The organism is Kribbella sp. NPDC043289 (assembly GCF_056436705.1).
In genome coordinates this window covers 279,137-334,504 of record NZ_JBWKCB010000007.1, presented here as the reverse complement: position 1 = coordinate 334,504, position 55,368 = coordinate 279,137, and the positions used below count along the sequence as shown (strand labels likewise).

Annotated in this window: 59 protein-coding genes (2 of these 59 only partly in view); 39 read left to right on the top strand and 20 right to left on the bottom strand. The window is 69.0% G+C overall.

Going from position 1 to position 55,368, the window contains the following annotated elements; all coding sequences use genetic code 11:
• The 4 genes from AC0662_RS34720 to AC0662_RS34705 all read left to right on the top strand — a co-directional run.
• Positions 1-886: the 3' end of a 3-hydroxyacyl-CoA dehydrogenase family protein gene (locus AC0662_RS34720; protein WP_452201878.1), read on the top strand. 893 nt of this gene lie to the left of the window's left edge; the window shows 886 of its 1,779 coding nt (coding positions 894-1,779); its start codon lies off the left edge, out of view; it ends in the stop codon at positions 884-886.
• 33 nt (positions 887-919) lie between these two features.
• Complete coding sequence (locus AC0662_RS34715) at positions 920-1,225, top strand: hypothetical protein (RefSeq protein WP_478305975.1); 306 nt, start codon at positions 920-922, stop codon at positions 1,223-1,225.
• Positions 1,222-2,259: a zeta toxin family protein gene (locus tag AC0662_RS34710; RefSeq protein WP_478305973.1), complete on the top strand. Its 1,038-nt coding sequence runs from the start codon at positions 1,222-1,224 to the stop codon at positions 2,257-2,259. The genes AC0662_RS34715 and AC0662_RS34710 overlap by 4 nt, the downstream gene beginning before the upstream one ends.
• Positions 2,260-2,351: 92 nt before the next feature.
• The gene (locus tag AC0662_RS34705; protein ID WP_478305971.1) at positions 2,352-3,038 is read left to right on the top strand and encodes an ROK family protein; all 687 of its coding nucleotides are present in this window, start codon (positions 2,352-2,354) and stop codon (positions 3,036-3,038) included.
• 14 nt (positions 3,039-3,052) lie between these two features.
• Here AC0662_RS34705 and AC0662_RS34700 read toward each other — a convergent pair whose 3' ends face one another.
• A complete protein-coding gene (locus AC0662_RS34700) occupies positions 3,053-3,832 on the bottom strand; it encodes a phytanoyl-CoA dioxygenase family protein (protein ID WP_478305969.1) in 780 nt (259 codons plus the stop codon).
• A gap of 49 nt (positions 3,833-3,881) precedes the next feature.
• Here AC0662_RS34700 and AC0662_RS34695 point away from each other — a divergent pair, with 49 nt between their 5' ends.
• Genes AC0662_RS34695 through AC0662_RS34680 form a run of 4 tightly spaced genes read left to right on the top strand, consistent with a single transcriptional unit; the run spans position 3,882 to position 7,180 of the window.
• Positions 3,882-4,679 carry a helix-turn-helix domain-containing protein gene (locus tag AC0662_RS34695; RefSeq protein ID WP_452201869.1) on the top strand — a complete coding sequence of 266 codons (798 nt, stop codon included), beginning with the start codon at positions 3,882-3,884 and terminating at the stop codon, positions 4,677-4,679.
• Positions 4,680-4,689: 10 nt separating this feature from the next.
• Positions 4,690-5,544 carry an ABC transporter substrate-binding protein gene (locus tag AC0662_RS34690; protein WP_478305967.1) on the top strand — a complete coding sequence of 285 codons (855 nt, stop codon included), beginning with the start codon at positions 4,690-4,692 and terminating at the stop codon, positions 5,542-5,544.
• Complete coding sequence (locus AC0662_RS34685; RefSeq protein WP_478305965.1) at positions 5,541-6,452, top strand: amino acid ABC transporter permease; 912 nt, start codon at positions 5,541-5,543, stop codon at positions 6,450-6,452. Before AC0662_RS34690 ends, AC0662_RS34685 begins: the two co-directional genes overlap by 4 nt.
• Positions 6,449-7,180 (top strand): amino acid ABC transporter ATP-binding protein, encoded by a 732-nt coding sequence (locus AC0662_RS34680; protein WP_478305963.1) that lies wholly within the window; start codon positions 6,449-6,451, stop codon positions 7,178-7,180. The genes AC0662_RS34685 and AC0662_RS34680 overlap by 4 nt, the downstream gene beginning before the upstream one ends.
• 13 nt (positions 7,181-7,193) lie before the next feature.
• Here AC0662_RS34680 and AC0662_RS34675 read toward each other — a convergent pair whose 3' ends face one another.
• Entirely contained in the window at positions 7,194-7,841 is a 648-nt protein-coding gene (locus AC0662_RS34675; protein ID WP_452201861.1) for a response regulator transcription factor, read from the bottom strand.
• Positions 7,793-9,094, bottom strand: a complete 1,302-nt coding sequence (locus AC0662_RS34670; RefSeq protein ID WP_452201859.1) for a sensor histidine kinase — start codon at positions 9,092-9,094, stop codon at positions 7,793-7,795. Before AC0662_RS34670 ends, AC0662_RS34675 begins: the two co-directional genes overlap by 49 nt.
• A 189-nt stretch (positions 9,095-9,283) precedes the next feature.
• Here AC0662_RS34670 and AC0662_RS34665 point away from each other — a divergent pair, with 189 nt between their 5' ends.
• The 11 genes from AC0662_RS34665 (at position 9,284) to AC0662_RS34615 (ending at position 19,975) form a co-directional block, all read left to right on the top strand.
• Entirely contained in the window at positions 9,284-10,309 is a 1,026-nt protein-coding gene (locus AC0662_RS34665; protein ID WP_478305960.1) for a fatty acid desaturase family protein, read from the top strand.
• A 197-nt stretch (positions 10,310-10,506) separates the two neighbouring features.
• Positions 10,507-11,898, top strand: coding sequence for a M28 family metallopeptidase (locus AC0662_RS34660; RefSeq protein WP_478305957.1), 1,392 nt, complete (start codon positions 10,507-10,509; stop codon positions 11,896-11,898).
• A gap of 67 nt (positions 11,899-11,965) precedes the next feature.
• Positions 11,966-12,259 (top strand): hypothetical protein, encoded by a 294-nt coding sequence (locus AC0662_RS34655; RefSeq protein ID WP_478305955.1) that lies wholly within the window; start codon positions 11,966-11,968, stop codon positions 12,257-12,259.
• Positions 12,260-12,270: 11 nt separating this feature from the next.
• Positions 12,271-13,038 (top strand): alpha/beta fold hydrolase, encoded by a 768-nt coding sequence (locus AC0662_RS34650; RefSeq protein WP_478305953.1) that lies wholly within the window; start codon positions 12,271-12,273, stop codon positions 13,036-13,038.
• Positions 13,039-13,142: 104 nt separating this feature from the next.
• Positions 13,143-14,246, top strand: coding sequence for an exo-beta-N-acetylmuramidase NamZ family protein (locus AC0662_RS34645; RefSeq protein ID WP_478305951.1), 1,104 nt, complete (start codon positions 13,143-13,145; stop codon positions 14,244-14,246).
• Complete coding sequence (locus AC0662_RS34640) at positions 14,246-15,286, top strand: GNAT family N-acetyltransferase (protein WP_478305949.1); 1,041 nt, start codon at positions 14,246-14,248, stop codon at positions 15,284-15,286. Before AC0662_RS34645 ends, AC0662_RS34640 begins: the two co-directional genes overlap by 1 nt.
• Position 15,287: 1 nt before the next feature.
• Positions 15,288-16,571: an extracellular solute-binding protein gene (locus AC0662_RS34635; RefSeq protein ID WP_452203887.1), complete on the top strand. Its 1,284-nt coding sequence runs from the start codon at positions 15,288-15,290 to the stop codon at positions 16,569-16,571.
• The gene (locus AC0662_RS34630; RefSeq protein WP_478305946.1) at positions 16,568-17,506 is read left to right on the top strand and encodes a carbohydrate ABC transporter permease; all 939 of its coding nucleotides are present in this window, start codon (positions 16,568-16,570) and stop codon (positions 17,504-17,506) included. Before AC0662_RS34635 ends, AC0662_RS34630 begins: the two co-directional genes overlap by 4 nt.
• Entirely contained in the window at positions 17,503-18,378 is an 876-nt protein-coding gene (locus AC0662_RS34625) for a carbohydrate ABC transporter permease (RefSeq protein WP_452203885.1), read from the top strand. The genes AC0662_RS34630 and AC0662_RS34625 overlap by 4 nt, the downstream gene beginning before the upstream one ends.
• A gap of 10 nt (positions 18,379-18,388) precedes the next feature.
• Positions 18,389-19,135, top strand: a complete 747-nt coding sequence (locus tag AC0662_RS34620; RefSeq protein ID WP_478305944.1) for a PIG-L deacetylase family protein — start codon at positions 18,389-18,391, stop codon at positions 19,133-19,135.
• A gap of 78 nt (positions 19,136-19,213) precedes the next feature.
• Positions 19,214-19,975, top strand: a complete 762-nt coding sequence (locus AC0662_RS34615; RefSeq protein WP_478305942.1) for a carbohydrate deacetylase — start codon at positions 19,214-19,216, stop codon at positions 19,973-19,975.
• Between the two features lies 1 nt (position 19,976).
• Here the strand turns inward: AC0662_RS34615 and AC0662_RS34610 are convergent, their stop codons facing one another.
• On the bottom strand, positions 19,977-20,369 hold the full coding sequence (locus AC0662_RS34610; protein ID WP_478305940.1) for a VOC family protein: 393 nt from the start codon (positions 20,367-20,369) through the stop codon (positions 19,977-19,979).
• A 301-nt stretch (positions 20,370-20,670) separates the two neighbouring features.
• Entirely contained in the window at positions 20,671-21,441 is a 771-nt protein-coding gene (locus tag AC0662_RS34605; protein WP_478305938.1) for a thioesterase family protein, read from the bottom strand.
• A gap of 133 nt (positions 21,442-21,574) precedes the next feature.
• On the opposite strand from AC0662_RS34605, the gene AC0662_RS34600 reads away from it, so the two are divergent.
• Positions 21,575-22,093, top strand: a complete 519-nt coding sequence (locus AC0662_RS34600; RefSeq protein WP_478305936.1) for a GNAT family N-acetyltransferase — start codon at positions 21,575-21,577, stop codon at positions 22,091-22,093.
• A 1-nt stretch (position 22,094) separates the two neighbouring features.
• Here the strand turns inward: AC0662_RS34600 and AC0662_RS34595 are convergent, their stop codons facing one another.
• Positions 22,095-22,832, bottom strand: a complete 738-nt coding sequence (locus AC0662_RS34595) for a helix-turn-helix transcriptional regulator (RefSeq protein ID WP_478305934.1) — start codon at positions 22,830-22,832, stop codon at positions 22,095-22,097.
• Between the two features lie 85 nt (positions 22,833-22,917).
• Here AC0662_RS34595 and AC0662_RS34590 point away from each other — a divergent pair, with 85 nt between their 5' ends.
• From AC0662_RS34590 to AC0662_RS34580, 3 genes are read left to right on the top strand one after another with little or no spacing between them, the layout of a single operon-like run.
• On the top strand, positions 22,918-23,679 hold the full coding sequence (locus tag AC0662_RS34590) for a phytanoyl-CoA dioxygenase family protein (protein ID WP_478305932.1): 762 nt from the start codon (positions 22,918-22,920) through the stop codon (positions 23,677-23,679).
• Between the two features lie 53 nt (positions 23,680-23,732).
• Complete coding sequence (locus AC0662_RS34585) at positions 23,733-23,942, top strand: type II toxin-antitoxin system HicA family toxin (RefSeq protein WP_452203877.1); 210 nt, start codon at positions 23,733-23,735, stop codon at positions 23,940-23,942.
• A complete protein-coding gene (locus AC0662_RS34580) occupies positions 23,939-24,604 on the top strand; it encodes a hypothetical protein (RefSeq protein ID WP_478305930.1) in 666 nt (221 codons plus the stop codon). The genes AC0662_RS34585 and AC0662_RS34580 overlap by 4 nt, the downstream gene beginning before the upstream one ends.
• A gap of 75 nt (positions 24,605-24,679) precedes the next feature.
• Here the strand turns inward: AC0662_RS34580 and AC0662_RS34575 are convergent, their stop codons facing one another.
• The 5 genes from AC0662_RS34575 to mce form a co-directional block, all read right to left on the bottom strand.
• A complete protein-coding gene (locus tag AC0662_RS34575) occupies positions 24,680-26,269 on the bottom strand; it encodes an AI-2E family transporter (RefSeq protein ID WP_478305928.1) in 1,590 nt (529 codons plus the stop codon).
• Positions 26,266-28,440, bottom strand: a complete 2,175-nt coding sequence (locus AC0662_RS34570; RefSeq protein WP_478305926.1) for a hypothetical protein — start codon at positions 28,438-28,440, stop codon at positions 26,266-26,268. Before AC0662_RS34570 ends, AC0662_RS34575 begins: the two co-directional genes overlap by 4 nt.
• Positions 28,441-28,527: 87 nt before the next feature.
• Positions 28,528-29,859 carry a crotonyl-CoA carboxylase/reductase gene (ccrA, locus tag AC0662_RS34565; RefSeq protein WP_452203873.1) on the bottom strand — a complete coding sequence of 444 codons (1,332 nt, stop codon included), beginning with the start codon at positions 29,857-29,859 and terminating at the stop codon, positions 28,528-28,530.
• Between the two features lie 161 nt (positions 29,860-30,020).
• A complete protein-coding gene (locus AC0662_RS34560) occupies positions 30,021-30,923 on the bottom strand; it encodes an anti-sigma factor RsbA family regulatory protein (RefSeq protein WP_452203872.1) in 903 nt (300 codons plus the stop codon).
• A gap of 110 nt (positions 30,924-31,033) precedes the next feature.
• The gene (gene mce / locus AC0662_RS34555; RefSeq protein WP_452203871.1) at positions 31,034-31,453 is read right to left on the bottom strand and encodes a methylmalonyl-CoA epimerase; all 420 of its coding nucleotides are present in this window, start codon (positions 31,451-31,453) and stop codon (positions 31,034-31,036) included.
• Positions 31,454-31,601: 148 nt separating this feature from the next.
• On the opposite strand from mce, the gene AC0662_RS34550 reads away from it, so the two are divergent.
• The 4 genes from AC0662_RS34550 (at position 31,602) to AC0662_RS34535 (ending at position 35,028) form a co-directional block, all read left to right on the top strand.
• The gene (locus tag AC0662_RS34550) at positions 31,602-32,804 is read left to right on the top strand and encodes an acetyl-CoA C-acetyltransferase (protein ID WP_478305924.1); all 1,203 of its coding nucleotides are present in this window, start codon (positions 31,602-31,604) and stop codon (positions 32,802-32,804) included.
• Positions 32,804-33,760, top strand: coding sequence for a methylmalonyl Co-A mutase-associated GTPase MeaB (meaB, locus tag AC0662_RS34545; RefSeq protein WP_452203869.1), 957 nt, complete (start codon positions 32,804-32,806; stop codon positions 33,758-33,760). The genes AC0662_RS34550 and meaB overlap by 1 nt, the downstream gene beginning before the upstream one ends.
• A 302-nt stretch (positions 33,761-34,062) precedes the next feature.
• Complete coding sequence (locus AC0662_RS34540; RefSeq protein WP_165546737.1) at positions 34,063-34,221, top strand: hypothetical protein; 159 nt, start codon at positions 34,063-34,065, stop codon at positions 34,219-34,221.
• 87 nt (positions 34,222-34,308) lie between these two features.
• A complete protein-coding gene (locus AC0662_RS34535; protein ID WP_478305922.1) occupies positions 34,309-35,028 on the top strand; it encodes a PH domain-containing protein in 720 nt (239 codons plus the stop codon).
• Here AC0662_RS34535 and AC0662_RS34530 read toward each other — a convergent pair.
• The 4 genes from AC0662_RS34530 to AC0662_RS34515 form a co-directional block, all read right to left on the bottom strand.
• Positions 35,025-36,311, bottom strand: a complete 1,287-nt coding sequence (locus AC0662_RS34530) for an RNA polymerase sigma factor (RefSeq protein WP_478305920.1) — start codon at positions 36,309-36,311, stop codon at positions 35,025-35,027. The two genes, AC0662_RS34535 and AC0662_RS34530, sit on opposite strands and share 4 nt — an antisense overlap.
• 24 nt (positions 36,312-36,335) lie before the next feature.
• Complete coding sequence (locus AC0662_RS34525; RefSeq protein WP_478305918.1) at positions 36,336-36,683, bottom strand: YciI family protein; 348 nt, start codon at positions 36,681-36,683, stop codon at positions 36,336-36,338.
• 85 nt (positions 36,684-36,768) lie between these two features.
• Entirely contained in the window at positions 36,769-37,491 is a 723-nt protein-coding gene (locus tag AC0662_RS34520) for a maleylpyruvate isomerase family mycothiol-dependent enzyme (RefSeq protein WP_478305916.1), read from the bottom strand.
• Between the two features lie 59 nt (positions 37,492-37,550).
• Positions 37,551-37,997 (bottom strand): DUF4231 domain-containing protein, encoded by a 447-nt coding sequence (locus tag AC0662_RS34515; RefSeq protein ID WP_478305914.1) that lies wholly within the window; start codon positions 37,995-37,997, stop codon positions 37,551-37,553.
• 31 nt (positions 37,998-38,028) lie between these two features.
• On the opposite strand from AC0662_RS34515, the gene AC0662_RS34510 reads away from it, so the two are divergent.
• The 6 genes from AC0662_RS34510 (at position 38,029) to AC0662_RS34485 (ending at position 45,472) form a co-directional block, all read left to right on the top strand.
• A complete protein-coding gene (locus AC0662_RS34510; protein WP_478305912.1) occupies positions 38,029-38,532 on the top strand; it encodes a MarR family winged helix-turn-helix transcriptional regulator in 504 nt (167 codons plus the stop codon).
• A 109-nt stretch (positions 38,533-38,641) separates the two neighbouring features.
• Positions 38,642-40,315, top strand: a complete 1,674-nt coding sequence (locus AC0662_RS34505) for a coenzyme B12-dependent isobutyryl-CoA mutase large subunit (RefSeq protein WP_452203855.1) — start codon at positions 38,642-38,644, stop codon at positions 40,313-40,315.
• Positions 40,316-40,346: 31 nt separating this feature from the next.
• Positions 40,347-42,038 (top strand): NAD-binding protein, encoded by a 1,692-nt coding sequence (locus AC0662_RS34500; RefSeq protein ID WP_478305910.1) that lies wholly within the window; start codon positions 40,347-40,349, stop codon positions 42,036-42,038.
• Positions 42,039-42,087: 49 nt separating this feature from the next.
• On the top strand, positions 42,088-43,029 hold the full coding sequence (locus tag AC0662_RS34495) for a tetratricopeptide repeat protein (protein ID WP_452203853.1): 942 nt from the start codon (positions 42,088-42,090) through the stop codon (positions 43,027-43,029).
• Positions 43,030-43,124: 95 nt separating this feature from the next.
• Entirely contained in the window at positions 43,125-44,006 is an 882-nt protein-coding gene (locus AC0662_RS34490; protein ID WP_478305908.1) for a MurR/RpiR family transcriptional regulator, read from the top strand.
• A 71-nt stretch (positions 44,007-44,077) separates the two neighbouring features.
• The gene (locus AC0662_RS34485) at positions 44,078-45,472 is read left to right on the top strand and encodes a hypothetical protein (RefSeq protein WP_478305906.1); all 1,395 of its coding nucleotides are present in this window, start codon (positions 44,078-44,080) and stop codon (positions 45,470-45,472) included.
• 59 nt (positions 45,473-45,531) lie between these two features.
• Here the strand turns inward: AC0662_RS34485 and AC0662_RS34480 are convergent, their stop codons facing one another.
• Complete coding sequence (locus AC0662_RS34480) at positions 45,532-46,743, bottom strand: citrate synthase (RefSeq protein ID WP_478305904.1); 1,212 nt, start codon at positions 46,741-46,743, stop codon at positions 45,532-45,534.
• A 74-nt stretch (positions 46,744-46,817) separates the two neighbouring features.
• On the opposite strand from AC0662_RS34480, the gene AC0662_RS34475 reads away from it, so the two are divergent.
• Positions 46,818-47,957, top strand: a complete 1,140-nt coding sequence (locus AC0662_RS34475) for a citrate/2-methylcitrate synthase (RefSeq protein WP_478305902.1) — start codon at positions 46,818-46,820, stop codon at positions 47,955-47,957.
• A 32-nt stretch (positions 47,958-47,989) separates the two neighbouring features.
• Here the strand turns inward: AC0662_RS34475 and AC0662_RS34470 are convergent, their stop codons facing one another.
• A complete protein-coding gene (locus AC0662_RS34470) occupies positions 47,990-49,423 on the bottom strand; it encodes a flavin-containing monooxygenase (protein WP_478305900.1) in 1,434 nt (477 codons plus the stop codon).
• 125 nt (positions 49,424-49,548) lie between these two features.
• Between AC0662_RS34470 and AC0662_RS34465 the strand changes: the two genes are divergently transcribed.
• Both AC0662_RS34465 and AC0662_RS34460 read left to right on the top strand, forming a co-directional pair.
• A complete protein-coding gene (locus tag AC0662_RS34465) occupies positions 49,549-49,917 on the top strand; it encodes a YciI family protein (protein ID WP_478305898.1) in 369 nt (122 codons plus the stop codon).
• A gap of 97 nt (positions 49,918-50,014) precedes the next feature.
• On the top strand, positions 50,015-51,217 hold the full coding sequence (locus tag AC0662_RS34460; RefSeq protein ID WP_478305896.1) for an RNA polymerase sigma factor: 1,203 nt from the start codon (positions 50,015-50,017) through the stop codon (positions 51,215-51,217).
• Here the strand turns inward: AC0662_RS34460 and AC0662_RS34455 are convergent.
• Positions 51,214-51,630, bottom strand: a complete 417-nt coding sequence (locus tag AC0662_RS34455; protein ID WP_452203840.1) for a MerR family transcriptional regulator — start codon at positions 51,628-51,630, stop codon at positions 51,214-51,216. The genes AC0662_RS34460 and AC0662_RS34455 overlap by 4 nt on opposite strands.
• 24 nt (positions 51,631-51,654) lie before the next feature.
• Between AC0662_RS34455 and AC0662_RS34450 the strand changes: the two genes are divergently transcribed.
• Positions 51,655-53,049, top strand: a complete 1,395-nt coding sequence (locus AC0662_RS34450) for an MFS transporter (protein ID WP_452203838.1) — start codon at positions 51,655-51,657, stop codon at positions 53,047-53,049.
• Here the strand turns inward: AC0662_RS34450 and AC0662_RS34445 are convergent.
• Positions 53,030-53,992 carry an RNA polymerase subunit sigma-70 gene (locus AC0662_RS34445; RefSeq protein WP_452203837.1) on the bottom strand — a complete coding sequence of 321 codons (963 nt, stop codon included), beginning with the start codon at positions 53,990-53,992 and terminating at the stop codon, positions 53,030-53,032. The two genes, AC0662_RS34450 and AC0662_RS34445, sit on opposite strands and share 20 nt — an antisense overlap.
• The gene (locus tag AC0662_RS34440) at positions 53,989-54,873 is read right to left on the bottom strand and encodes an alpha/beta hydrolase (RefSeq protein WP_478305893.1); all 885 of its coding nucleotides are present in this window, start codon (positions 54,871-54,873) and stop codon (positions 53,989-53,991) included. The genes AC0662_RS34445 and AC0662_RS34440 overlap by 4 nt, the downstream gene beginning before the upstream one ends.
• A 64-nt stretch (positions 54,874-54,937) precedes the next feature.
• On the opposite strand from AC0662_RS34440, the gene AC0662_RS34435 reads away from it, so the two are divergent.
• Together AC0662_RS34435 and AC0662_RS34430 are read left to right on the top strand one after the other, a co-directional pair.
• Positions 54,938-55,336, top strand: coding sequence for a DUF4870 domain-containing protein (locus tag AC0662_RS34435; RefSeq protein ID WP_452203834.1), 399 nt, complete (start codon positions 54,938-54,940; stop codon positions 55,334-55,336).
• 9 nt (positions 55,337-55,345) lie between these two features.
• Positions 55,346-55,368 carry the start of a phosphotransferase gene (locus AC0662_RS34430; RefSeq protein ID WP_452203833.1) on the top strand. The gene runs 793 nt beyond the window's last position, so the window shows 23 of its 816 coding nt (coding positions 1-23); its start codon is at positions 55,346-55,348; its stop codon lies off the right edge, out of view.

Here is a 55,368-nt window from a genome sequence, read left to right as displayed (position 1 = left end):
CCCGTTGGTCTCGGCTGACGGCCCGGCGACCCGCCCGATCCAGCAGGTCGGCGTGGTCGGCTCCGGCACGATGGCGGTCGGCATCGTCGAGGTCCTCGCCAAGGCGGGGTACGACGTCCTGTCCGTCGCCCGCGGCACCGAGAAGGTCGACAAGGTCCGCGCCGTCTTGGAGCGCTCGCTGGAGAAGGGCGTGCAGCGCGGCAAGCTCTCGTCGGAGGAGCGCGACGCGGCGCTGCGCCGGGTGACCGGTACGGCGAAGCTCGACGACCTCGCGAGTGTCGACCTGGTGATCGAGGCCGTGGTCGAGGAGCTCAGCGTCAAGCAGGCGCTGTTCGAGACGTTCGACGAGATCTGCAAGCCGGGCGCGATCCTCGCGACCACCACGTCCTCGCTGCCGGTGATCGATCTGGCGATGGCGACCAAGCGGCCGGCCGACGTGGTCGGGCTGCACTTCTTCAACCCGGCGCCGGTGATGCAGTTGGTCGAGGTGGTCAGCACCGTCAGCACCGCGCCCGAGGTCGCCGACACGGTGGCCGGCGTGGCTGTTGCCGCTGGCAAGCACCCGGTGCGCTGCGGCGACCGAGCCGGCTTCATCGTGAACGCGCTGTTGTTCCCTTACCTGAACGACGCGGTCCGGATGCTCGAGGCGCACTACGCCGGCGTCGACGACATCGACGCCGCGATGAAGCTCGGCTGCCGCCTGCCGATGGGTCCGTTCGCCCTGCTCGACGTGGTCGGCCTGGACGTCTCGCTCGCCATCCAGCGCACGCTGTACCTCGAGTTCCGCGAGCCCGGCTTCGCCCCGGCACCGCTGCTCGAACACCTCGTCACCGCCGGCTACCTCGGTCGCAAAACCGGCCGCGGTTTCCGCGACTACTCGAACTGAGCCGTTAGGCTGGCTCCGCCGAAAGGAGCCAGCGTGCCGGACGACCCGCAGCAGCACATCACCGAGGCCGTCGGCGGTGCGCCGCTCGCGCCCCTCACCGCGGTCGAACGGATCGAGCAGGAGCGCGTCCGCACTCTGATCCAGACGGTTGCCTCGTGCTACAACTCGCTCGTCGCCCGGGAGTCCGACGAGGCTCGTCGTACCGAGCTCGTCGAGCATCGCGACCGCGCGGACGACGCCTACCGTCGCGTCTCCTCGATGTCGGCCGAGGAACGTGCTGAGGTCCTGGCCACCTACCCGGAGCTGCTGACCCGCTTGCGCGGCGACCTCGACGCATGATCGGTTTGACGGTGACCCCGGCCGAGGCCGAGGCGATCATCGAGCATCGCCAGCGGCAGCTCCGTCCGGCACGCCCTCCACGACGACCACCAGGCCAACGACCACGGGCGGTGGTGATCGGCGGTCAGGCCGGCGCCGCCAAGTCCACCATCCAGCAACTCCTCCAAGCCGCTCTCGGCAAGGACACTACGGCGTCGTACGACTTCGACGACAACGCTCTGGCCCACCCGCGGTACGACCAGCTGATGCGGTCCGGGAAGCTCGACAGACACCGCGACGTGCTCGAGTCGCTCCCGCCGCACCTCGGGCGGCTCTGCCTGGAGGCCTTGACCACCCGCGATCCGCAGTACGACGTGGTCGCGAGCACGTCGCTCGCCTGGGAAGCGGACGCCAAGAACTGGGCGGACGGCTTCGCGCGGCAGAACTACCGCGTCTCGGTCGTGTACGTCGCCACCAACGACGCGAACAGTCTGCTCAGCGTGGCGGAGCGGTACCAACGGGCGAAGGACGACACCGGTATCGGCCGGTGGGTGGCGCAGCGGCTGCACGACGCCGCGTATCACGGCGTACCCGAGACCGCGCACAAGCTCGAGTCGCAGGCGTACGTCGACGACATCTATGTCGTCGACCGGAACGGCAACGTGCTGTTCGAGAACCACCGGCAGGCCGACGGGACGATGGAGAAGCCGCCGGGTGCCCGGCAGGCGATCAACGACGAGCGGAACCGGCCGCCGACACCAGCCGAGATGGCGCAGTTCATTCAGACTCTCGAGTTCCTGCAGGGGCACGAGCCGGCGCTGGAGGAGCCGGTCGCGGCGATGGCCAGCGAGGCGCTGACCCGCGCGGCGGCGCGGCCGCGCCCCGAACAGCTGCAGCGCGACGCCGTGCCGATCGACGCCCGTCTGGCCGCGGTGCAGCATGTAGCGGGATCCGGGGTCGCCGCGGTCTCCGGGATCACTGCGCCGTCGGGCGCGGACGGATCCCGCGGGCAGGACCGTGGCCGGCCAGACCCACGCCGCACACTGGGACGCTGAGTGCGGACGACCTCCCTGGTGCTGACGCGCGCCGAAGCCCACGACCCCAGAATCCCCAGGACCGCCCGCCACGAACTAGCTAGATTGACTCGGTGCCCACACTTACGGTCGAGGTTGGCGGCTCGTCGATCCAGACGCTCGTGATCAGCGACGGTGAACCACCGCGCGAGGTTCGGCTGGACGAGCACCGGGAGCTGCCCTGGCTGGTCGCCGCGCCGGGGTTGGTGGAGGGCGATCGGGTTCGGGGCGCGCATCACCTCGGGTGGATGGACGTGTGTCTCAGCCGTGAACTCGGCATGCCGTCACCGCCGACGCTGTCGATGAACGATGCCGAGGCGGCCGCGACGGGGGAGTGGCTGCTGCTCGGGCAGCCGTCCGGGACCACGGTGTACGTCGGGATCGGTACGGGCGTCGGCGCGGTCGGGATCCGCGACGGGGACGTCGTGCCGGTTGAGTTCGGCCATCGGACGTCGTACGGCGCCAAGGTGTGCGGCGGGTGTGGCCGGCGCGGTTGCCTCGATGCGCAGATCGGTGGGCACGCGTTGTCGACACCGCTGCGTGCGGATGAGGCTGAGCTAGTCGGCACGTGTGTGCTCGACGCGTTGCGCGGTCAGGAGGTCGCGATCGACCGAGTGGTCCTGGGCGGTGGTTTGTTCCGCGTGTACCCCGAGATCGTCAGCGCCGTCCAGGCCGCCGCCGATCTCGAGGTGCTCGGCTCCCGATGCGCACCGGAGTACAAGTCCGCCGCCTACCTCGGCCTGCAGCGGACACGCCTCTGACCGATGAGTGCTTGCTACGGCTCCATCTCGGCGTAGTCGCCGCAGGGGCCGCCGCCGATGGCTTCGGGGAGGACGGTCTCGCGGCGGTCGGGGCGGATCAGGGGGTTGTAGAAGGACGCGATCTCGACGCTGTCCTCGGGGATGTAGTGGAAGATCAGCGCGCGCCGGAAGCGGTCCGGCGTACTGTTCGGCTTCGAGCCGTGCACGACGCTGCCGTGGAAGAACAGCGCGTCGCCGGCGGCCATCTGGGTCTGGACGCGCTGCATGCCGTCCGGGATCGCGACCTCGAGGCCGGTGAACGATTCGGTCAGGTCGGCGGGCTCGGGGCAGAGCAACTCGGACTTGTGCGAGCCGGGTACGACGGCCAGGCCGCCGTTCGACGAGTCGACGTCGTCGATCGCGATCCAGGCGGCCAGGCAGGTCTCCGGGTCGGCGCGCAGGGACATGTTGTCCTGGTGCAGGGCCTGCCCGCGGGCGCCCGGCGGCTTGAAGTAGAACATCGACTGGGCGCCGAGCGCCGGGCCGATCAGGGCCTGGACGACATCGAGGATCCGGTCGTCGAGCATCAGCTCGAGCGAGATCCGGCCGGCCTCGGTGTCGAGCCGCCGGTGCGGGTGCACGAAGCGCGGGTACTTCGCCAGCGGGTCGCCCTCCGGCACGTCGTCGATGGCGAGCGAGAGGTCGACGGCGACCTGGTCCATGAAGGCTTCCTTGACCTGCTCGACCTCGGCGGGCGTGAGCAGCTGCGGCACCTGGACGATCCCGTCCTGCCGGTACACATCTACGACTGTCATGTCTCCAGGATCTGTTGGCACGTGCGGTCCGGCGATAGCCTATTGAGCTGTGAACCTTCGATATCCTGCTGAGTCGCCGCATCCGGTGGTGCGCCGCCTGGATACCGGTGAGTTCGACGAAGGCCCTGAGTACGCCACGTTTCGGCGGCGCGGTACGACGGATTGGCTGCTGGTGCAGACGCTCGACGGCCGGGGACGATTCGGTCATGTCGCAGCCGAGCCCGGGACCGTCACACTGGTCCGGCCGGGGACCTTGCACGACTACGCCACGGTCGGCGACCGATGGCGGTTCCTGTACGCGCACCTGAACCCGAAGCCGGACTGGCTGCCGCTGCTCGACTGGCCAGAAGTTGCCCCCGGCATCGTTCAGCTGCGGCCCGCCACCGCGACCTTCGACCGGATCGCCGAGCACCTGCGCGACGCCGTACGGCATCAGCACAGCGTGCTGCCGCAGGCCGAGCAGCTCAGCGCCAACTCGCTCGAGGCGGCGCTGCTCTGGTGCGACACCCAGAACCCGAAGGCCGTCCAGATCGACGACCGGCTGCTGCGCGCGATCGAGCTCGTCGACCAGGACCTGACCGCGAACCTCGACGTACCCCGGCTGGCGCGCGCCGTGAACCTGTCGGTGTCGCGGTTCGCGCACCTGTTCCGCGACCAGCTCGGTGTCAGCCCGCAACAGTTCGTCGAACGCCGCCGCCTGGACGCCGCCGCCCGCCTCCTCGAACTCACCAGCCGCTCGGTCGCCTCCGTCGCCGCCCAGGTCGGCTACGCGGACCCGCTCTACTTCGCCACCCGCTTCCGTCTACACACTGGATTAAGCCCCACGACGTACCGCCGAAGGTCTTAGTCTTCTCCGCATGAGAACGCGTGCTGTGGTGGGGCTGGCGGTACTGGCCGTCGTGGGGCTGGGGGCGTGTGCGCCGGAGGACGGCTCGTCCGCGGCGTCGACGCCGTCGGGGGCCGATGCCTGTGGCAAGGACAAACTGGCGGTCACGACCGCTGGGAAACTGACGGTCGGGACCGACAAACCGGCGTACGAACCGTGGTTCAGTGACAACGACCCGAGCAACGGCAAGGGGTACGAGTCGGCCGTCACCTACGCGGTGGCGAAGCAGCTCGGGTTCGAGCAGGCGGACGTGAAGTGGCAGACGGTGCAGTTCAACACCGCGTTCGCGCCCGGACCGAAGGCCTTCGACCTGGATGTGAACCAGGTCTCGATCTCCGAGGAGCGGCGCAAGGCCGTCGACTTCTCCTCCGGGTACTACGACGTCCGGCAGACCGTGATCACCACCGCGGGCAGCAAGATCGCGAACGCCAAGTCCGTCGGCGAGCTCGCCGGCGCCAAGCTTGGCGCCCAGGTCGGTACGACGAGTTACACGGCCCTGCGTGACCAGGTGAAACCGCAGCAGACGCCGGCCGTCTTCGACACCAACGACTTGGCGGTCCAGGCGCTGAAGAACAAGCAGATCGACGGCATCGTGGTGGATCTGCCGACCGCGTTCTACATGACCGGGGCGCAGCTCGACGACGGCAAGATCGTCGGTCAGCTGCCGTCGAGCGGGAAGGCCGAGCAGTTCGGGTTCGTGCTCGCGAAGGGTTCGAAGTTGACCGGTTGCGTGACCCACGCGGTCGACGCGCTCAAGGCCGACGGCACGCTGGCGAACCTGCAGAAGCAGTACCTCACCGAGTCGGGCGCTCCCGAGCTCTCGTGAGCGAGCGAACTCTCCGACCCGACAGCGGGCGCGGCGGCGGGCACGGCAGCGGGCTCGGTAGCGATTGGCAGCCGTCCGCGCTGCAGTTGGAGCGGATCGCGTACCGCCGCGGGCAGGCCCGGCGATCGACCCTGATCGCCGTGGTGAGCTCGGTGGTGCTGCTCGCGCTGGTTGTCGTCGGCATCGGTTCGACGCCCGGCTGGCCGCGGGTCCGGGCGACGTTCTTCGACGTCCACCGCGGCTGGGAGGCGCTCCCGGTCGTTGCCCAGGGCCTCTGGCTGAACATCCGTGTGATGCTGGTCTGCGCGGTCCTGATCGTCGTCTTCGGCTTGACGCTGGCAGTCATGCGGACGTTGCGCGGGCCGATCTTCTTCCCGCTGCGGGTGTTCGCGGCGGCGTACACGGACGTGTTCCGCGGGCTGCCGTTGCTGCTGGTGATCTTCCTGCTCGGCTTCGGCGTACCGGCTCTGCAGTTGCGCGGCCTGCCGAACCAGGCGGTGATCTGGGGCGGCGCCGCGCTGGTGCTGACCTATTCGTCGTACGTCGCCGAGGTGTTCCGGGCCGGCATCGAGTCGGTGCATCCTTCGCAGCGGGCGGCCGCGCGCTCACTCGGGCTGTCCCATCGCCAGACGCTGCGCTTCGTCGTACTCCCGCAAGCGGTCCGGCGCGTGCTGCCGCCGCTGCTGAACGACTTCGTGAGTCTGCAGAAGGACTCTGGTCTGATCGCGGTCCTCGGGGTGATCGACGCGATCCGCGCCGCACAGTTGGAGACGGCCGAGGACTTCAACTTCACGCCGTACGTCGTGGCCGGGCTGCTGTTCGTCGCGCTGACGATCCCGCTGACCCGGCTGACCGACTACGTCGCGCGCCGCCAAGGTTGGTATGGCGGGGGAGGTGGACCGGTGTGACCCTGCTCAGTCTCCGTGGAGTGCGCAAGTCGTACGGCGAGAACGTCGTACTGGACGGGTTCGACCTGGACGTCGAGGCCGGCGAGTGCGTCGTACTGATCGGCGCCTCGGGATCCGGGAAGTCGACGCTGCTGCGCTGTGTGAACCTGCTCGAGACCGTGGACGACGGCGTCGTCGAGCTGGCCGGCGTGGACATCACGGATCCGCGGGCCGACGCGGACAAGGTGCGGTCCGGGATCGGGATCGTGTTCCAGTCGTACAACCTGTTCCCACACCTGACCGTGCTGGACAACATCACGCTCGCGCCGATCCGGGTGCATCGGGTACCGCGGGATGTCGCACGGGACCGCGCGCTCCAGATGCTCGCGCGCGTCGGGCTCGCCGACAAGGCGGGCGCGAAACCCGACGAGCTCTCGGGCGGGCAGCAGCAACGAGCCGCGATCGCCCGGGCGATGGTCAACTCACCGCAGCTGATGCTGCTCGACGAGGTCACGTCGGCGCTCGACCCGGAACTCGTCGGCGAGGTCCTCGACCTACTGCGCGAACTGAAGTCCGAGGGTATGACGATGCTGATCTGCACCCACGAGATGGCCTTCGCCCGCGAGGTCGCCGACCGGGTCTGCTTCCTGCACCACGGCCGCCCGCTGGAGATCGGCCCGCCCGCGCAGGTGCTGGAGACCCCGCGCGAGCCCCGCACCCGCGAGTTCCTCAGCCGCATCCGTCCCTGAGGACGGGCCCGGGTCAGCGGGACGACAAGTACGTGAGGACGGCCATCACCCGGCGGTTGTCGTCCTCGGACGGCGGCAGGTCGAGCTTGGCGAAGATGTTGTTGGTGTGCTTGCTGACCGCCTTCTCGGTGACGAACAGCGCACCGGCGATCGCGGCGTTCGAGCGTCCTTCGGCCATCAGCCCGAGGACCTCGGACTCCCGCGGGGTCAGCCGGCTGATCGGCGAGTCCCTGGTACTGCGCGCCAGGAGCTGACCGATCACGTCCGGGTCCATCGCCGTACCGCCGCCGGCCACCCGGCGAACGCCGTCCAGGAACTCGGCGACATTCGAGACGCGGTCCTTCAGCAGGTACCCGACGCCACCGCCACCCCCGGTGAGGAGCTCGCGCGCATAGAGCTGCTCGACGTACTGCGAAAGCACCAGGATCGGGAGGCCCGGGATCTGGCTGCGGGCCTCGATCGCGGCCCGCAGGCCCTCGTCGGTGAACGTCGGTGGCATCCGTACGTCGACCACCGCCACGTCCGGCCGGTGCTCCACCAGCGCGGGCACCAGCCGGGGCCCGTTGTCGACCGCCTCGACGACCTCGAAGTCGTGCGCCTCCAGCAGGCGGATCAGGCCGTCCCGGAGGAGGGCGTTGTCTTCAGCGATGAGGACTCGCAAGGCAGCTCCATGATCACGGTGGTCGGCCCGGCGCTCGGGCTCACCACGGTCAACGTACCGTCGAAGGCGGCCAGCCGCCGCTCGATACCGTACAGACCGCCACCGGGCTTCACGAGCGCACCTCCCACCCCGTCGTCGCCGACGATCATGTGCAGCTTCTCGTCCTCGTGGGTGATCTGGATCCAGGCGTTCGTGGCGGCCGAGTACTTGACCGCGTTGGCGAGACACTCGGCGACCGCGAAGTACGCCGCGGACTCCACCGGCGCCGCGGGCCGGCCCGGCACGTCGAAGGTGACGTCGACCTTGAACGGGCAGGTCAGCGCGAGCGCCTTGACCGCCCCTTCCAGCCCGCGATCGGCGAGCACCGGCGGGTGGATCCCGCGGACCAGGTCACGCAGCTCGGACAGAGCCGTACTTGCGGACTCCCGGGCCTCGGTGAGCAGCGCCGCGGCCTGGGCCGGGTCGCGGGCCACCATCTCCTCGGCCATGCCGAGGTTCATGCTCAGGGCGGCCAGGCGGGCCTGGGCGCCGTCGTGCAGGTCGCGCTCGATCCGGCGCAGTTCGGCCGCCTGGGTGTCGACGGTCTCGGCGCGGGACTCGGCCAGCTCGCGGACCCGCATCGCCAGCTTGGCGCTCTCGGTCGGGCCGAGCAGCGAGCGGGCCAGGAAAGCGTTCGCCTTGAGCAGCCGCTCGCCGGCCGCCGTCCAGATCAGGAACGCGATCAGCGCAACCGGCATCAGCAGGAAGCTGGTCCAGAAGTTCACCGTGAACAGGCCGCCGAACGGCTCGGTGAACACCCCCTCGGGGGTGACGCCGACGAGCAGCGGGTAGACCAGGTAGAACGCCATCGCGAAGAACAGCACCGCGCTCAGCAGGCAGAGCGTGAACCCGAAGACCGCGTTCACCAGCAGCCAGACGATGTCCCGCCAGGTCTGCGGGTCGGTCATGATCGTCCGGATCCGCATCAGCGTGCCGGGCAGCGGGGGCTTCTTGTACGGCCGCGGGATGCGCTCGCCGAGGAAGCCGGCCAGCATCGTGCGGTGGCAGTTCGCGAACCAGCGGGTCGCCGGGACGAACACCAGCAGCATCGGGATCCCGACCCAGACCACGATCAGCGGCACGGCCACCACGGACAGCACGAAGAAGGCGATCCCGATCTCGGCCAGGATCGCGAGGAACAGCGCGACCCACGGCTGGGCGAGCTTCGGGTACCGCATCGGTGGCGGTGCCTCGGTGACGGCGACGGTGGTCATGCGTCCATCATGACCGAGCGTGAGGCCCGGGGCAGTGGAGTTATCCCCCCTTTGTCCCGGGCGCTGACCCCCGGTGGATCCGGGTGGTAGCACTCGTGTGTCGCGCCGTTATGCGATCGAGACTTGATGCTGTACGTTGGCCGCGGCTGTACGCCCAGGCCTCCCACCGCACCCGAGACGAGGACCCTGATGGCTCAGCCGATCGCGTCACCTGTTGCTACCCGCCGCTCCGATTTCTCCCCGCTGTTGCGCGAGATCAAGGCAGCCGGACTACTGGAGCGCCGGACCGCGGCCTACGCGATGGCGATCGGTATCAACGTGACTCTGATGGCGATCACCTGGGCCGCGATCGCCGCGATCGGGGCCTCCTGGTGGGTGGTCCTGCTCGCCCTGCCGCTCGGGATCCTGACCACCCGGGCGGCGTTCTTCGGGCACGACGCCGGTCACCAGCAGATCGCCAGTTCGCGCCGGCTGCACGACTGGGTCGGCATGCTGCACGGCAACCTCCTGCTCGGTATGAGCTACGCCTGGTGGAACGACAAGCACAACCGCCACCACGCGAACCCGAACCACACCGACAAGGACCCGGACGTCGGCGAGGGCGTACTGGTCTGGACCCTCGAGCAGGCATCCAGCCGCAAGGGTCTCGAAGGCTGGCTGACCCGCAACCAGGCGCGGATCTTCTTCCCGCTGCTCACGCTGGAAGGCTTCAACCTCAAGGTCTCGAGCATCCGGTTCCTGCTCGCCCGGCGCCGCGAGCAGCGCGTCGAGCTCGGCCTGATGGCCGCCCACCTGGTGCTGTACTTCACCGCGCTGTTCCTGATCCTGTCGCCGGGCCAGGCGCTGGTGTTCGCGGTCGTGCACCACATGATCTTCGGGCTGCACCTCGGCAGTGTGTTCGCGCCGAACCACAAGGGCATGGAGATGCCCGAGGCCGACAGCAACTGGGGGCACCTGGAGAAGCAGGTGCTGACCTCCCGCAACGTGAACGGCGGTCTGGTGACCGACTGGATGATGGGCGGGCTCAACTACCAGATCGAGCACCACCTCTTCCCGAGCATGCCGCGCGCCAACCTTCGCTTCGCCCAGCCGATCGTCCGGGCGTACTGCGAGAAGATCGGAATGCCCTACGTTTCAACGGGTTTGATCGATTCGTACCGAATGGGGTTGCGCCATATGCACGCGGTCGGTGAGGAACTTCGAAGCAATGCCTGACAACCCCTAGGCGACTCAGTCGCACCTCGGTTACGGTCTCCCCTCTCGGGGCCGCCCACCTTCGTGAGGAGACCTTCCATGACCGCACTGATGCCGCGCCTCCGGCGCGGCGGGTCACGCGGCTGTGACTCCCGGCCTTCCCTCGTCGCTCCAGTCGCTTCGCTCCCTGCGCTCCTCAGTCCAGGCCGGGAGGCCGCGTGACCGGCCGATCCGGTCTGAGTCGCCGCGGTTTGTTAGGCGCCGTCGCCGGTGTCACCGCTGCCTCCGCACTGACCGCCGCGCCCGCGTGGGGCGCCGACGACCTTCGGCCGGGCGCGGTGACCCGGCCGAAGCTGGACAGGTTCGACCGGCAGATCGTGTCGGGCCTGTCCTCCGATCGCGCGTTGCAGCATCTACAGGTGCTGTCCGAGCACATCGGTCCACGCATCGGCGGTACGGCGAGCGAGAAGCGCGCCGCCGACTACATCGCCGCCCAGCTCGACAAGTTCGGCTACCGGACCCGGCTCGAACCGTTCCCGGTCGCCGACAAGTTCCTCGCCCAGATCACCGACGTCACCGGCGTGCTGCCGGACGACCTCTGCTGGCAGGCCGGCGCCGCGCCCGGCGGCAAGCTCGACGTCAGCGTGCAAGGCCCGGTGCGCGACGTCGGCCCGGCGACCGCACCGGTCTGGCCGACCGACGTCGCCGGCTCCATCGTGATCGCCGACGACACTGCCGCGTCCCGGCCGGCATTGGTCGCGGAGGCGGCCGCGCGCGGTGCGGTCGGCGTGATCCTGCTGCCGGCCGACCAGGTGTACCCACGCCGCGCCTCGGCGTTCTCCCCGAGCGGCCTCACCGACGCCCCGATCCCGGTGATCGGCGTCGCCCAGGTCCAGAAGCGCCTGATCCGTGAGGCCCTCGCCGTGGTCGCCGCGTTGCCGTTGAAGATCAGCACGACGGCCCACCGAGGCCTGATCTCCAACAACGTCATCGGCGAGCGCCGCGGCAAGTCCGGCACGAGCGGGCCGATCGTGATGGTCAGCGGCCACTACGACACCGTCCCCGGCGCACCGGGAGCGAACGACGACGGCTCCGGCACCGTGCTCACGATGGAGCTGGCGCGCGTCTTCAGCCGCATCCCGACCGATGCGACGTTGCGGTTCGCGCTGTGGGGTTCGGAGGAGCAAGGCCTGATCGGATCGCGGTACCACGTCGCGCAGCTCGCCCAGGACCAGCGCGACCGCTACGCCGCCGTCTTCCAGAACGACATGGTCGCCACCAGCTGGGACCCGGCGGTCACCTACTGGCTGCTGTCCTTCACCGGACTCGCCAACACCGCGACCGACGCCGTACGGGCCGCCGGACAACGGCTCGGGTACGACGCTCAGCTCGTCGGGCCGGTGCAGCGTGGTGCGTCCGACCACCAGTCGTTCCAGGAGGTCGGGATCGACTCCGCGAACTTCTCGTGGCGCGGTGAGCTCGCGCCGTCGTACCTCGAGCCGCCGTACCACTCGCCGGAGGACACCATCGCGAAGAACGTCAGCCTGGAGCGCCTGCAGGTGTCGATGGAGCTGATCGGCTGCGCGACGTACGCGGTCGCGCGCAGCTGAGCCCGGGTCATCAGTTCGGGTGATCAGCTCGGGGTGATCCAGGTCATACGACTAGCCTTGAGGGGCTATGTCGCGCAGGAAGCCTTCCAAGTGGCAGCGGCCGGTCAGTGACCGGCCGCTGCTCGGTGGTACCCAGAGCCGTGAGGTGAAGGCCGGCGGCGAGTGGATCGTCCGGCGGGTGTCAGGGTCCGCGTCCGCGAAGTCGTACCGCTGCCCTGGCTGCGACCAGCAGATCCTGCCGGCCACCCCGCACGTCGTCGTGTGGCCGGAGAATCCCAGCCTGCTCGGCGCGATCGGCGGTGCGCAGTCGCTGGACGAGCGGCGGCACTGGCACACGGCGTGCTGGCAACGGAGCCGTTGAAAGGTGTCTGCATGAAGCTCCCGGTGACGTCGTACGGCGAAACTGGTACGCCGGTCGTGGTGGTGCACGGGCTGTTCGGCTCGGGCCGGAACTGGATGACCGCCGCCCGACGGCTCGCGGACCGGCACCGGGTGTTCGCGTTCGACCTGCGCAACCACGGCACCTCGCCGCATGTCGACACGATGAGCTACCCCGAGATGGCCGACGACGTCCGGGAGACGATCGAGTCGCTCGGGGTCGGGCCGGTCGCGCTGGTCGGGCACTCGATGGGCGGCAAGACCGCGATGCTCACCGCGCTGCGGCACCCGTCGGTCGTGGAGCGGCTCGTGGTCGTCGACGCGGCGCCCGTGGCGTATCCGCCGGCCTTCGTCGAGTACGCGCGGGCGATGCGGACGGCCGACCTCTCGTCGGTGACCCGTCGCGCCGAGGTCGACGCGCAGTTGGTGGACGCAGTACCGACCCCCGGCACCCGCGCCTTCCTGCTGCAGAACCTGATCCTCGACTCCGACGGCGCTCGCTGGCGGCCGAACCTGCCGGTCATCGAAGCGGCGCTGCCGGCGATCTCCGGGTGGCCCTCCGGTCTGGCGGGTCTGCACTACGACGGGCCGACGCTTTTCATCTACGGCGGCAAGTCGGACTACGTCCAGCAGGACCACCGTGCGACGATCGCGGAGTACTTCCCGCAGGTCCGGTACGCCGAGGTTCCGGAGGCCGGCCATTGGGTCCACGCCGAGCGCCTCGACGACTTCCTGGCCGCGCTCGTCCCGTTCCTCGGATGAGGTTGGTAAACGGTTGTCCGTAATCCATTGACCTTCGCCCGAAAACATCGGTAAGTTTTCAACCCAGTTCCTGCAGGATCCACGATCTGGGTTGGGTGGTGGCGATGGTGGTCCGGACCGGCGCACAGCGGCTGGCCGAGGACCCGGGGTTGGTGCCCGACGGGCGCCTGGGACTGATCACGAACTTCACCGGCGTACTGCCGGACCTCACGCCGACGTCTGTCGCGTTGCGTGCGGCCGGTCTGCCGTTGACGGCGTTGTTCGGTCCCGAACACGGGCTCCGCGGTACGGCGCAAGCGGGTGCGAGCGAAGGCGAGGGAGTCGATCCCGACACCGGGCTCCCGGTGTTCGACACGTACATGCGGCAGGGTCGCGAGCTCGATGACCTGTTCTCCGGTGTCGACGTCCTGCTCTTCGACATCCAGGACATCGGGACGCGGTTCTACACCTACGTCTGGACGATGTACGACTGCCAGCAGGCCGCCGCGCGGCTCGGCAAGCCGTTCGTCGTGCTGGACCGGCCGAACCCGCTCGGCGGTGTCCGGGTCGAAGGGCCGATGCTGCAGCCCGGGTTCGAGAGCTTCGTCGGCCGCGCGCCGATCCCGCTCCGGCACGGGCTGACCGCCGGCGAACTGGCTCTGCAGTTGGGCCCGGCAACGGTCGTCGAACTCGAGGGCTGGACGCGGGACATGCGCGGTGTCGAGCCGTGGGTGCCGCCGTCGCCGAACATGCCGACGCTGGACACGGCTTTGGTATACCCCGGCACCGGCCTCTTCGAGGGCACCAACCTCAGCGAGGGGCGCGGGACCACGCGACCGTTCGAGACGATCGGGGCGCCGTACGTCGACGATCGGCTGGCGCCGGCGTTGCGGGACTGCGCGTTGCCGGGCGTGATGTTCCGACGGACCTGGTTCGAGCCGGTGTTCAGCAAGCACGCCGGCCAGGCGGTGTCCGGCGTACAACTGCACGTCGTGGACCGGGACGCGTTCGAGCCGGTGCGGACCGCGCTGGTGATGCTCCGGGTGCTGAACGAGCTGTACGCCGACGATTTCGGCATGCTGCCGTCACTCGACAAGTTGTGGGGCTCGGACTCGCTGCGGAAGACCCTCGAGGCGGGCGAGGACCCCGTCGCGCTCTTGCCTGCGGCAATCACACCGGCCGGGTGGGTACGACCCGGCGTACTGCGTTACGAAGGGACCCCTGCCTGATGATCCGTGCGTTCCAGGTCGGCGACGGGCCGGCGCTGGCCGCGGCCTGGACGGCCGCCGCGCCGGCCGACCCGATCAGCTACCGGCGTTTCCGCGACCTGTTCCTGCTCGATCGCAACTTCGACGCGGCCGGTCTCCAGGTGGCCGTGATCAATGATCAGATCGTCGGCGCCGCGTACGCGGTCCGCCGGCTGATCGCGGCCGACGCCGACGACCTCGAGCCGGACTCCGGCTGGATTCCGTTCTTCTTCGTGCACCCGGACCATCGCCGCCAGGGCGTCGGCCGCGCGTTGTTGACCGCGGCAACGGACTGGCTCCGCGCCGAGGGACGGTCGGAGGTCTACTTCTCGTCGTACACGCCGAACTACTTCCTCCCCGGCCTCGACGCGGACCGCTACCCAGACGCTGCCCGGCTGCTCGGCTCGATGGGCTTCGAGCGCCGGTACGACGCCGTCGCGATGGACCGCGGACTCGTCGGGTATGCCATCCCGGACGAGGTGCGCAAGCGCATCGACGCGCTGACGGCCGAGGGCTACAGCTTTGGTACACCATCCGACGACGAGCTGACCGCACTGATCGCGATCGCCGGCGCGGAGTTCAACCCGGACTGGGCGCGCGCCATTCGTGAGGGCGTCGTCGCCGGTCTACCACTGGATCGGATCGTGGTGGCGCGCCAACCCGATCGAGCACAACCCGATCGAGCACAACCCGATCGAGCACAACCCGATCGAGCACAGCCCGATCGAGCACAACCCGGCGGGGCGATCCTCGGCTGGGCGATGCACGGGACCTATGAAGGCGTGATCGACCGCTTCGGGCCGTTCGGGGTGCTACCGGCATCCCGCGGTACCGGCCTCGGGAAGGTGCTACTGCACCTGACGCTCGAGCGGATGGTCGCCGCCGGCGCACACAGCGCCTGGTTCCTGTGGACCGGTGAGGCGTCCGCGGCCGGGCAGCTGTACCTGAAGACGGGATTCGACATCACCCGCACGTTCACCATCCTCCGGGCGCCGTTGCTCCCGGCTGGCGGGAAGGAATGACATGAGGATTGCCAAGGGTTTGCGGCTGGCCGTCGCGCTGGGTGTGCTCGCCACGGGCGCTGCCGCGTGTGGCGGCGGCAGTGGTTCGGGCGGAGGCGGCGACAAGGTCGAGCTGACGCTGCTCAGCCACTACAGCGACGGGCCGTCCAAGGACGGGCTGGACAAGATGATCCAGCAGTGGAACAAGGACAACCCGAAGATCCAGGTGAAGGCGCAGGTGGTCAAGTTCGACGACCTGCTGACCACGCTCACCGTGCGGCAGACCGGCGGCCGCGGCGCGGACATCGTCAGCGCGTACGGCCTCTGGGGCGGCCAGTTGATGAAGGCGAACGTCGTCCAGAAGGTGCCCGACGACATCGCCACCAAGATCAAGGCGGAGTACAGCCCGGCCGCGCTCGGCGCGGTGACCACCGGTGACACGCTGCTCGGCTACCCGACCGAGCTGAACACCTACGTGCTGTTCTACAACAAGAAGATCCTCGCCGCGGCCGGCGTGACGAAGCCGCCGACGACCTGGGCCGAGCTCGCCGACGCGGCCAAGAAGACCGTCAAGCGGGATGCCAAGGGCAACATCCAGGTCGAGGGCCTGAGCCTGATCCAGGACGGCGACAACAAGTCCGTGCACCCGTTCCTGTCGCTGCTCGACTCCGCCGGCGGGAAGTTCCTCGGCGCCGACGGTACGCCGGAGTTCGACAACGCCGCCGGGAAGTCGGCGCTGAAGTTCGAGGCCGACCTGGCCGCGGCCAAGGCGACCAACCCGTCGATCATGCCGACCAAGCAGTTCCGCAGCGGCGGCGTCGCGATGGCGATCCAGGCCGGCTGGTGGATCGGCAGCCTGAAGACCCAGATGAAGGACAAGTACTCCGACGTCGGCGTGACCGCGATCCCGGGCCCGGCCGCGGGCAGCAAAGGCTCGCTGGCGTACGGGTTCTTCATGGGCGTGAACCAGCGCAGCAAGCACGCCGACGAGGCGTGGAAGTTCCTGACCTGGATGAACGAGCACAAGGCCGACAGCGGAAACGTCACGGAAACCGGAAAGTGGCTGGCCGACCAGGGCCTGATCCCGCCGCGCACCGCTGACCAGGCGGAGTACAAGAAAACGTTGTCCGACCCGAACCTGGCGCCGATCTACGACGCGGCGACGTACGCGATGCCGGAGCCGAACCAGCCGGGCGCGTACGAGGCGAAGACGGCGCTGCACAACGCGATCATGGGCGTGCTTGCCGACGGCAAGAACCCCGACGACGCGCTGGCGCAGGCCGCGAAGGCGGTCAAACCGCAATGACGACCGCGGTCGGGAGGGTCGGTGCCGTCGCGGCACCGGCCCGCCAGGTCGGGAAGCTCCATCGCGAGGGGCGGGCGGCGTACCTGTTCCTGACGCCGGCCCTGCTGTTCTTCACGGTGTTCCTGATCCTGCCGTTCATCTTCGCGATCGTGCTCGCGTTCTCCGACTGGGGCGGGTTCGACCTCGGCACCTTGAAGTGGGCGGGGTTCAAGAACTTCGGCGACGTCCTGAGCTTCGACGGGACGTTCGTGAAGCCGATCCTGGTGAACACATTGCTGTTCGCCTTCGGATCCGTCTTCCTGGCGACGTTCGGCTCGGTACTGGTTGCCTACTGCATCGACCGGCTGTCGTTCCAGGGGTTCTGGCGGGTGCTCTACTTCCTGCCGGTGGTCGCCACGGTGGTGGCCATCGGCAACGTCTGGAAGATGATGTACCAGCCGGCCGGGCTGATCAACGGCGTGCTGAACAAGCTCGGTGTGAACAGCATCGGTTTCCTGTCCGATTCGTCGTACGCGCTGCCGTCTGTGACGATCGTGCACGCATGGGCGTCGATCGGCGGCGCCGTACTGATCCTCACGGCGGGCTTGAAGGCGATCCCCGAGATGTACTACGAGGCGGCCGAGGTCGACGGCGCCAACTCGTGGAACATGTTCTGGTCGATCACGTTGCCGCTGCTACGGCCGGCGCTGCTGTTCGTGCTGATCACCCAGTTCATCGGCGGCTTGCAGTCGTTCGCGCTGATCATCGTGATGACGGGTGATGGCGGACCGGTCAACGCGACCAACGTGGCGGCCTTCGAGATGTACCAACGGGCCTTCAAGTACGGCGCCTGGGGCACGGCGAGCGCGATGGCGATGGTGCTGTTCGTGATCATCCTCGCGATCACCCTGCTGCAGTTGTGGATCGCCCGGCGGCGCGGAGAGGAGACCTCGTGAAACGGCGCGGAAAGTTTCCGTGGTTCGCGTACCTGGTGGTGATCCTCGGCGGCGTCGCGATGGTGATGCCGTTCCTCGACATGGTGATGAGCTCCTTCAAGGGCCCGGGCGAGTACGGCGTGATTCCGTACCGGCTCCTGCCCTCGCACTGGGATTTCTCCAACTATCGCGAGGCTTTCGCGCAGCTGGAGCTGCCGCGGCTGTTCCGGAACAGCGTGATCGTCACGGTCAGCGTGACGATTTCCGTACTGATCACGTCCGCGATGGCCGGGTACGCACTGGCGAAACTGCGTTTCCGCGGCCGCGCCGTGATTTTCCGTTTCATCCTCGCGACGATGATGCTGCCGCCGTTCCTGCTGCTGATCCCGACGTTCCTGATCATGCTCAACTGGCCGCTCGCCGGCGGTAACGACATCCTCGGGCGCGGCGGCGACGGCGGGCTGACGACCAGCCTGATCTCGCTGATCCTGCCGTTCACGGTCAGCGGCTTCGGGATTTTCCTGATGCGCCAGTTCATGGTCTCGTTGCCGGACGAGATGCTCGAGGCAGCCAAGATCGACGGCGCCAACCAGTGGCAGACCTGGCGGCTGATCGTCCTGCCGCAGACCAAACCCGTCGCGATCACACTCGGGCTGATCACCTTCATCGGCACCTGGAACGAGTACATCTGGACGCTGCTGATCTCGTCGTCCGACCCCGATCTGCAGACGCTGCCGGTCGGCATCCAGTTGCTGCAGAGCTTCCTCGACCCGGACCGCACGATGCCGATCGTGATGGCCGGCCTGGTGATCAGCACGCTCCCGGTGCTGGTCGTGTTCCTGATCTTCCAGAAGTACTACGTGCGTGGCGTCGTACTCAGTGGCCTGAAATGAGGAGACCCTTGTGACCAGAACAGTGCTCGCCATCGGCGCCCACATCGGCGACATGGACCTGACCGCCGGGCCGACGCTGGCCAAGCTCGCGCTGGAGGGCGCGGCCACGACGATCGTCGCGCTGACCCCGGGCGAGCGTGGTCACCCGCGGCTCTCGCCGGCCGAGTACAAGAAGCAGAAGATCGCCGAGGGTACGGCGTTCGCGGAAGCGATCGGTGCGGACTTCGCGGTCCTGGACCACAGCGACGGGTTCCTGCCCGACACCGACGACGTCGCGCTGCAGTTGGCCCGGATCATCCGCGAGAAGCAGCCCGACACGATCATCACCCACTGGAAACACTCCATCCACCGCGACCACGAGCACACCTCCGTGCTGGCGGAACGCGCTCGTTTCCTGGCCGGGTTGCCCGTCGAGTCGACGGACGACTTCGCCGCGATGACGCCGTACCCCGAACTGGCCGCGAAACTCGCCGAGCTGCCGCGGCACGGCGTACGGACGATCATGCACGCGGAGAACTGGGAGGACATGGAGGGCTTCACGCCCACGGTCTACGTCCCGATCTCCGACGAGGCGTTCTACCGCTGGGTCTCGGCGATCCGCCACCAGGCCTTCGCCCGCGGCGAGACCTACGGCTTCCGCTACATCGACTACTACACCGCCCTGATGACCACCCGCGGCTGCCTCGCCTCCTACCCCCGCGCCTGCGCCTTCCACACCAACCAATCCCCAGAAGTCACCAAACTCGCCGGTCCGTAGGTCCACGCCGCCGGAAACACGTACGGTCGTGGTCGGGCTTGTTCGTGGATGGCTTCGTTGTGGATGAAGGGATCGGGCGTGGCTGAGGTTCGGTTGGTTGTGCAGGGGGACGACTTCGGGATGTGTCATGCCGTCAACGTGGGGACGGTGCAGGCGTTCCGGGACGGGATCGTGACGCAGGCGTCGACCATGGCGGCGTGTCCTTGGTTCACCGAGGCGGCGGCGCTGGCGCGGGAGTTCGGCGTACCGCTCGGCGTCCATCAGACGTTGACGTGTGAGTGGGACTTCCTGCGCTGGCGGCCGTTGACGGACGGGATCTCGCTGGTCGGCGACGACGGGACGTTCCGGCGTACGGTGGCCGAGGCCGCGGTGGCCATCACCCTGGATGACGCGGTGCGGGAGCTGACAGCTCAGGTGGGGAAGTTCGCGGCGGAAGGTTTGGAGGTCGAGTACCTGGACCTCCACATGGGGTCGTCCGTGCCGGCGGCGTACGAGGTCGTGTCGGAATCGACCGGGAAACCGTTCATCTACGGGCCGGAGGAATCGCGGCGGTTCGCGTCGATCGAGACGTTGAGCGACCGGGACGCGGCGACGAAGAAGACGTGGGTCCTCGAGTACCTCGACAAGCTGACGCCCGGGGTGCACCTGCTCGTAACCCACTGCGCCGCGGCCCACCCGGAGCTCGGCGCAATCCACCGACCGGGATCGGACACCTACCGGTGGGCCGAGGAGTACCGGCTCTCCGACCAGGCCATCGTCACCGACCCGGAGATCCGCCAGGCGATCGAGGATCGTGGGATCGAGGTGACGACGGTACGGGCGGCATTCGCGGCCGACTGACTCAGCTGTGCGTCGCGCCCCACACGAAGCAGAACTCGTTGCCCTCGGGGTCCCGCATGCACTGCCACAGGTCGCCGTCGTAGATGTCGTCGGCCCGCGTCGCGCCGAGGTGCAGGGCGTTGGCGATCGCCTGCTCCTTGGACTCCGGCGGGACATACAGGTCGAGGTGCACGCGGTTCTTCCGCACGTCCTTACCCTCGGGCACCTGTGCGAAGTCGAGCCGCACCCGACCACCGTGCAACTCGGTCACGCCGTGCTGGTCCGGCCGCAGTTCACCACCGAGCAACGACTGCCAGAACTGCCCCAACCCGTCCGGGTCCTCACAGTCGATCGCGACCGCATCAATCACCGGCACCGGCCAGTACGCCGTACTGCTCCCACCCACCTCGTCCATCACCCCAACCTACCCACCCGGTACCCACAGCCCACGTCGCCGGGTCGTGAACCGAGGCGCCAAACACCAACCACGATTCACGCCTCGAGTCCCTGTCCCGAACCATCTCCCACGACTCGAAGCGTTTGGCTCGCCCGCGTCGCCGAGTCGTGGCTCGGGGTGGCTGAAAGACAACCACGGTTCACGACTCGGGGTTTCGGGGGCGGACCGTTCGGCACGAGTCGGCGAGTGGGCGTGACTGTGGGCCGGGGGGAGAAGGCGAGGCTCGGCTTCGCGGGCGTCCGCCGCGCCTCGTCGGGTGTCAGTTCGGGCGGAGGGTGAGGATTTGGGTGAGGGTGCCGACGGGGCCTCGGTGGTCGTGGAGCGTGCTGCTGGTGAGGCCGATGCCGGACGGGCCGAAGGAGACGGTGGTGTCGAAGCCGAGCCAATCGCCCTCGGGGACGTCGAACAAGTGCGCGGTCAGATCGATGTTGGGGAAGGCAACGGTTTTCGGGTCGCCGCGGACCGTCATCCCGTTCGCGATGTCGAACAGGCCTGCGGCGCGGGCGAGACCGCTGACGTCCTCATCAGCGATCAACCGGATCGGCGTACGGACCCAGAACGCGGCTCGTCCCGGTTCGGCCTGCTCGCGCCGTACCTCGGCCGAGGCAATGAACCCACCCGGCCACACCGTCGTCGCGTCCCACTCGGGCATGTCCTCGACCGGCGTGATGGACGGAAACGCGGTGCCGGCGAGACGAGCAGTGTCGCCAGGCTGCATCAGCCAAGCACGCAGCAGTACGGCGTCCCGCCCGTTGTGGCTGAGTGTCGCCTCGACCAGCTCGACCGTACGCCCGGGCCGCACGACCCGGACCGCGACCTCCACCACGTCGACCGGCAACGTCCCGAGGATGTCGTACGACAACCGCCCGATCACCAGCCCGTCACTCCGCCGCGCGTCTCGATCCCATTCGACCACATGCGCGAGCAGTCCGAGCGCAGGCGCGATGTGCTGCGTCGCGGTATCCCAGGCCCCACCGACATGGCTGGTCGCGCGGTACGCGAACTCGTCCACCCGTTCGAAGTAGGCCATCTAGCTCCTAGGCAGGCATCACGAAGTTGGTCAGGACGAGACATGCCACGGTACCGGTGACGATGCTGAGCGACCCCGCCATCGCGCGCGTCGACTCACGCATCACCATGAAGCTCGTGAAGTCGGAGCGCTGATGCGGATCACGACGGAACGTCTCATCCTGCGGCCGTTCACGACCGAGGACATCGCGTGGGTGTTCGAGGTGTCGCAGGATCCTGCGGTGCAGCAGTTCGTCCAGGTGCCGTCGCCGTACCGGATGGAGCATGCGCGGTACTTCGTCGAGCAGCTCGCGATCGCGCAGACGGTGAGCGGGCAGCGGGCCGAGTTCGTGGTCGAGGACGCGGCGACGGGGGAGCGGCTCGCGCGGGTCGGGTTGGGGATGCGAGGCGACGGTACGGCGGAAGTCGGGTACTGGACCGCGCCGGCAGCCCGTGGGCGTGGGGTCGCGCCCGAGGCGGTCCGAGCGGTGTGTCGCTGGGGATTCGACGTACGAGGGCTGGAGCTGGTCGAGTGGCGTGCGGAGGTTGGCAATCACGCGTCGCGGCGGGTCGCGGAGAAGGCCGGGTTCGTGATGGAAGGGCAGTTACGGAAGCGGCTCGTGCATCGCGGGCAGCGGGTCGATGCGTGGATCGGGTCGCTGCTGAAGGAGTGACCTAGGACGCGCCGCGGTGGGCGCCTGGTGGTTGGCCGGTCGCTGCTTTGACGTGGCGGGACAGGTGACTGACGGAGTGGTACCCCGTTAGCTCAGCGACTGCCTGCAGCGGCAGCGTCGAGTTGCGGATGTGGGCGAGCGCGTGGCGGAGGCGAACTGCCTGCAGCGCGGCCTGTGGGCTGGTGTTGCGCAGCCGGGTAAACGCGGCGCGGAGGCCAGACGGCGAGATGCCGAGGTCGGCGGCGACGTCGGAGACGCGCAGGCCGGCGGCGAAGCGTTCCTCGAACAGTTGCTCTGCCTGCGCGACCAGCTGCTCGGTCGGCGTCGGCGGTGGGGAAGCCGCGCGGCGCAGGCGAAGGTCCAGTTCGGCGAGGAGCAGCGCGCGGAGCTCGTCGGTATCGGGCTGGGTGCTTTCGCGGACGAGAGCATCGAAGACGCGGCCGAGCGTGTGGTCGGCGTCGTCGTAGCAGAGTCTCGGCCAAGGGTGGTTGGGGTTCGCGTCGACCTGGAGGAAGCGGTTCGCGTACCCGGTGCGGCTCTGTTCGGCGTGCCAGGTGTGCGGTGGCGTGAGTAGGACGGTGCCCGGCGTCGCGTCGTACGTCGTGTCGCCGACGGGGCAGGTGATCCGGCCGCGAACGTAGTACACGAGCTCCCAGGACGTGTGCGCGTGCGACGGATAGTCCTTCCCGGGTGCGGCGGTGTGAACGCCGGCGCCGAGCAGTCGTGGCGATATGTGCATAACCGGAGTCGCCTTCTGCATTGTTTCTCGGGTACGTCGGAACGATGCTGGCATCGATTCGTGCATCTGTGAAGGAGAGCTCGGAATGGATATGGCGACCGCACTGCGCGACCTCGGCGTGACCGACGACGTCCTCACGCAGGCCGAGAAGGACCAACTCGACCGCGACGGGTTCCTGCCGCTGGAAGGGATCCTGACGGCGGAGGACGTGGCCGAACTCAACAAACGCCTCGCCGAACTGATCGCCGCCGAGGGGGACCGGGCCGGCCTGGAGGTCCATCAGGAGAAGGGCACCGACCGGCTCGCGGACCTGGTGAACAAGGACCCGATGTTCGAGGTCTGCTTCAGTCATCCGCGCGTGCTGGCCGCGATGAGCCACGTGCTCGGCGAGTTCAAGCTGTCGTCGCTGAACAGCCGCGCCGCACTACCCGGCGAGGGGCATCAGGCGCTGCACGCCGACTCCGGTCACGCCGTCGAGCCAGGCGCGTACGAGGTCTGCAACTCGATCTGGCTCCTCGACGACTTCACCCCCGAGAACGGCGCCACCCGCGTCGTCCCCGGCTCCCACCGCCGCGGCACCATGCCCAGCGACGAGATGCCCGACCCCGCCGCCGCCCACCCCGACCAGATCCAGCTCACCGGCACCGTCGGCACCGTCGTCATCTTCAACAGCCACCTCTGGCACGGCGGCACCCAGAACCACACCGACAAACCCCGCCGAGCCCTCCACTCGTACTTCGCCCTCCGCCACCTACCCCAACAACTCGACCAACAGACCTACATCCGCGTCAACACCCACACCCGCCTAACCCCCGCCCAACACTTCATCCTCGACGTCACCGCTTGAGCATCTGTCTATGCGACTTGCCTTGAAAGTGTCTAGCTCCATAGACTAAAATCATGGTCAGTGGACAGCCGACACGGAAAGTCGTGAAGGCTTTCAAGGACGCCGGTTGGCGGCGAGTCAGGACGGAAGGGTCGCACAGCCTGTACGAGTGTTCCTGTGGTCGGCACACGTTCGTGGTGCCGGACGGTCATCGGGTGATCTCGCCAGGAGTCGTGCGGAAGGTCGACAAGGCACTCGCCGAGTGTGAGGGGACGGAGCAATGAAGACCTACGAGGTGAGCGTCAGCCGGGACGATCGGTGGTGGATGATCGCCGTACCTGAGCTCGATGGTCTGACGCAGGCTCGTCGGTTGGACGAGGTCGAGCAGATGGCGCGGGAGTACATCGCTGTGGTGACCGACTCTCCACTCTCGAAGGTCGCCGTTGAGGTTTCCGGCATCGACGCCGACGGGCGGGATCTGCTCGAGGCGAAGACCCTGGTCGACGGCCTCCGACGCAGGGCGAAAGAGCTCGAGACGCTGGTCGCCGAGTTGACCAAGGAGGTCGCGTCGGTGCTCACGGACGCAGATGTTCCGGTCAGGGACGTGAGTAGTGTGCTCGGCGTTTCCCATCAGCGGGTGTCGCAACTCGTGCAGGCTGCGGCGGAAGGGCAGAGCGCCGACGCGGCGAAGGTGATGCGAGAGGCGAGACAGCAGTTCGCCCACGACCTCGTCATCCACCTCGACGACGGACGTTCCTTGCAACTCGTCGAGGTGACATCACCCAAGTCCGGTCAAGCCAGGAGACCTCGAACCGAAAAGACTGCAGAGCAGGACGGCGATCGTCCAGCCGCGCAGAAGTCCACCGGCCGTCGGCTTCGTGGGAAGAGCGGTCACTCATCCGCGCGAAGCCAGACGTCCGGTCAAACCCGGAAGCAGCGCGTCTAGGGCGTGTCTCCCAATCCCCCGCCTACTGCGCGGGATTGGGAGACACGCCCTAGCCCGATCGGGGGAGAGCGCCTCCTAGGAGGCGTCGGCTTTGCGGACCCAGACTTCTCGGATGATGAGGAGAATGGCGGCGGCGGACGGGATGGCCAGGAGGGCGCCGACTACGCCGAGGAGGGCGCCGCCGAGGAGGGCGGCGATGACGGTGACGGCGCCGGGGATGTCCACTGCGCGGCGCATGATGCGTGGGGCGACGACGTAGTTCTCGATCTGCTGGTAGATGATGCCGTAGATCAGGCAGGCGATACCGGTCCAGAGGCCGCCGGTGAAACCGATCAGGGAGACCACGACGACGCCGATCAGACCGCCGACCATCGGGATGAAGTCGCAGACCATCACCACGATCGCCAGCGCCACGGCGTAGTCCCGCAGGCCGACGATCTCCAGGAAGATGAACATGCAGACGCCGGCACACAGCGCGACCATGAACTGACCGCTCACGTAGCCGCCGACCCGTCCCAGCACCTCGTCGCCGAGGATCGAGACCCGGCGCCGGCGGGTGTTCGGGACCAGGCTGTACGCCGCCCGCTTCACCGACGGCAGCGACGCGAGGAAGTACAGCGTCAGGATCAGGATCGTGAACGTGTTGAACAGCGCGTTCGCGACCACCTTCCCGACGCCGAGGATCCCGCCGAACGCGCGTTGGGCGAGCGCCGGGTCCTGGATGTAGTCCTGCGCCTTCTGGATGAAGTGGTACTTCGTGTTCAGGTTGTTGAGCGTCTTCGACTTCTCGAGCAGGTCGAGGTACCCCGGGGCGTTCTTGATCAGGCTGTCGATCTGGTCGGTGACGACCGGCACGATCGCGAACCCGACGCCGACGACCGCCAGGATCATCAGCAGGAACACCACACCGACCGACAGCCCGCGCTTCAGGCCGCGGCGCATGAACCACTCGACGAGCGGGTTCAGACCGACCGCGATGAACATCGAGACCAGCAGCAGGATGAGGACCGAGCGGGCCTGACCGAGCGCGTTCCACAGACCCCAGGCCACGAGTACGCCGAGGGCCGCGAAGAACCCGAACGTGAACGGGTTCGAGCGCCGCAGCGGCGGGCCGGGCTGGCCCATGCCCTCGGAGGGGTGCCGCTGGTCGATCAAGAGTTCGGCGATGTTCTCGTCCTCGTCCCGAGCCCTTGCGGCGGCGTTGCCCACGGCATCCGTCGCAGCCTCGGCCGAGTCGTCCGCCTTGTCAGCAGCCCTTTCGGCCTCCTCGGCCGCCACATCCGCCTCGCCAGCAGCGCCATCCGCTTCCTTGACGGACGTGCGGGCCTGGTCGGCCGCGTCGTCTGCCTCCTCGGCGGAGTCGTCCGACTTCTCCGCCGACGCGTCAGCCTTGTCGGCGGCCGTGTCAGCCTGCTCGGCCGAGGTAGCAGCCACCTCAGCCGAACCGTCGGCCCGGCTTGCAGAGCTGTCGGCGCGCTTGGCGTCGGTTGCGGCCGCCTCAGCGGAGCCCTCGGCTTGGGTGGCTGCGGTGGTGGCGTTGGTTGCTGCGTGGTCGCTCTTGTCGGCGGCGGCCTCGGCCTGCGCGGCGGCGGTCTTCGCTTCGCGGGTGGCTTCGGCGAGGTCCGCGTCGGTCGCTGTCGAGGTGTCGTCGCCGGCTGGCGTCACATCTTGTCCTTCGGGGATCGCGCGCTCGAGGTGGCCGCATCGGTCGTGTCGTCGGCGGACGGCTTCCCGGCAGACTTCGCTGCGGCGGCCGAACGCTGGACCCGAGTCTCCTCGTTCGCGAGGTCATCCAGCCGGAACTCGTCGATCCTCGTCGAATCCTTCGGCTCGTCCTCGTCCGCGAACGCGTCCGAGCCCACACCAGAACCAGTCGCGCTCGACACCGTCGCACCGGCCGACGTCGCACCCGCCTTAGCGGAACCGTTCGCGCCCGAGTCCGCACCGGCCGAGCCGGATCCCTTCGCCGCCGAGCCGCTCTTGCCTGCCCCAGCCGCACTGGACTTGGTGCTGCTGGAACCCGTCGAGCTGGACGCAGCGGAAGCGGGACCGCCGGCGGACTTGCTGGTGGTCTTGTCGGCGAGGTCGTCGGTGTCCTTCGGGTCCACGCGCAGGTTGGTGTCGATCCGCGTCTCGTCGACCCGGGCGTCACCCGCACCGAGACCGACGAACGGGCTGGCACCCGTGAACGGCCCGCCGTCGTCGTACGACGCCCCGCTCACCGACCCCGCACCCGCAGACCCCGAGCCCGAAGTCCCCACACTCGAAGACCCCGCACCAGAAGCTCCCGCACGAGAAGATCCAGCACCGGAAGATCCAGCACCCGAGGATCCAGCGCCCGAGGATCCAGCGCCCGAGGATCCAGCGCCCGAGGATCCAGCGCCCGAGGATCCAGCGCCCGAGGATCCAGCGCCCGAGGACCCAGCGCCCGAGGACCCAGCGCCCGACGTACCGAACCCACCCGCCGGAGTGGCCCCCGTGAACGGGTTGTCAGCCTCCGTGGCCGCCGGGAACCCGTTGTCGGCCGGGGTCGCCCCAGGGAACGGGTTGTCAGTCGGCGTCGTCCCCGCGAAAGGGCTCTCGCCGGCCCCCTTCGCCGGGCTGTCCGTGGCCCCGGACGCGAACGGGCTCCCCGCCCCCGTCCCCGGCGCACTCCCGAACGGCCGCCGACCAGCCCCCTCGGCCGCCGGAGCGCCCGCAGAACCAGCCGCAGAACCAGCCGCCGAATCAGTGGACCCGCTGGACTCAGCGGGACGGGCGAAAGGGTTGACGTACGGCGCCGCCGTCTCGGAGTCGAGCTCCGCCGCCTGTCGCGCGATGTTGCTGGCGATCTCGTTCAGCCCGGCGATCTGCGTCAGGATCCCGTCCCGCCGCTTCGCGAGCCGCTCGGTCTCGCGGGCGACGACCGTCCGTGAGCGCTCGGCCTCGTCGGCGGAGTTGGCGAGCTCGGCCTCGGACCGGGTCCGCGCGGTGCTCAGCAACTGCTCGGCCTCGCGCCGCGACCGCGCCAGCGTCCGCTCGGCCGACTCCTCCGCCTCGGCCCGGATCTTCCGCGCCTGCTCGGTCGCCTCCGCCACCCGGCGCTCGGAAGCCTCGGCGGCCTCCTTCATCTGGGTGGTGAGGCTGTCGGTGTCGGCCGCGATCTGCTGGTGCTTGTCGGCGAGCTCCTTGGCCTGCTGCTCCCGCTCGTCGGCCAGCCGCGCGCGCAGCGCCGCCGACTCGCGCTGGATCGCGGTCCGGATCTTCTCCGCCTCGTGCAGCGCGCCGTTCTTCAGCGTGCTCGCCTGCGACTCGGCGGTCAGCGTGAGCTGGTCGCCCTTGCGCTGCGCGGCCTGCAGTACCTCGGCCGCTTCGGTCTCCGCCGTACGCCGGAGCTCGGCTGCGTCACCCTCCGCGGTGCGACGCATGCTGTCCGCCTCGTTCAGCGCGACCGTGCGGATGTCCTCGGCCTCCCGCTCGCCTGTCGCCCGGGCCGCGGTGGCCTCCTTGCGGGCGTTCGCGCGCAGTTCCTCGGCCTCCCGCTTGGCCTCGTCGAGCGCCTCGGACGCCTGGTCCTGGGCCAGCCGGAGGATCTGCGCGGCCCGGTCGCCGAGTCCGGCGTACGACGGGTTCGCGCTGGCCTCGAGCTGGCGCCGGGTCTCCTCGAGCTGGCGCTGCATCGGCGCGACACTCTGCTGCAGTTCCTCGGCGCGGTTGCGTGCCTCGACGAGTTGCATCTCCAGCGCGCGGACATAGTCGTCCACGGCCTGCTTGTCGTACCCACGGCGGCTGACGGGGAAGCCCCCGGCAGCGGTGGCCGTGCGGTCGAAGAACGGCAGGCTCGACTCGTCAGGCATTCCCGAGATTCCCTTCTGGCGGCTCAGCGTGAATCCCCCACCTTAAGCCTGTCAGAATCCCCCTGAAACGCCCAAACGGATGATCTGTTACCTGTTACGGAAGCGATTGATCGCGTCCGTGTGCCGCGCGCGCAATTCCGGGTCCTTGATGCCGAGGCCCTCCTCGGGGGCCAGGGTGAGGACGCCGACCTTGCCCTGGTGCAGGTTGCGGTGCACGTCGTACGCCGCCTGCGCGGTGTCCTCGAGCGTGTACACCTTGCTGACGGTCGGGTGCACCATGCCCTTCGCGATCAGCCGATTGGCTTCCCAGGCCTCCCGGTAGTTCGCGAAGTGAGAGCCGATGATCCGTTTCAGGTTCATCCACAGGTACCGGTTGTCGTACTCGTGCATGAACCCGGACGTCGACGCGCAGGTCACGATCGTCCCGCCCTTGCGCGCCACGAACACCGACGCCCCGAACGTCTCCCGCCCCGGGTGCTCGAACACGATGTCCGGGTCGTCGCCGCCGGTCAGCTCGCGGATCCGGGCCCCGAACCGCTTCCACTCCCGCTGGTCCTGGGTGGTCTCGTCCTTCCAGAACTTGTAGCCCTCGGCGTTCCGGTCGATGATCAGCTCCGCGCCCATCGCCCGGCAGATCTCCGCCTTCTCCGGCGACGACACCACGCACACCGGGATCGCCCCGCCGTTCAGCGCGAACTGCGTCGCGTACGACCCGAGACCGCCGGAGGCGCCCCAGATCAGCACCACGTCGCCCTGCTTCATGTTGGCGCCGTTGGCCGACACCAGCTGCCGGTACGCCGTGCTGTTCACGAGCCCCGGCGACGCGGCCTCCTCCCAGGTGAGGTGGTCCGGCTTCGGCATCAGCTGGTTCGACTTCACCAGCGCTAGCTCGGCGAGACCGCCGAAGTTCGTCTCGAAGCCCCAGATCCGTTGCTCGGAGTCGAGCATCGTGTCGTTGTGCCCGTCCGGTGACTCCAGCTCGACCGACAGGCAGTGCGCGACGACCTCGTCACCCGGCTTCCAGGCGTTCACGCCAGGCCCGGTCCGCAGTACGACGCCGGCCAGGTCCGAGCCCACCACGTGGTACGGCAGGTCGTGGCGGGCGGTCAGCGGCGACAGCTTCCCGTACCGCTTCAGGAACGAGAACGTCGACACCGGCTCGAAGATCGACGTCCAGACGGTGTTGTAGTTGATCGCGCTCGCCATCACGGCGACCAGTGCCTCACCCGGCCCGAGCTCGGGCGTCGGTACGTCGTCGAGGTGCAGACTCTTGCGCGGATCCTTCTCCTTGGCGTCCAGTCCCTCGAACATGGTCGCCTCGTCGGCGTGCACGGTGATCCCGCGGTAGTGGTCCGGTACGTCGAGTTCTCCGACAGCGGCGCTGTCGCCGGAGAGGATCGCCTCAAGGATCTGCTTCACGGGAGTACCTCCTGCAGCGGCGGTCAATCGAGTGAGCGGAACTTACCGCTGAGTATGCGCCCGTGGCTGTGCCTTGTGACACAGCCCGACCCAGTTGAGACGACCGTCACTTTTGCAGTCCACCGTTGTCAGTGGTCTTACTCGGTCTTACTGCCGTCCGACTACCGAAGGCGGGTGTGCAGCCGTACCTGCGTGAAGTCGTCACCCGATCGCAGCTGGACGAGATCGCAGAGCTGGTTCGCCAGCCAGACACCCCGCCCGCCGATCCCGTCGAGCGGTGGCAGCACCCGCCCGACCAGCAGGTTGTCGATCCGCCCGCTGTCGGTCACGTCGCAGAGCAGCGCGCCGTCCGCGATCCACACCGCCAACGTGCCGCGGCCGCCGCCGAACCGGATGCTGTTCGTGCAGATCTCGTGCAGCGCCAGCGAAAGGTCCTCGAGCCGGTCCCGGGAGACGCCGTGCGACGCGGCATGCCCGCTCACCCACTGCCGCACCTCCCCGAGCTCGGCCGGCCCGAACTCCCACCGCTCGGCCCGATCCGGTACGTCGTGCAACGCGGTCCGGAACGCCTTCTCCGCAAGGGCTTCCGCACCCGAATGCATTGCGGTCGGATCGATCCCGGCCGCGGCGTCGTACGCACAGAGCAGCCGGAACGACGAGTCCCGCGCGAAGGCGATGTCGCACAGCGCGTCGTGCAGCAGCACCTCGTCGTACGCCGCGTCGCCGCGGCCCGGGTACGCGGCCTCGGCGAGTCCGCGGACGCGGCGGCCGGAATGCTTGTCGAGGAGCTCGCGCCAGAACGGGATCAGCCGCGCCGGGTTGCCACCGGCAACGGTCATGTCGGCGAACAGGATGCTGTCGCGGTCCGGTGCGAGGGCGTCACGCAGTACCGCGATCCGCTCGGGCGGCAGCACGGCCACGACCTCGTCCCCAGCCGCCAGCCCCTCGTGAACGAACGCGGCCGCGCGCCGCACGAAGTCGTCGTCCCCGGAATGGACGAACCCCTCGTGCCGGAACCCGGCCGGCGCACCGTGAAAGGAGTCGGTGGCGCTGTCCTTCAGCACCCGAACAGGGTAGTCCGCCGAACCCCTCCGAGGGCACTGTCTTTGCGCGCCGTCACCCCTTGTCCGCACCCCGTGACGCTGGGCGGATCACACGCTGGACACACGGTGGATCACGCGGCGGGTTCGACGAGTTCGACCAGGACGCCGCCGGCCGACTTCGGGTGGATGAAGTTGACGCGGGAGTTGGCGGTGCCGCGCTTCGGCTCGTCGTACAGGAGGCGGGCGCCGCGGTCGCGCAGGATCGCGCAGACCGCGTCGAGGTCGGTGACCCGGTACGCGAGCTGCTGGATGCCGGGACCGCGCTGGTCGAGGAACTTCGCGATCGGCGACGCGTCCGACAGCGGCGCCAGCAACTGGATCGACGAACCCGAGTCGCCGACCGAGAGCATCGCCTCGCGGACCCCCTGTTCGGCGTTGATCTCCTCGTGCGCCACGGTCATGCCGAACACGTCCGCGTAGTACCGGACGGCCTCGTCGAAGTCGGCGACCGCGATCCCGACATGGTCGATGGCGTCGAACAGCTGATCCATGGCGCCAGCCTGGCGCAGAGTGCTCCGGCAGGCCATCAAAAGTGGCCCACATGACATGGCTCGCGGATGGTCGGGAGCGCGATCCGTGTGACCCGTCTGACGCGTTCGAGCAGCGGCGTACCAGTGCCTCCGCAGGTATCGTGACAGCATGTCTGACACGCGGAACCGAAGCGTCATCGTCGCCGGTGCACGGACCCCGATCGGGCGGTTGCTGGGTGGCCTCAAGGGCTTCACCGGCGCCGAACTGGGCGGGTTCGCGATCAAGGGCGCACTGGAGAAGGCCGGCGTCACGCCGGACCAGGTCGAGTACGTGATCATGGGCCAGGTACTGCAGGCCGGCGGCGGTCAGATCACCGCCCGCCAGGCCGCGGTCAAGGGCGGCATTCCGATGGACGTCCCGGCGATCACCATCAACAAGGTCTGCCTGTCCGGGCTGAACGCGATCGCGCTCGCCGACCAGCTGATCCGCGCCGGTGAGTACGACGTCGTGGTGGCCGGCGGCATGGAGTCGATGACGAACGCGCCGCACCTGCTGCCGAAGTCCCGCGAGGGCTTCAAGTACGGCGACACCACGCTCGTCGACTCGATGGCGTACGACGGCCTGTGGGACGCGTTCACCGACCAGGCGATGGGTGCCCTCACCGATCAGGCGAACAACACCGGCCTGAAGCTGAGCCGCGCGGAGCAGGACGAGTTCAGCGCTCGTTCGCACCAGCGTGCCGCGGAGGCCTGGAAGAACGGCCTGTTCGCCGACGAGGTGGTGCCGGTCGAGGTGCCGCAGCGCAAGGGCGACCCGCTGGTGGTCGACAGTGACGAAGGCGTTCGTGGAGACACGTCGGTCGACGCGCTTGCCACGCTGCGCCCGGCGTTCGGCAAGGACGGCACGATCACGGCCGGATCCGCGTCGCAGATCTCCGACGGTGGGTGCGCGGTCGTCGTGATGAGCCAGGCGAAGGCCGAGGAGCTCGGGCTCAGCTGGATCGCCGAGATCGGCGCGCACGGCTCGGTCGCCGGCCCGGACTCGACGCTGCAGAGCCAGCCGGCCAACGCGATCGCCAAGGCCTGCGCGAAGGAAGGCATCGCGCCCGGCGACCTCGACCTGATCGAGATCAACGAGGCGTTCGCCGCGGTCGGGATCGCGTCCGCGCGCGAGCTCGGCGTCGGCGACGACAAGGTGAACGTGAACGGCGGCGCGATCGCGGTCGGCCACCCGATCGGTATGTCCGGCGCGCGGCTCGTGCTGCACCTGGCGCTCGAGCTCGGCCGCCGTGGCGGTGGCGTCGGCGCGGCGGCGCTGTGCGGCGGTGGCGGTCAGGGCGACGCTCTGATCGTCAGGGTCTCGAAGAGCTGATGCCACGACGCACTCCGCCGGTCGGTGAGCTGGTCGAACGGGCCCGGGAGGGTGACTCCCGGGCCGTCGCCCGGCTGATCTCGCTCGTCGAGGACGAGTCCCCGCTGCTGCGCGAGGTGATGGCCGAGCTGGCGCCGTACGCCGGGAACGCGCACATCGTGGGAATCACCGGTTCCCCGGGGGTCGGGAAATCCACGTCGACGTCCGCGCTGGTGTCGGCGTACCGCGAGACCGGCCAGCGGGTCGGCGTCCTCGCGGTGGATCCGTCGTCGCCGTTCTCCGGTGGTGCGCTGCTCGGGGACCGGGTGCGGATGCAGGATCATGCGACCGACCGGGGCGTGTTCATCCGGTCGATGGCGTCCCGCGGGCATCTCGGTGGGCTGTCCTGGTCGACGCCGCAGGCGCTGCGGGTGCTGGACGCGGCCGGGTTCGACGTGGTGCTGGTCGAGACCGTCGGCGTCGGGCAGTCCGAGGTCGAGATCGCCGGGATGGCGGACACGACGCTGGTGCTGCTCGCGCCCGGGATGGGCGACGGCATCCAGGCGGCCAAGGCCGGAATCCTGGAGGTCGGCGACATCTACGTGGTGAACAAGGCGGACCGGGACGGCGTCCAGTCGGTCACCCGGGACCTCCGGTCGATGCTCGCGCTGGCGGATCGCACCGAGGGCGCGTGGACGCCGCCGATCCTGAAGACGGTTGCGTCCCGCAACGAAGGGGTCGCCGAGGTGGTGCAGGCGATCGAGGACCGGCTGGAGTGGATGCGCGGGAACGGCGTCCTCACCGAGCGCCGGCGGAGTCGCGCGCGGGACGAGATCGAGGCGATCGCGACGACCGCGCTGCGGGCCCGGTTCGCGCACCTGCACGGTGACGCCCGGCTGGACGTGCTGGCCGCCAAGGTCGCGGACGGCGGCACCGACCCGTATTCTGCGGCGGACGAGTTGATCGCCGCGTTGTGACGATTGTCTCTCCGTGAAACAATCGACCACGCAGTGTCACATCGTGTCTTTGCTTTCCGTTCATCGGAAGTTGTTCCGATTTCGGGCAAAGGCCGGAGGATTTCCGTGGCACACGGCGTTCTCCGTCTCAGGGCGGCGCGCCGGTGGCTGCCGTGCCCCCGGATCCGTTACAGAATGGATCTTGTACCTGGTGAGCATTGTGCGGTGGGCTGTGTTCAGTCAGTGACAATTAGTGACCGTCCGTGATATAAACACTCAACCGCAGTCGACCGAGTGGTTAGTTAGAAACAAGGAGTGGCGACATGCCGAAGAAGCTGTTGATCTGGTCGCTCATCGCCTTTGCCGGCTTCTACCTGTTCACTCAGCCGGCCAATGCCGCAGGCGCGGTGGGCGGTGCGTTTTCTGCCGTGGGTGATGCGTTCGGGAGTGTCATCACCTTCCTGACCGCGCTGTTCAGCTGATCTGCCGTTCGGGTGTCCCGTCGCGAGTGATCGTGCGGGACACTTGGTTTACGGGGTCACACAACAGCGTGACAGGGGAGTGAGTGGATGGCCGGCATAGGCCTGTTCCGGATCTTCGACCCGAAGGTCCGGCGGCATCTGATCTCGGACGAGGGCGAAGTCGTCATCGACGAGGTCCGGCACCACTGGGTGGTGTTCACGGTGCCGATGCTCGAAGTGGTGCTGGCGGCAGCCCTGCTGCTGACGATGGCGGCCACGTCGATCGGTGGGCAGCCCGTGCTGCTGGCGATCGTGCTGGTGCTCCTGGCGCACGCGTTCTGGCAGTTCCTCACCCAGCATCGGGACCGCTTCGTGGTCACCAACATGCGCGTCATGCGGATCCGCGGCGTCTTCTCGCAGACCGTCGCGACCACCCCGATCGCCCGGGTCCTCGACATCACCCTGCAGAAACCGATCATCGGGCGGATGCTCGGCTACGGCCACTTCGTCTTCGAGTCGGCCGCGCAGGACCAGGGCTTCCGGGAGATCAAGTGGGTCAGCCGGCCCGACGACCGGGACCTCACCATCCAGCGCGTCATCCAGCGGACCGGCCTCCGGGCGTCCGCGAGTGTCGACGTACTGCAGGGTGACGAGGACTCCGACGACGACGGCACCGGCCCGATCGGGATGGACTCGGCGCAGGAGGTCACCACGGCTCCGGCCGCGGCCTCGGCGCCCGCGCCACAGTCCCGCCCGGGCCCGACGGGCTCGGCCGGCGCGAAGTCCATCTTCAACAGCGAACGCGGCAACTGGACCGACGAGACCTAATCTCCAGCCCGTGGTGACCTGGCCGCGGCTTGTTGGGTGAAGTGGTCGCGGCGGTGTTCCCGGTGGGATCGTTCCGGGTGGGTCGGGGGAGCGGTGGCCAAGGCCTGGTCCAGTTCGTCGACGGCTTCGGCGTACGCGTGCCGGCGGGCCAGGAGTTCGGCGCGGATGGCGTGCCAGCGTGAGCTGCTCGGGATCGTGTCGAGCAGCTCGAGCGCGTCGGTCACCTCGCCGATCTCGGCGATCGCGACGGCGCGGGCCAGCTGCGCGGCGGGACTGGGGGAGACCTCGACCAGCAGGTCGTACAGCCGGACGATCTCGCGCCAATCGGTCGCCGCATAACTCGGCACGCGGGCATGCTCTGCTGCGATCGCTGCCTGCAGTTGGTAAGCATCGGCCTGCCGAGCAGACCGCTCCAGCGAGTCGTTGAGGAGTACGACGCCGCGCGCGATCAGATCCTGATCCCACAGCGAACGGTCCTGCAGATCGAGGGTCACCACGTCACCGACCGCGTCGACACGCGCCGGCCGGCGAGCCTCGGTGAGCAGGAGCAACGCCAGGACCGCCGTCGGCATCGGCTGATCGGGCAGCAGCGTGTGCAGCAGCTCCGCCAGCCGGATCGCCTCGGCACACAGGTCGACGTCGTACGCCGCTTCGCCCTCGGACGGCGCATGCCCCGCGGTGTAGAGGCTGTGGATCACCGCGCAGACAGCGGGCAGCCGATCCGGCAGCTCGGCCTCGGCGGGCACGCGGTACGGGATGCGGGCGGCGGAGATCTTCTGGCGCGCGCGGACCAGCCGCTTCGTCGCGGCGACCTCGGTGGTGAGCAGTACGCCGGCGATCTGCGCGGGGGAGAGCCCACACAAGGTCCGGAGTGCGAGCGCGACCCGGGTCGGCGGCGCCAGCGACGGGTGGCAGCAGATGAAGATCAGCCGGAGGAGATCGTCCTGGACGACGTCGTCCGGCTCCAGCCCGCTGGTCGGGTCGAGTTCCCGGCGGGTGATCTCGATCAGGTCCGAACCGGCCTGTTCCTTGCCGGCCCGAGCCTGCTCGCGGCGGATGATGTCGAGCGCCTTCCGGCGCGCGGTCACGGTCAGCCAGGCGCGCGGTTCGGGCGGTACGCCGATCACCGGCCAGGCGCCGAGGGCCGCCAGGGCAGCTTCCTGGACGGCGTCCTCGGCGAGCTGGACGTCGCCGACGGTCCGGACCAGGGTCGCGAGGATCCGCGTGCCCTCGATCCGGATCGTCTCCGCGACCGCGTCGTACCGCTGGTCCACCGGGATCACTCGGGCTTACTCGGCCGACACCGGTTACTTGGCCACGATGACCGGCCGGACCTCGACCGCGCCGCCCCAGGCGGCCGGGATCTCGGCGGCGATCTTGACCGCCTCCTCGAGGTCGTCCGCCTCGATCAGGTAGTACCCGGTCAGGGCTTCCTTGGTTTCCGCATACGGACCGTCGGTGGTGATCACCGGCCCGCCGCGGGCGCCTTCGACCCGGACGACGGTCGCCGTCGCGGTCGGGTGCAGGACGGCGCTCGCCTGGATCTGCCCGGCGAAGTCCACCCCGAACTTCCGGTACTCGGCCAGCTCGTCGGCCTGCTCAGGCGCCCACCAGTCGACATCCGCGGTGTAGGTCAGTGCAAGGTACTGCGTCATCAGAGTCCTCCCTCTCCCTGAGACCACTGTGGTCTCTCACCAAGGGAACGAACAGCCGGGCCTACAGAGGACATCTCTGGAAATCTCACTGAGTAGCCTCCGAAACGCGCCCCCGGAACGCCTTCACCACCTCCGCGTCCCCCACCGTCCCGATCGCGTCGTCCCCGGCCCGTCCCCACAGCCACAGATACAGCGCCGCCGCATCACCGAAGATCTCCGCCGCCACGTCCCCCTCCGCCCCTTGCCGTACGTCGACACTCGTCGCGTCGGCGTGGATGGTCCAGGACCGGCCGGACGCGGTCAGCCGCAGGGCGGCGTCGATTGGATAGGCCGTGTCACCCTCCTCCCACCAGGGACCACCGAGATTCGGGTAGAGCACCTCGTCGATCCCGTCCAGCGCGAGCTCGGTGTCGATCGGCGTCACCGCGTCGTGCGCGAGCTCCACGTCGATGCGGTGCACTGCCGTCTCGTGCGCCATCCGCCGGTGCCAGAACGCGGACGTGGTGTCGCGCGGGTTGAAGGTCCACGTCTCCACACCGGTGCCGGCCTTCTCCAGCGCGTCGACGATCGCGACCCGCGCAGCGTCGTACCACTCCAGCGAGTCGCGGCCGGTGAAGTCCGGCGGCCAGGGGTCGGGGAGCGCGCCGAGGCGCAGTACCTCGACCTTGTGGTCGTAGACCTGAGCGACGTGCCGCACCACGGACTCGACCGTCCATCCGGGACAGCTCGGCACAGCGGCGTCCAGCCCGGTCCGTGCAACGTCGGCCAGGCGTGCCGCGTCGGCCCGCACATGCTCCAGATACTCCATACCCGAACCTTGCCAGCCGCCACAGACAGTTTTCAGCGGCCAGTTTTCAGCGGCCAGTTTCAGACGTTCCGCGCTTTCAGGGCCGCCTCCCAGTCCGCGGTCTCGGTGTGGCTGATCTCCACGACGCGTTCGGCGAGGAGTTTCACGGGCTCGTGCGCCGCGGCGTACCGGCCGGCGCGTTGGGCGTACAGCCAGGCCTCGTTGCGCAGGGCCTGGGCGGTGCGGGTGTAGGTCGGATAGGAGTCCTTGAAGCCGAACAGGGTCCGGACTCCTTCGGCGAGCGCGATCACGCCGCCGAGCGACGGCGCGAGCCACGTCGGGGCGTTGATCGCGACCGAGATCGCGATCACCAGGGCCGCGGCGAGCTGGACGGTCCCCAGCGCGCGGTAGGCGACGCGGGCGTTCCGGGACTGGTGGGCGTACCAACGGAAGCGGATGCTGATCAGCTGCTCGGCGGGGTTGTCGGTTCCGAGGGCGGGGAAGTCGGAATCTCTGAGTGTCGACATGGTCAGACCAGTGTCGGGCTAATGTTCGGCCATGGCGAGGAAGAGGGCGTTGCCGTTCGATCCGATCGACGAGGCGTCACGGCAATGGGGCCGGCGCTGGGGAGCGGTCGAGCAGATGCGGGCCGTCACCTCGCTGATGCGCGCCCAGCAGATCGTGATCAACGAACTCGACGAGATCCTCCGCAAGCACGGTCTGACCTTCGCCCGGTTCGAGGCGCTGGTGCTGCTCACGTTCTCGCGGCGCGGGTCGTTGCCGCTCGGCAAGATGGGTGAGCGGCTCCAGGTGCACCCGACATCGGTGACGTCGATCGTCCGCCGGCTGGAGGCGGCCGGCCTGGTGACCCGGACGCCGCACCCCGACGACGGCCGCGCGGTGCTCTGCGAGATCACCCCCGATGGCCGTGACCTGGTCGAACGCGCGACCGCGGACCTGGTCGCCGCCGACTTCGCCCTCCGCGGCCTCACTGAGGACCAGCTCGCCATGCTCTGGTCCGTCCTGGAACCCCTCCGCCGCAACGCCGGCGACTTCTCCTAACCTTTCACCGGCGGGGAGACGTATTGGGCACGTACTGGAACCTCTGGCGGATTGGAAATAGTTGGACGTCCTAGTATTTTAGGGACCAGTCCCCTAGGAGGTCTGACTGATGGATGCCGAGCAGATCGCGGCCGGGCGTGACCGGTGGCAGCAGAGGTACGACGCGGCGCGCACGCGGGAGGCGGATTTCACCACCCTCTCGGGCACCGAGGTCGAGCCGGTCTACGGGCCGCCCGAGGGGGTCGCCGACCCGCGGATGGAGCGGATCGGCTGGCCGGGGGAGTTCCCGTTCACTCGCGGGCTGTACGCGACCGGCTACCGCGGCCGGACCTGGACGATCCGGCAGTTCGCCGGGTTCGGGAACGCGGAGCAGACGAACGAGCGCTACCGGATGATCCTGAACGGCGGTGGCGGCGGCCTCTCGGTCGCGTTCGACATGCCGACGCTGATGGGCCGCGACTCCGACGACCCCAAGTCGCTCGGTGAGGTCGGCCACTGCGGCGTCGCGATCGACTCCGCCGACGACATGGACCGGCTGTTCAAGGACATCCCGCTGCAGGACGTCACCACGTCGATGACGATCTCCGGCCCGGCGGTGCCCGCCTTCTGCATGTACCTGGTCGCGGCCGAGCGCCAGGGCGCCGACATCACCAAGCTCAACGGCACCCTGCAGACCGACATCTTCAAGGAGTACATCGCGCAGAAGGAGTGGCTGTTCCCGCCCGAGCCGCATCTGCGCCTGATCGGCGACCTGATGGAGTACTGCGCCACCACGATCCCGGCGTACAAGCCGTTGAGTGTTTCCGGGTACCACATCCGCGAGGCCGGCTCGACGGCCGGGCAGGAGCTGGCGTACACGCTCGCCGACGGCTTCGGGTACGTCGAGCTCGGGCTGTCCCGCGGGCTCGACGTCGACGTGTTCGCGCCCGGCCTGTCGTTCTTCTTCGACAGCCACCTGGACTTCTTCGAGGAGATCGCGAAGTTCCGCGCCGCCCGCCGGATCTGGGCGCGCTGGCTGCGCGACGAGTACGGGGCGAAGACCGACAAGGCGCAGTGGCTGCGGTTCCACACCCAGACCGCGGGCGTGTCGCTGACCGCGCAGCAGCCGTACAACAACGTCGTACGGACGGCTGTCGAGGCGCTGGCCGCCGTACTCGGTGGGACGAACTCGCTGCACACCAACGCGCTCGACGAGACGCTCGCGCTGCCGTCCGAGGAGTCGGCCGAGATCGCGTTGCGGACCCAGTCGGTGCTGATGGAGGAGGTCGGCGTCACCAATGTCGCCGACCCGCTCGGCGGCTCCTGGTACGTCGAGGCGCTCACCGACAAGATCGAGGCCGAGGCCGAGGAGATCTTCGCGCGGATCAAGGAGATGAGCCCCGACGAGTCGATGACCGGCGGCATCCTGCGCGGGATCGAGGACGGCTGGTTCATGGCCGAGATCGCCGACGCCGCCTTCGAGTACCAGCAGAAACTCGAGAAGGGCGAGAAAAAGATCGTCGGCGTGAACACGCTGACCGACACCGTCTCCGGGGACCTGGAGATCCTCCGGGTGTCGCACGAGGTCGAGGTCGAGCAGTGCCGAGTGCTGGCCGAACGCAAGTCCCTCCGCGACGAGGACCGGGTACGTCGTACGCTGTCCGCTCTGGTGGAGGCGGCCAGCGGCACTGGCAACCTGATCGAGCCCATGCTGGAGGCGGTGCGTGCGGAGGCCACGATGGGGGAAATCTGTCACGTTCTTCGGGAACAGTGGGGAGAGTACCGGGAACCCGCCCGATTCTGATCAGCCGCCACCGCCCGAGCGGTCCACGGGCGTGGCCGGCGCGATCGGCCCGCCCGACGGGCGCCGGGTCGTGGTCTGCGGCTCGGACCGCACGATGCTGCGGGTGGTCACCGAGCTGGTGAGCTCGGGCGAGCGGGTGACCGCGATCGTCAACCCCGCGTCGCGGCACTACGACCGGATCGGCGAGCTCGGCGCGACCGTGATGGGCGCCCGGGTGATCAGCGAGTCACTGCTGCGCCGGGCCGGCGTCGACGCGGCCGACGACGGTACGCCTTCCACCGCGCGGGCGCTCGTGCTGCTGGACACCGACGACGTCCACAACGTGCACACCGCGCTCACCGCCCGCGACATGGATCCGGAGCTGCGGATCGTCGTACAGATGGTGAACCCGCGGCTCGGCAAGCAGATGAACAGCCTGCTCGGCGACTGCGTGGTGATCAACGGGCCGTCGCTAGCCGCGCCCGCGTTCGTCTCCGACGCGCTCGAGGACGACGAACTGACCTGGCTCGAACTCGGTGGCCGGCGACTCGTCGTGGGCCAGGCCGACCTGATCCGGGAACCGCACCTGACCGTGCTGGCGGACACCACGTCGTCAGCGACGCCCGAGTTGCTGCCGCTGTCCAGCTCCGACCCCGAAGGCGACATCGTGCTCGGTACCGGAGTGCGGGAGGTGTGGCGGAGTCGCGACGTACGCCCAGCCGGCTGGCTGATGGCGATGCGCGACATTCTCGACAGCCGGGTCCGGAAGATCGCCGCGCTGATGGCGCTGCTCGTCGCGGGCGGCACCGCGGTCGTGCACTTCTTCGGCGGGGTCGAGTGGTGGCGCGCGATCTACCTCGCGGCGGGCGCGGTGACGTCGGCCGGGATCGAGGACAACGCGTTCTCCGACGCCGAGCCGTGGGTCAAGGTGGCGTCGGTCGTCGTACAACTGACGGGCATCGTGCTGATGGCGCTGCTGACCGCGGTCGTGGTCGACTCGCTGATCGGGGCGCGGCTGTCGCGGATCATCGGTGGGGTGCGCGGGCGGCCGCGGAACCACGTGGTGGTGTGCGGCCTCGGTACCGTCGGAGCGCGGGTGCTCGAGATCCTCACCGAGCGCGGCGTCGCGGTCGTCGGGGTCGACATGGACGAGGACGCGCCCGGCATCCAGGTCGCGCACCGGCTGCGGATCCCGGTCGTGATCGGGGACAGCAGCAACGAGGAGACGCTGCGGTCGGCCGGTGTGCAGCGCTGCCAGTCGGTGCTCGCGATCACCGACGGCGACATCACCAACCTGGAATCGGCGATGGTGGTCCGGGATCTGAACCCGGAAGCCCGGATCACGATGCGGATGTTCGACCACGACCTGGCGCAGCGGGTCGAACGGCGGCTGGGTCTCGGCCACAGCCGGTCGGTGTCGATGCTGGTCGCGCCGGCGGTCGCCGCCGCGGTGGCGAACCGGCGCAGTCAGGTGACGGTTCCGGCCGGTCGCCGCGTGCTGCTGCTGACCGAGGTGACGGTCGAGGCCGGGTCGGTCGCCGGTGGGCGGCGGCTCGGCGAACTGGACGAGCCGGGTGGGCTGCGGGTGCTCGCTCGGCAGGACGTCGGAGAGGCCTGGGACTGGAGTCCGAAGCCCGAACGGGAGCTGCAGGCGGGGGACCGGATCGCGGTCGCGGGCACGCGGAGCGGGCTGGCCCGGCTACTGATGGCGACCCGGGGGCAGCGCGGTTCGGTAGCGTCGTAGAGGATGGACCTGTGAACGTACGGAGTGCGCACGGAATGCGAGGACAGTGGTGAGCCAGTCCAACTTCTCCCGTCCCGGGGCGATCGACCTGTCGTCCCTCCGCAAGCCGGCCGGTGCGGCCGGCGCGCCAGCGGGCGGTGGCCCGAGCGGCGGTCAGGGCGGTGGCGCCGCGGGCGCGTACGTGCTGGACGTCACCGAGGCGAACTTCCAGGCCGATGTGATCGAGCGGTCCATCCAGGCCCCGGTCGTGGTCGAGCTCTGGTCGCCGCGGGCGCCGGGCGCGACCGAGCTCGGCGCGGTGCTGGCCAAGCTGTCGACCGAGTACGCCGGGAAGTTCCTGCTGGCCCGGATCGACGTCGACGCCAGCCCGCAGGTCGCCCAGGCGTTCGGCGTGCAGTCGGTGCCGGTCGTGATCGCCATCCTGCGGGGTCAGCCGGTGCCGCTGTTCCAGGGCGTCCTCGGCGAGCCGGAGGTCCGGCAGTACCTCGACCAGTTGCTGACCGTGGCGGTTGCCAACGGCATCACCGGGCGGGCCGACCCGGTCGGTGGTCCGGCGCCCGAGCCGGTCGAGGAAGACGCTCCGAACCCGCGGTACGAGGCGGCCGAGAACGCTGTCGGCGCGGGCGATCTCGACGGCGCGATCGCGGCGTACGAGGAGCTGCTGAAGGAGACGCCGGCCGACGCCGAGGCGAAGTCCGGGCTGGCCCGGGTGCAGCTGGTGAAGCGCACGCAGGACGTCCCGGCCGACGTCCGGACCCGCGCGGCCGACAACCCCACGGATGTCGAGGCGCAGCTGCTGGTCGCCGACGTCGACCTGATGGGTGGGCACGTGGACGACGCGTTCGCGCGGCTGATCAGCACGGTCCAGGCGACGGCGGGGGACGAGCGGAACGCCGTTCGGCTGCACCTGCTCGAGCTGTTCGACGTCGTCGGCGCGGACGACGACCGGGTGATCAAGGCCCGCCGCCGCCTGATGTCGGCGCTGTTCTAGTCATCTTTGGCCGTCCGCCTCGCTGAACGAGCTGGCCGGAATCGGACAGTGTGAATTCTTGTAATTGGTCTTGAAGTGCTCTGAGAATTCTTCACATGAGCGCTGTCGAGTCACCGCCGCCGAGTCTCGAGGCGCGCATCAACGGCCTGCTGCCGGCACTCAGCCCGGCGCAGGCCCGGATCGCGACCGAAGTCCTGCGGGATCCGGCGGCGGTCGCCTCGTCGACGATCGGCCAGCTGGCGGCCCGGTGTGGGACGTCGCTGCCGAGCGTCACGCGGTTCTGCCTCGCGCTCGGCTTGTCCGGGTACGCCGAACTCCGGCTCGCGCTCGCGGCTGAGACCGGCCGGACGAGTCCGAGCTGGGAACGTGGGACCGGGTCCGAGGTCGGTCCGGACGACTCGCTGGACGACGTACTCCGGACCCTGTTGCGCGCCGACACCCGCGCGCTCGAGGACACCGTCGCGGGGCTGGACGTGAACGCGCTCGGCCGGGCGGTCGCGGCCATCTCGGACGCGCGCCGTATCGACCTGTACGCCGTGGCGGGATCGGCGGCCGTTGCCGAGGACCTGCGGTTGCGACTGCATCGGATCGGGCGCGGCGCCAGCACGTGGAGCGACGTCCACACGGCGCTGGCCAGCTCGGCGCTGCTCGGGACCGGGGACGTCGCGGTCGGGATCTCGCACAGCGGCGAGACGATCGAGGTCCTGGAACCGCTGGCGCGAGCGGGCCGGCAAGGCGCGACGACTGTTGCCATCACCAACTATCCACGATCGCCGCTGGCCCAGGCGGCGGACATCGTGCTGGTCACGTCCGCGCGCGACGTGACGTTCCGGACCGGTGGACTGGCCGGCCGGCACGCCCAGATGATCGTGCTCGACGCGCTCTATCTCGGCGTCGCGCAACGCGACTACCCGCTGGCCGAACAGGCCTTCGACGCCACCGCCGACGCAGTCGCCGACCACCGCCGTCGGCCCTGAACACCTTCCGTCACACGCTTTCCGCGCACGTTTTCTGCCTACTCCGTTCGACCGCCTTCCGAAGGAGCATCATGCAGAGTCCGCACCAAACCCTCGGCCCGTCCCGCCGCGCCTTGCTGCTCGGCGCCGGCGCCACCGCCCTCACCGCCGCGTCCGCTACAACCGCCTCCGCCGAGACCGCCGGCGCAGCTGGCGTCGCCGGTTCGACCGCGGGGGCCGTCGCGAGTGCCGCCGTACCGTTGCCTGATCAGTTGCCGTTGACGGGTGGACCGGACTTCCCGATCGGGCTGTTCTGGCCGCCGCACCCGTTCGCGAGTACGGCGGACCGGTTCGCGGAGATCAAGGACGCCGGGTTCGACTTCGTCATCTCCGGCAACTACGCGGGTGACGGCAACATCTTCCAGTACCAGCTCGGGCTCGCGCGGGACGCCGGCCTGCAGATGCTGATCTCCGACGACATCCAGATCCGCAACATGTCCCGCTGGTTCTCGATCTCCGACACCACGACAGATTTCCTCAGCGTGACGCCGGCGGAAGCGCGTGAGCTGTACACCCGCGCACGCAACGCATATGGGCCGTACTCGTCACTGGCCGGCTTCAACTTCTACGACGAGCCGGGCGCCGGCTGGTTCGCGACGCTGGCGAAGGCGTTGGCGATCTCCCGGGAGCTGGCGCCGCAGCTGTTGCCGTACATCAACTTGCTCCCGTCGGACGACGCGGCGTACTACCGGAACTTCGTCGACGTGGTGAAACCGTCGCTGATCTCGTTCGACCGGTACCCGCTGCTGTCCGAGGGGCGCGAGGACACGAACTACTTCCACAACTGGGCGATCGTCCGGGACGCCGCCCTGCACGGCGACATCCCGTCCTGGGTGTTCATCCAGACGCTTGCCTACAACAACCATCGGGAACCGACCGCGGCCGAACTGCTGTGGCAGATCAACATCAGCCTCGCGTACGGCGCGAAGGGCATCCAGTACTTCACGTACTGGACCCCGGAGGCCGCGCGCGGCGAGGGCTTCGGGCCGGCGCTGATCACGGTCGACGGTCAGCGGACCTCGCGGTACTACGCCGCGAAGCAGATCAACACCACTTGGCTGCATCAGGTCGGTCGCGAGCTCAAGCCGCTGGTTTCCGAGACCGTTGAGCACGCCAACGAAACACCGTTGCCGAACGGGGCCGTCGGATTCACACCGACCAACCTGGTCTCGGGCATCACCGGCAGTGCGGTCGTGGTCGGGACGTTCCGTTCGCGGGACGCGGCGTCGGGCGACCGCTGGCTGCTCGTCACCAACCGTTCGCACAGCGAGCGCGCACGCGCGGTCGTTTCGCTGAACGACTCGACGGTGGGCTCGGTAGGGGTCTTCCAGCCGACCCGCCAGAAGTATGTCCCGCAGAGCGTCGGCTCGATCCAGGTCTCGCTAGCACCCGGTGCAGCCACCCTGATCAAACTCACCGCCAAGTAATCACGCCGCAGGAACCAACCACCCGCCGCGACACCAGCGGGTGGTTGGTGGGTGGGTGGTCAGTTCGTCTGGCCGGTGTAGACGCCCATGGTGCGGAAGCGGAGGGCGGGGGCCGCGTACTCCTCGAGGGCGTGGGCGGTCCAGCCGACGATGCGGGCGAGGGCGAACAGCGCGTCGCCGGCGTCGGGACGGAAGTCGTACGCGTGCATGATCGCCGCGATCGCGAGATCGCTGTTCGGGAACGTTGGGGTGCGCTCGGCGATCGCCGCGATCGTGTCGACGACGGGATGGTCGCCGAGAAGCTCCAGCAGTACCTCGGCGCGCGGATCGTGCTGCTGGTAGATCTTGTGGCCGAACCCCGGGACGGGCTCACCGGATCGCAGCTGGTCCGAGAGCGCCTTGAGCGGGTCCTGCATCGCCCGGCCGAGGAACTCGTACGCGAGAGTCGGCGCCGCGCCGTGGTACTGCCCGTCGAGCGCGCCGAGCCCGGCCGAGATGACGGCGTACAGGTTGGCGCGGGCGCTCGCGGCGACGCGGGCCGCGACGGTGGAGACCGCGAGACCGTGGTCGGCGAGCAGGATGAGTGCGGCGTCGAGCAGTTCCGGACGCGGCTCGTGATCCGACAGCTTCGGCCAGAGGCGTCCACCCAAGGTGGTACGGGCGGTTGTCGGTCCCGGAAGCGCCGCGACCAGGGTCTCGATCAGCGTGCCGGCCGCCGCGGTCACCGACGGCGTCGACAGATCGAACCGCAGCGGGTCCGCCGCGCCCAGCACCGCGACCGCCACCCGCAACCGATCCGTCAGCCGGGCCTCGTCCGGCACCACCTCCATAGCCCGCCGAGCCAGCATCACACCCTCCCGGCCAACGACAAAGGCCGCGTTACGTCCCGCCCCGGTCGGTCCAACGGTTGGCGCCTGGTGCTCCTCTGAGGCAGGTGCCGGCGGTTCGTTTGTCCAGAGCAGGTGGGCTACTTGTTCGACCGTGGCGGTGGTGGCCAGGGTGCGGGCTGGGTGGCCTCGGTAGTAGAGCTCGTCGTCCTGGAGCAGGGTGAGTTGGGACTCGATGCGTTCGACGACGCCGGAGTGTTCGACCGAACGGCTGGCCAGGCGGTCGACCTCGCTCGCGGCGAACAGGCTGCCGCGTCGGCCGCGGGCGCGGACGCTGGTGAGCATGCCGCGGCTGACGTACGCGTAGATCGTCTCGGGCTTCACCTGCAGCCGGCGCGCCACCTCGGCGGTCGTCAGGTAATTCTCGTCACCTTCGGCCGTCATTCCCCGCTCCTCGGACGATTCATGTTGACTGGATCAATATTGACAATAGTTGATTGCCTGTCAACTCTGAAGATATGTCAACAACAATCAATGTTCCGCCGGGCCTGCGCAACGTCGTCGTCACCGAGACGACCCTCGGCGACGTCCGGGGTGACGAGGGGTTCTACCACTACCGGCAGTACTCGGCGATCGATCTCGCCAAGTCCAAGACGCTCGAAGACGTCTGGTACCTGATGTTCGAGGGTCACCTCCCGAGCGCCGCCGAGCGCGACCGGTTCGTCGCCGAGTTGGCGCCGCTGCGGGTGCTGCCCGACGAGGTTCGCGCCGTACTGCCCGCGATCGCGACCGCCGGCGCGGCGTTCAACCCGCTCGCCAGTCTGCGAACGGCGCTGTCGCTGCTTGCTGCGGTTCGTGGTCTCCCGCCGCTCTGGGACGCCGACCCGGCCCGCCGCAAGGCCGACGCCATGCTGGTCTGCGCGGTCACCCCGACGATCCTCGCCGCGCTCTACCGGCTGCGCGAAGGCCAAGAACCGCTGCAGCCGCGCGCAGACCTCACGGCGGCGCAGAACTGGCTGTACCTGGTCACCGGCGCCGAGCCGTCCGCCGTCCACTCGGCCGCGATCGAGCACTACCTGGTATCGACCGTGGACCACGGATTCAATGCGTCGACGTTCACCGCGCGCGTCATCGCCTCCACCGGGGCCGACGTGGTCGCGGCCGTGGCGGGTGCGATCGGTGCGTTCTCCGGCCCGCTGCACGGCGGCGCCCCGGACCGCGCGCTCGCCAGCCTCGACGAGATCGGTACGCCGGACCGCATCGACGACTGGGTCCGCGCGAAGGTCTTGGTCGGCGACCGGATCATGGGGTTCGGGCACGCGGTGTACCGCACCGAGGACCCGCGCTCGCTGATGCTGCGCGACATCGCCCGCGGGATCGGCGGCGATCTGGTCGACTTCGCCACCACGGTCGAGCAACGCATCGTCGACGTACTCGCCGAGCTGAAGCCGGGCCGCAACCTGTACGCGAACGTCGAGTTCTACGCCGGTGTGGTGATGGAGCTGTGCGGCATCCCGCGCCCGATGTTCACCCCGACCTTCGCCGTCAGTCGCATCATCGGCTGGTCCGCCAACATCCTCGAACAGTCCACCGACCCGAAGATCATCCGCCCGATCGCGACGTACGTCGGCCCACAGCCCCCGGCGCCCATCCCCTAACCCCCGAGGCGGCGGGTTGTCGACCGACGGCGTCAGGTGAAGTGCATGACGCCGTCGGTTACTGGGGTGAGGCGGAGGCGTAGGAGGTCTCGGGGGTAGTTCTGGCGGAGGCGCCAGGGGCCTTGGGTGCCTTGGCGGGGGAGGATGGCGGCGGCTCGGCGGATGTAGCCCGAGGAGAGGTCCACGACCGGGCGGGGTGGGGCGTCGTACTCGGCGGGGTCGACCTGGGGAGTGCAGATCCGGGTGCCGGTGGCGGTCAGGTGGTTCAGCAGGCGGCAGACGTACTGCGAGGTGAGGTCGGAGCGCAGCGTCCAGGAGTTGTTGGTGTAGCCGATGCACCAGGCCAGGTTGGGGACACCGCTGAGCATCATGCCCTGGTAGACGAACGTGTCGTGCGGCGCGACCGGCCGGCCGTCGACGGTCAGCTGGATGTTGCCGAGCGCAACCATGCGGAGGCCGGTCGCGGTCACCACCAGGTCGGCCTCCAGTTCCCGGCCGGATCGCAGCCGCAGACCGGTGGGTGTGAACCGCTCGATCTCGTCGGTGACCACCGATGCCGACCCGTTCCGGAGCGCCTTGAACAGGTCGGCGTCCGGCACCAGGCAGAGCCGCTGGTCCCACGGCTTGTACTTCGGCGTGAAATGCGGATCGACCGGGATCGACGACGGCAGCTGCTTCGCCACCCCGGTGTTCAGCAGCCACGCCGCGTGCGCCGGCCACCGCCGGAACGCACTGTAGATCGCCGAGCTCAGCACCACGTTCTTGCCGCGGATCACCCGGTGCGCGAGCTTCTCCGGCAGTACGGCGCGGAGGCGGTCGGACAGCGCGTCACGGGCCGGGCGGGAGGCGACGTAGCTCGGGGACCGCTGCAGCATCGTCACGTGGTCCGCCGTACCGGCCATGGCGGGTACTAGTGTCACGGCGGTCGCACCGCTGCCGATCACGACGACTCGCTGACCCGTGTAGTCCAGATCGGCCGGCCAGTGCTGCGGATGCACGATCCGCCCCTCGAACGAGCTCTGCCCGTCGAAGTCGACCACATAGCCCGAGTCGTAGTCGTAGTACCCGCTGCACACGTAGAAGAACGAGCAGGTGTACGTCGCCTCCGCCGTCTCCACCGTCCATAGCGCGTCGGCCGACGACCACGAGGCGCGGACGACGCGCTGCCCGTAGCGGATGTGCTTGTCGATCCCGTACGTCGACGCCGTCTCGTGCAGGTACTCGAGGATCGACGGACCGTCCGCGATCGCCTTCGCCGCCCGCCACGGGTGGAACGGGAAGCCGAGCGTGAACATGTCCGAGTCCGAGCGGACGCCCGGGTACCGGAACAGGTCCCACGTGCCGCCGAGCGTGTCGCGCGCCTCGAGCACGGCGTACGTACGCTCGGGGCAACGGGTCTGCAGGCGGTACGCCGCACCGATCCCGGACAGTCCCGCGCCGACGATCAGGACGTCGAGGTGCTCCATAGCCGCCACGGTACTCAACAGTAATGAAGATTCTCACCCGGCGTTGTCGATTCCGTGTCGCGGCATTCGTCAGCAAGATGTCCAGGAAGAACCAGGAAGAACGCAGTACACGAGGGGAGCCTGAAATGGCGCAGTACATGTTCCTGCTGTTCGACAGCGAGGAGTGGTACGACAAACTGACGCGGGACGAGTGGCAGCAGGCGATGAAGCTGCACGGTGAGTTCGCGGCAGCGGTGGAGAAGGCCGGGGCGCGGATCCTCGGCGGCGAGGCGCTCGAGCGGTCCACCACGGCGAGCACGGTCCGGCAGCGTGAGGGCGCGGAGCCGATGGTCACCGACGGGCCGTTCATCGAGACCCGGGAGGCGCTCGGTGGCTTCTACGTCATCGAGGCCCGTGACCTCGACCAGGCGCTGGAGCTGGCGAAGATCTGCCCGTCGGGCAACGTCGAGGTACGCCCGGTGATGGACACGTCGCCCGAAGCGGCGCCGGCCTGATCATGGCGTGCGACCCGGGTACGCCGGTGTTCTGTCCACCGGCGTACCCACGGGTGCGCGGTCAGAAGGTCTGGGGGGAGAGGTGAGGGTGGAAGCGGTGGAGGTGACCCGGGTGCTGGCCCGGGTGCACCGGGAGAGCTGGTCGACGGTGCTGGCGTCGGTGGTTCGGCTGACGCGCGACCTGGACCTCGCGGAGGACTGCACGCAGGACGCGTTCGTGCAGGCGTTGCGCACCTGGCCGGAGGGCATCCCGGACAACCCCGGGGGCTGGCTGACGACCGTCGCGCGGCGACTGGCGCTGGACCGGCTGCGGCGGGAGACGAACCTGCGGCGGAAGCTGCCGCTGCTGGTGGAGGAGCCCGGCGAGGACGAGCCGCCGACGGATCCGTTGCGGCTGGTCTTCACCTGCTGCCACCCCGCGCTGGCGCGGGAGTCGCAGGTGGCGCTGACGCTGCGGCTGATCTGCGGACTGACCACGCGCGAGGTCGCGGCGGTGCTGCTGATCCCCGAGGCGACGGCGGCGGCGCGGATCACCCGTGCGAAGAAGAAGATCGCCGCGGCGGGCATCCCGTACCGGATCCCGGCGGATCACGAACTGCCGGCCCGGATGGACGTGGTGCTGACCGTCGTCCACCTGGTCTACACGGCCGGGTACGTCGCGGCGGGGGCGGAACTGACCCGGTCCGATCTGACCGGGCGGGCGCTCGAGCTGGCCCGGATGCTGGTGCGGTTGATGCCGGACGAGCCGGAACCGCAGGCGCTGCTCGGCTTGCTGCTCATGACCGAAGCGCGCGGTGATGCGCGGGTCAGCGCGGACGGCGAGCTGGTGTTGCTGGCAGATCAGGACCGGTCGCGGTGGGATCCGCAGCTACTGGCGGAGGGCGTGTCGCGGGCGACGGCGGCCTTGCAGAGGGGTCACGGCCGCTTCGCCCTGCAGGCAGCGGTCGCGGGTCTGCACGTGACCGCGCCGTCGTGGGAGCAGACGGACTGGCGCCAGGTAGTCCGGATGTACGACGCGATGATGGTGAGCTGGCCGACGCCGATCGTCGCGCTCAACCGGGTGGCGGCGCACAGTCTGGTGCCGGGGGCCGATCTGGAGGCGGTGCTGGTCGAGCTGGATGCCCTGGGCAAGGAATCTGCGCTGGCCGGGTACGCGTATCTGCCGGCGACTCGTGCCGACGTCCTGGCAAGACTCGAGCGGACCGAGGAGGCCGCCGCGGCGTACGCGCAGGCGATCGAGCTGACCGCCAACGAGACAGAGCGCCGCTTCCTGGCGAGCCGTCGGCAGGCCCTGATCTAGGCTCGCGGCGCCCACAGTTGGTCGGCGTCGCCGGCTTCCAGGCGGCCGCGGTAGACGTCGATCTTGTGGTCGATGAGGCCGAGGCTCTCCTCGAGGTCGGCGAGTTTGGTGAGGATCTCGGCGCGGTGCGTCTCGAGGAGTTCCAGCCGGTCCTTCTCGTTGCCACGGCCGGCGATCACGAGTTCGGCGTACCGGCGGATGGTGCGGATCGGCATGCCGGTGGCGCGGAACTTGGTGCAGATCTTGATCCAGTCCAGGTCGAGCTGCCGGTAGCGGCGGCGGCCGCCGGCGGTCCGGTCGACGGTGGTGACGACCAGGCCGGCGCGCTCGTAGTACCGCAAGGTGTGGACACTGACGCCGGTGCGTTCGGCGGCTTCGGCGATGCTGATCCCGCGTTCATTGACTTCGAGCACGCTCTAAATCCTAGCGTCGTACCCATGACCCTTCCAGCGCTCGAGGCCCCCGCCCGGACCCGCCGGTACGTCGTGCTCGCGATCTGCTGCGCCAGCATCCTCGTCTCGGTGATGGACATCTCGATCGTCAACATGGCACTGCCCGCGATCCGGGACGGTCTCGGCGCCTCGACGGCCGGCCTGCAGTGGACGGTCGACGCCTACACGCTGGTGCTGGCGAGCTTCCTGCTGCTGGCCGGCTCCACCGCGGATAGGTTCGGCCGGAAGAAGATGTTCCGGCTCGGCCTGATCCTCTTCGGGCTCGGCTCGCTGCTGTGCAGCCTGGCGCCCGGTATCGGCTGGCTGATCGCCGCCCGCGCCGTGCAGGCGGTCGGTGGCACGATGCTCAACCCGGTCGCGATGGCGATCGTGGTGACGGTGTTCCCGGACCGCGCCGAACGAGCCCGGGCGATCGGCATCTTCGGTGCCACCGCCGGCCTGTCGCTCGTGCTCGGCCCGATCGTCGGCGGCGCCCTGGTCGACGGCCTCGGCTGGCGCTCGATCTTCTGGGTGAACCTGCCGATCGTCGCGCTCGCGGTGCTGCTCACCAGCCGGTACGTCCCCGAGTCCCGCGCCGCGCACGGCCGCCGGTTCGACCCGGTCGGCCAACTCCTGGTCATCCTGGTTCTGGGCGGTGTCGTCTCGGCGATCATCGAGTCCGAGAAACACACGCCGTACCTGCTCGTCGCGATCGCCGCCGTCTCAGCGGCCGCACTGATCGCCTACGAACGCCGCCGTTCCGAACCGTTGCTCGAGCTCCGGCTGTTCCGCAGTATCCCGTTCAGTTCGGCGGTCGTGATCGCGATGTTCGCGTACAGCGGGTTCGGAGCGTTCCTCTTCGTCACCACGCTCTACCTACAGAGCGTCCGCCACCTGTCAGCTCTGCACGCCGGCCTATGCCTATTGCCCGTCGGCCTGCTGATCTGCGTCCTCTCACCGCTGACCGGCCGCATCGTCGGCTCGCGCGGCCCGCGTACACCGCTCGTGATCGCGGGTACGGCGCTCACACTCGGAGCAATCGCCTCGCTCACCATCGGTGCAGCCACGCCACTCGCCGTCGTACTCGCGATCTTCCTGTTGTTCGGCGTCTTCCTCGGCACGATCAACCCGCCAATCGCGAACTCGGCGGTCTCGGGCATGCCCGGTTCGATGGCCGGTCTGGCCGCCTCCCTCGCCTCGGTCGGCCGCCAGACCGGTACGTCGCTCGGTGTCGCGGTCGCCGGTTCGATCGTCGGCGCCACCGCGACGACCGATCCACAGCGGTTCGTCCGCGCCGAGCATGCGGTGTGGTGGCCGACCGTCGCGATGGGGCTCGTCGTCGTGGCGCTGGCCCTGGTGAGCACGAGTCACCGGGCCCGACTCACCGTCCGGGAGCTGTGACCGGCAAGCCGAAATCGGTGACGAGGCTCGGTGTGCTGAACACGTGGATGTGCGTGATCCCCGTCGGCGTCGGCGTCAGTACCGCGACGCCGTACGGATCGCCCTTCAGGTAGGCGCCGACTGCCGGCTGGCCGTTGGCGACGATCGGGATCATCGTCCAATCGCCCGGGTCGCCGACCGCGGAGGCCAGCAACTGCAGGCACATCACGCGACCGTTGAACCAGGTCGTGGTCCCGACCATCTCGATCGCGGCGTCAGCACGCAAGGCGCGTTCGAGAGCAGCGGTATCGGCGTTCTCGAAGCCGGTGATGTACTCGGCCAGCAGAGCCCGCGCCTGGGGATCGTCCGGTTCGACGAGCTCGTCCTGCGCGGGCGCAGTCTCGTCGAGCCGAGCGCGGGCCCGCTGCAGCGTGCTCTTCACCGCCGCGACCGAGGTGTCGAGCATCGTCGCGACCTCGGCCGCCGGGAAGGCGAGCACCTCCCGCAGGATCAGTACGGCGCGCTGCTTCGCGGGCAGGTACTGCAATGCCGCGATCAGCGCCAGCCGCAGACTCTCGCGCCCCGCCACGATCGACGCGGGATCGGACGCGACCAGTGACTCCGCCATGGGTTCGATCCAGCCGATGTCCTCAGGCGCAGGCGGGGGAGCAGTGGTCAGGTCCGGGCTCGGAGCGGCGATCCCGGACGGCAGCGCGCGCCGGCCGCGTTGCTCGAGCGCGGTCAGGCAGACGTTGGTCGCGATCCGGTACAGCCAGACCCGCACCGACGAGCGACCCTCGAAACCCGGCCAAGCCCGCCACCCCCGCAGGTACGTCTCCTGTACGGCGTCCTCCGCCTCGTGCACCGACGCGAGCATCCGGTAGCAGTGCGCGAGCAACTCCTTGCGGAACGGTTCACTCGACGTCGCGAAGTCGCTGCCCACCACTACTCCCTCAACAGTCACAGCCCCAGAACCTTCCGCGCCCAGACTGCCATCCGCTGGATCGCATCGTCCGCCTCCGGCGCGCGACCCGCCGCCATCTGGAAGGTGTGCTGCATCTCCGGGAACACGTCCAGCCGCACCTCCACACCGGCCTTCTCCGCGGCGGCCGCGAGATCCTTCGCATCGTCCACCAGTACTTCGTCCCCGCCCGCCTGGATGTACAGCGGTCCGAGCCCGGTCAGGTCGCCGTACAGCGGGTTCACGAACGGGTCCCGCGGCGAGCCGTCCGGCCCGAGGAAGATCCACGTGAGTCCACGCACCACGTCGCGGTCGAAGAAAAGGTCACTCTCCCGATTGACGTCGTACGACGCTCCGCTCGCCTCGAAGTCCACCCACGGCGAGAACGGCATGGCGCCGGCCGGCAGCGGCAGTCCGACCGAGGCGGCGCGGAGCTGGGTGGTGATCGCCATACCGCCGCCCGCGGAGTCGCCCGTGAACACAATGTGCTCCGGCGCGATGCCTTGGTCGAGCAGCCAGCGATACGTGTCGACCGCGTCGTCGAGCTGAACCGGGTGGATCTGCTCGGGCGCCAGCGGGTAGTCGAAGAGCAGTGCCCGGACGCCGGCCGCGCGGGCCAGATGAGCGAACATCTTGCGGTGCGAGTACCGCGATCCGCTGACGTACCCGCCGCCGTGCAGGCAGAGCAGCACCCGGTCCGTGGCGGCCTCGTGCGGCACGATCCAGAGCGCGGGACGTCCGGGTACCGCTAAGTAGTCCACATCTGAGGGCTCGGCCGTCAGCTCGGCCCAGCGATGATCGGCCTGTTCCCGATCGACCTGCCCGTACGACGCCTTCGCCGCTGCCCAGTGCCGTCGTACCGCTTCCGACTCCGTGCTTGCCATGAGATTCCTTCCGTGGCTGTTCTGTCACCGGTATTGACCGGCGAACCCCCGAAAAGGAATCGGCGTGCTTGACTGGAGTATGAGTACGCCGAACTCCGGGCCACCGTTGTCGGCCTCGGAAGAACGCACGTGGGCGATGGTCGCGCACGTCGGGGTGTTCGTCGCGGCGTGGATCGCGATGGGGTTTCTCTGCCCGCTGATCATCTGGCTGGTGCTCCGCGGGCGCTCGGAGTTCGTCCGCCGGCACGCGGTGGAGTCGCTGAACTTCCAGATCTCGCTGCTGATCTACACCGCGATCGCGGTGGTGCTGATCGTGATCACGCTCGGTCTCGGGGTGCTGATCGTCGTACCGCTGATCGTGATCGGTGCGGTCGCGGCGGTGGTGTTCATCATCCTGGCGACGGTCGCCGCCTCACACGGCAGCGAGTACCGGTACCCCCTGACGCTCCGGCTGGTCCGCTAACCTCGCCCGGTGGAGCTCATCGGGCAGGGGAT

What these genes read in the sequence shown, in the direction of transcription:
- AC0662_RS34655 (WP_478305955.1), top strand. Translation starts at nt 11,966, where the DNA reads ATGTCGCGCAGGAAGCCTTCCAAGTGGCAGCGGCCGGTCAGTGACCGG.
- AC0662_RS34665 (WP_478305960.1), top strand. Translation starts at nt 9,284, where the DNA reads ATGGCTCAGCCGATCGCGTCACCTGTTGCTACCCGCCGCTCCGATTTC.
- AC0662_RS34700 (WP_478305969.1), bottom strand. Translation starts at nt 3,832, where the DNA reads ATGACAGTCGTAGATGTGTACCGGCAGGACGGGATCGTCCAGGTGCCG.
- AC0662_RS34650 (WP_478305953.1), top strand. Translation starts at nt 12,271, where the DNA reads ATGAAGCTCCCGGTGACGTCGTACGGCGAAACTGGTACGCCGGTCGTG.
- AC0662_RS34480 (WP_478305904.1), bottom strand. Translation starts at nt 46,743, where the DNA reads ATGACGGCCGAAGGTGACGAGAATTACCTGACGACCGCCGAGGTGGCG.
- AC0662_RS34605 (WP_478305938.1), bottom strand. Translation starts at nt 21,441, where the DNA reads ATGGCCTACTTCGAACGGGTGGACGAGTTCGCGTACCGCGCGACCAGC.
- AC0662_RS34475 (WP_478305902.1), top strand. Translation starts at nt 46,818, where the DNA reads ATGTCAACAACAATCAATGTTCCGCCGGGCCTGCGCAACGTCGTCGTC.
- AC0662_RS34590 (WP_478305932.1), top strand. Translation starts at nt 22,918, where the DNA reads ATGGATATGGCGACCGCACTGCGCGACCTCGGCGTGACCGACGACGTC.
- AC0662_RS34550 (WP_478305924.1), top strand. Translation starts at nt 31,602, where the DNA reads ATGTCTGACACGCGGAACCGAAGCGTCATCGTCGCCGGTGCACGGACC.
- AC0662_RS34670 (WP_452201859.1), bottom strand. Translation starts at nt 9,094, where the DNA reads ATGACCACCGTCGCCGTCACCGAGGCACCGCCACCGATGCGGTACCCG.
- AC0662_RS34470 (WP_478305900.1), bottom strand. Translation starts at nt 49,423, where the DNA reads ATGGAGCACCTCGACGTCCTGATCGTCGGCGCGGGACTGTCCGGGATC.
- AC0662_RS34440 (WP_478305893.1), bottom strand. Translation starts at nt 54,873, where the DNA reads ATGGCAAGCACGGAGTCGGAAGCGGTACGACGGCACTGGGCAGCGGCG.
- AC0662_RS34535 (WP_478305922.1), top strand. Translation starts at nt 34,309, where the DNA reads ATGGCCGGCATAGGCCTGTTCCGGATCTTCGACCCGAAGGTCCGGCGG.
- AC0662_RS34465 (WP_478305898.1), top strand. Translation starts at nt 49,549, where the DNA reads ATGGCGCAGTACATGTTCCTGCTGTTCGACAGCGAGGAGTGGTACGAC.
- AC0662_RS34645 (WP_478305951.1), top strand. Translation starts at nt 13,143, where the DNA reads ATGGTGGTCCGGACCGGCGCACAGCGGCTGGCCGAGGACCCGGGGTTG.
- AC0662_RS34585 (WP_452203877.1), top strand. Translation starts at nt 23,733, where the DNA reads ATGGTCAGTGGACAGCCGACACGGAAAGTCGTGAAGGCTTTCAAGGAC.
- AC0662_RS34600 (WP_478305936.1), top strand. Translation starts at nt 21,575, where the DNA reads ATGCGGATCACGACGGAACGTCTCATCCTGCGGCCGTTCACGACCGAG.
- AC0662_RS34635 (WP_452203887.1), top strand. Translation starts at nt 15,288, where the DNA reads ATGAGGATTGCCAAGGGTTTGCGGCTGGCCGTCGCGCTGGGTGTGCTC.
- AC0662_RS34485 (WP_478305906.1), top strand. Translation starts at nt 44,078, where the DNA reads ATGCAGAGTCCGCACCAAACCCTCGGCCCGTCCCGCCGCGCCTTGCTG.
- AC0662_RS34520 (WP_478305916.1), bottom strand. Translation starts at nt 37,491, where the DNA reads ATGGAGTATCTGGAGCATGTGCGGGCCGACGCGGCACGCCTGGCCGAC.
- AC0662_RS34690 (WP_478305967.1), top strand. Translation starts at nt 4,690, where the DNA reads ATGAGAACGCGTGCTGTGGTGGGGCTGGCGGTACTGGCCGTCGTGGGG.
- AC0662_RS34610 (WP_478305940.1), bottom strand. Translation starts at nt 20,369, where the DNA reads ATGGACGAGGTGGGTGGGAGCAGTACGGCGTACTGGCCGGTGCCGGTG.
- AC0662_RS34450 (WP_452203838.1), top strand. Translation starts at nt 51,655, where the DNA reads ATGACCCTTCCAGCGCTCGAGGCCCCCGCCCGGACCCGCCGGTACGTC.
- AC0662_RS34540 (WP_165546737.1), top strand. Translation starts at nt 34,063, where the DNA reads ATGCCGAAGAAGCTGTTGATCTGGTCGCTCATCGCCTTTGCCGGCTTC.
- AC0662_RS34595 (WP_478305934.1), bottom strand. Translation starts at nt 22,832, where the DNA reads ATGCACATATCGCCACGACTGCTCGGCGCCGGCGTTCACACCGCCGCA.
- AC0662_RS34580 (WP_478305930.1), top strand. Translation starts at nt 23,939, where the DNA reads ATGAAGACCTACGAGGTGAGCGTCAGCCGGGACGATCGGTGGTGGATG.
- AC0662_RS34570 (WP_478305926.1), bottom strand. Translation starts at nt 28,440, where the DNA reads ATGCCTGACGAGTCGAGCCTGCCGTTCTTCGACCGCACGGCCACCGCT.
- AC0662_RS34525 (WP_478305918.1), bottom strand. Translation starts at nt 36,683, where the DNA reads ATGACGCAGTACCTTGCACTGACCTACACCGCGGATGTCGACTGGTGG.
- meaB (WP_452203869.1), top strand. Translation starts at nt 32,804, where the DNA reads ATGCCACGACGCACTCCGCCGGTCGGTGAGCTGGTCGAACGGGCCCGG.
- AC0662_RS34490 (WP_478305908.1), top strand. Translation starts at nt 43,125, where the DNA reads ATGAGCGCTGTCGAGTCACCGCCGCCGAGTCTCGAGGCGCGCATCAAC.
- AC0662_RS34505 (WP_452203855.1), top strand. Translation starts at nt 38,642, where the DNA reads ATGGATGCCGAGCAGATCGCGGCCGGGCGTGACCGGTGGCAGCAGAGG.
- AC0662_RS34640 (WP_478305949.1), top strand. Translation starts at nt 14,246, where the DNA reads ATGATCCGTGCGTTCCAGGTCGGCGACGGGCCGGCGCTGGCCGCGGCC.
- mce (WP_452203871.1), bottom strand. Translation starts at nt 31,453, where the DNA reads ATGGATCAGCTGTTCGACGCCATCGACCATGTCGGGATCGCGGTCGCC.
- AC0662_RS34515 (WP_478305914.1), bottom strand. Translation starts at nt 37,997, where the DNA reads ATGTCGACACTCAGAGATTCCGACTTCCCCGCCCTCGGAACCGACAAC.
- AC0662_RS34710 (WP_478305973.1), top strand. Translation starts at nt 1,222, where the DNA reads ATGATCGGTTTGACGGTGACCCCGGCCGAGGCCGAGGCGATCATCGAG.
- AC0662_RS34510 (WP_478305912.1), top strand. Translation starts at nt 38,029, where the DNA reads ATGGCGAGGAAGAGGGCGTTGCCGTTCGATCCGATCGACGAGGCGTCA.
- AC0662_RS34630 (WP_478305946.1), top strand. Translation starts at nt 16,568, where the DNA reads ATGACGACCGCGGTCGGGAGGGTCGGTGCCGTCGCGGCACCGGCCCGC.